The sequence below is a fragment of the Plectonema radiosum NIES-515 genome (assembly GCF_025753815.1).
GTDB classification, from domain to species: Bacteria; Cyanobacteriota; Cyanobacteriia; order Cyanobacteriales; family Nostocaceae; genus Hassallia; species Hassallia radiosum_A.
In genome coordinates, this window is sequence record NZ_JAOWRF010000369.1 from 1 (window position 1) to 44,184 (window position 44,184).

Consider the following 44,184-nt stretch of genomic DNA (forward strand, 5'->3'; position numbering starts at 1 on the left):
CCCTCCTCCCCTCCCCCCCTCTCCATCAGAGTTCATCCCACCTTAGTACCCAAAGAACATCCATTAGCCAGCATTAACGGCGTTTATAACGCCATTCTCGTCGAAGGCGAACCCTTAAAACAGGTAATGTTTTTTGGTCCCGGTGCTGGTGCTGGAGCAACAGCCAGTGCAGTATCCTCAGATATTTTAAATTTAGTTGCGGCTCTAAAAACTAGTACAACCACCCCAAATCCCTTATTAAGTTGCGCTCATCAGGATTACTGCCAAATTGTACCAATGGCAGAACTAATTACCCGATTTTACGTCCGTTTCCTCACAAAAGACCACCCCGGAGTAATCGGCAAATTGGGCACTTGCTTTGGCAAGTATGGCGTCAGCTTAGAATCTATCGTGCAAACAGGTTTTCAAGGAGAACTAGCAGAAATTGTTGTAGTCACCCACGATGTGCCCGAAGGCAATTTTCGGCAAGCGTTGGCAGAAATCCACGCACAAGATGCCATAGACAGCATTCCTAGTTTGCTGCGAGTGCTGTGAAGGCTATTTTTGGTTATCAAAAGACACTTAGCTCAACTTTATCCAAAATTAAGAACTCGGTTTTCTTTATCCGGCAAAAAAGATCGGCAGTGAAGTGCAAATAGTTTTTCCACGTCATAAATTATCGATAATCACCTAAATTGGCGAAGGTATTGCTAAAAGTTTACATATCTATGTATTTTGAATACATCGTAACTTTGACACTTTAGGAAATTGATATGAAAGTTTGCGTTTTGCAACCTGACTATTCTCAATCGACATTAGACTATAAAAACTATGACCCACCTCGCAACCTGTCTTATCTATTACCCGAAGATCAAGTAGACCATGTATTTCTCAATAAAACCATAGCCTATCGTCAGTTAAAAGAACTAAAAAAGCAAGGGTACGATATTTTTGTCAACCTGATTGAGGGCTATCGAGATTGGGATATTCCCTTTTCTTACGATGTTGCTACTGCCTTAGAAGACCTCAACTTACCGTACACGGGTCCTAAACCAAGTCCGTATGATCCTCCCAAGGATGTAATAAAATATGTTGCTGAATCGATGGGAGTTAAGACACCAGCGTTTGTAGTAGCTGAAACTTTAGCTGATGTGGAAAACACCTTTCAGAATTTAAAATTTCCCCTATTTGTGAAGCCTGTAGAAACAGGGGACAGTCTGGGAGTTGACAATAAATCTTATGTAACAACAAAAGAAGAACTTCTGAGCAAAGCTGCGGATATTCTGGCTAACTTTGAGCGAGTTTTGATTGAAGAGTATATTGATGGACGCGAACTGACCGTGCTGATAGCAGCTAACCCAGACGATGCAGGCTCACCTGTGGTATATAAACCTGTTGAGTTTTTATTTCCCAAAGGAGAGCATTTTAAAACCTATGATCTAAAGCATAAACAACATCATCCACAGTGCTACGTTCCTTGTGATGACGAGCAACTTGATGTACGTTTAAGAGAAGCGACAAAGCTGATTTTTTTGGCGATCAATCCGACTGGATATGCTCGAGTTGACTTTAGAATCAATGGGAAAGGAGAAGTATTTTTTTTGGAAATTAATTTACCATGCACTGTTCTTTGTGGTGAAGTATCCGAAAATTCTGCTGACTATATCCTGAAATTTGACGGGACTGGTTTAGATGGATTTCTCAAACATATTATTGCTGAAGGAATTGCCAGACACCAACGGCGCCAAAAGAAGTATAAAGTGCGGAATAATCAGATTTCCGGCTATGGCATCTATGCGGTGAAGGATTTGAAATCTGGTGAAGTTATATTTACAGGAGAAGCTAGATCGCAAAAAATTGTCACTCGTTCTTATGTCGAATCTCATTGGAATGCGATCCAAAAAGAAGATTTTCGACGTTACGCCTATCCCATTAGTGAAGAAGTTTTCATTTTGTGGGATGATAATCCAACAGAATGGAGTCCGCAAAACCACTCTTGCGACCCTAACATTGCTATTCAGGGACTTGATTATGTGGCAATACGAGATATTACTGCGGGTGAGGAACTGACCTTAGACTATGCCACATTGTACGATGAAAATTTCTTGGAATTTGACTGTCAGTGTGGCTCACTCAATTGTCGAGGTATCATTCGCGGAATATCAGGAAATTCCGTAACTCAGCGGGAAAAGAAGTTAAAGAATTCACAATTAAAAATTGAGATTGAAAATAGCCCCAAAATGTAGGAAGATATATTGTCTTGATTATTCCATACAAAATTCATTTGTGACTATTCGATGAAAAATCAGATATTCTCTACCAACGAAGAGCTAACTACTACCCAACATCAAGTCACTAAAGTGTCATCTTTTGCTGAAGTTTGGGAATGTCTTTTAACTGGTGACAAATCGCTTCATGCAACTGTGAACTTTATACCAGGTGACATTATTTCCAATCTTAGAACTAAAGAAATATTGACAGATCCAAACTATTTGACAGTGCAATTGAATGAGGAAGAACATATTATGTTCACTCCAGAGTTTTTACACTATATAAATCACAGTTGCGACCCCAATGTTTTTTTTGACACTACAAAGAAGGTTGCCACCTGTCTGAGAAAGATTGAGGTGGGTGAAGAAATGACCTTCTTCTACCCATCTACGGAATGGTCTATGGCTCAAGAGTTTGATTGTGACTGCAAAACTGAAAGATGCGTGGGACGCATTCAGGGTGCAGCACATTTACCCCCAGCTATTTTGCAGACCTATCAGATCAGTGATTATATCAAACAATTAGTTTTTGAAGAGGTTGATGACACTAACTTGATGGTAGATAAATAATAATTAGACATCTCCAAAATTTAATTATACGTTGCCCGAAACCCTTGATGAGACCTAGCATTGCTACGTCTCTACGTTTTTTCTGGAGATGTCTATTAGACAAACGTCGTGAAAATGAACTATGCGTTGTTCACAACTCTTGTAGAGACGCGAAATTTCGCGTCTCTACATTGTTTTCTGGAGATGAAAGATTGAGTAGCTAAATTCAGTAGACCGAAAAGATTTCTAGAAGGCTTACCATCCGTTCATTTAAGCGAGTGTATACAATCCCGCAGAATGCCGGTATTATCTGCTTATTGAGCAATAGGGTTGTAAATCAGTTCTCTTGGTGAGGCAAGCGATCGCTCTCGTCAACTTCAATAGATATAGACGTGAAAATGAATGTAGAGACGTAGCACAGAATCGTCTCTACAAAGGTTTCGGGCAACCCATATTTAAATTCGGTCGATGTCTAATCATCATCGCCTGAAACCCTTATTATTTAGTCAAATTTCTTCTATACTTAGAGGAAAGTCGCGATTTGCTTCTATAGCGGGAAGGGAGACACTACCATCCTCAACATCACGAGCAAATGTCCTGGGTAACTGTACCCCAAGCATTACCATTCTGATTGCGTCGAACAAAAGAAAAGCCAGCCACAAAATATGGTTACTCTCAAACTTAATCGCGGCTACATCCGCAGGTAAAAATCCCACGGCAAGAGCAACTAAACTAACATTGCGGAGAGTATCCCCTTCTGCTAAACCCAAGAAGTACCCATCTAGCATGTAACCTATTGAACTGCATATCAGGGCAAGTAGCAACCAGGGAACAAAAATATGAATGTTTTCGGTGACTTCAGTGTGGTTGGTTAACAACCCAAAAACCGTATCAGGAAATAGCCAACACACTCCGCTGAAAGATAGTCCCACCAGCAGAGCAGTTAAGATAGAAACTCCAACCAGGGGTACTAACTGTTGTGAAGCTCCTTTTCCTTTAAAGTTTCCGACCAGAGTTTCTGTGCCATATCCCAATCCTTCTACAAAATAGAAGTTCAAATTCCATATCTGTAAGAGCAAGGCATTTTGAGCATAGATAATCGTCCCCATCTGTGCCCCCTGATAGTTAAACATTAAGGAGGTAAACATCAGAATTAAATTGCTAATAAAGATGTTTCCATTGAAAGTCAAGGTGGAGCGTATAGCTGAGGTGTCCCAAATTTTTCCAGCTACCTCTCGTAACTCTTGCCACTGGATTTCTTTGCACAAAAAAATCAATCCCACCAATAGAGACAGATATTGGCTTGTAGCATAAGACACTCCTGCCCCCATGCTTTCCCAGCCCAAGTGGATAATAAACAGGTAGTCGAGTGCGATGTTGGCAGCATTACCCACGACCGACAACAGCACAACTAAGCCATTTTTTTCCTGCCCCAGAAACCAGCCAAGCAGGACGAAGTTGAGCAAAATCGCAGGCGCTCCCCAAATCTGGGTGTTAAAATAGGAAAGACCTGAAGCCTTAACCTCTGGAGCGACATCTAGCAAAGCAAACCCCAAATATCCCAAAGGGTACTGCAACAGTACGATCGCTCCACCCAGCACAACAGCAATTAAACCATTACGCAGTCCCACCAACAACACACCCTCTCGGTCATTTCGTCCTACAGCTTGTGCTGTTACCCCGGTGGTGCCCATCCGTAAAAAGGCTAAAACGAAGTAGAGAAAGTTAAGCAGGTTTCCAGCTAGGGCAACTCCAGCTAGGTGGTGGATTTCCTCTAGATGACCCAAGAAGATGACACTGACTAAATTTGCTAGTGGTATCATGATATTGGAGAGGACGTTGGCGATCGCCAGTCGGAAGTAGCGAGTTACGAAGCCATATGTGTATTCTCCTGTGAGCTTTGACGCAATAATGGTGATGCGCTTACCGCCAAAGTTCTCGCTGATGAGTTTGCTTAATATCGTAAGTATTTGTTTCAATTTTTAGATTTTCTCACAAAATCTTGCATGACCAAGGCATCAATCGCCGTGTGTTTGATCGCTGCTTAAGGGACTTTCAAGGAATAAATTATATCATCTTCGGCAAATTACTTACCTAAGGATTTTATCGGCTTTTCGAGGCAACATCACAGAATGCGATCGCTTTGCAAGAAATCATTGATTTATCGCATTCAGCCAGGTAAAATCCCGAATCCTAATAAAACAGTGGTGTAAAGGTGCCATCTATGGCTTAATTTGTTTAGATACAGATTTTACCTTTACCAAGGTAATTACGATGACAAACACACCAAACGATCCAGAGTCATCTCAAAGAAATGCCCTCGGCTTTGATGAATTCATTGCCATTTTGGTTGCCTTTGCGACTATTGGGGCAGTATTATTTTGGGCATTTTCGCGCAAAGATTCTGGCTGGAACTTCAGCGTTTTGCCGTCACCCTCTCCTAGTGCGTCTGTTGCGGTTCCCCCTACGACTCAGATACAACCAAATGCAAACTCGAATTTAAATACTGTGCCGCCGTTGGCTCCACCTGTTACTGTAAATGAACCTACTTTAGTAAATCCATCTCCAGGAGCGATTCCGACGCTAATTTTGCCATTTCCGGTTGCTCCTGCCGCACCACCACAGGTGCAATTGTCACCTTCTCCTAACATTACTGAACCATTTCGCGTGGTGACTCCCTCTGAGCAAAAGTCCACAATTCCACCACCAATTGCATTTAGCGATGTGCCACAGGACTTTTGGGCAAGACGATTTATTAATGTTCTTTCTTCTCGTGGGATTATTAAGGGTTTTCCGGATTATTCTTTTAGACCAAATCAGCCTGTAACTCGTGCGGAATTTGCGGCGATACTAGAAGAAGCGTTCAATAATAAGCTTGCCACAAATGCGATCGCTTTTAACGATATCCCATCAAATTACTGGGCAAATCCAGCAATTAAGCAAGCTATCAACACCGGATTTCTCAAAGGTTATCCTGACAAGACTTTCAAACCAGACCAAAAAATTCCGCGAGTGCAAGTAATAGTAGCCCTTGTCAGTGGATTGAATTTGAAAGAACCTACTTCTGGTGATAAGACCTTAAGCGTCTTCAAAGATGCTAAAGATATTCCTAACTATGCCATTGGCAAGACAGCGGCTGCTACGGCAAATAATCTTGTGGTAAACTATCCAGACCCAAACACCTTTGCTCCCAACAGAGAAGCTACCCGTGGTGAGGTAGCAGCGATGGTTCATCAAGCTTTAGTGCGAATGGGAAGGCTACAACCAATTCAATCTGAAAATATCGTGCGATCGCAGCAACCACTCCCTACAAGAGTATCGCCACAATAAGTTAAGCATGTGCGAACCATAAAATATGTTCTCTTTGGTCTGGGATAAGAGAAGGATAAAGTATATAAAAATTTAATTTATACATTATCCTTCATCCTTTATTCGATAAAACACCAAGCTCCAACACCCGATGAGGAACATGACCCCTCTGGCAACCTAGCATCGGGTTAAGAGCGTTGAAGCACAGCCTTTGTTCAGGCTAAGGCAATGAAGGCTTTTGGGGTTTGAAAACACGCTCTACCTAGCGTTACCCTTACAGGGTAGGTGCTCAATCTTTAAGCGTCTTTGCCGACAACTTGTGATTTGAGCGTGGTGATTTCACTATTTAACTCTTGACGAGTTGAGGCTTTGAGTAAATAGCGATAAACAAACCAGGCAGAGTATCCAATACCAATCAACTCAAAGCTAGGTGCTACTAAAGGAATATCATTCAAAGCATCCAATACTGCCAAGAGTACCTTGACGCTTACGATTGCTCCCAAAATTAAACCAATGCTAACTAGCGGCTGTTTATAGTCATTGAAGAAGTTTCCCAGGTATTCGGGCAGTGTTGCCAAAAATTGCGAAACTTGTTCTCCGTATTGTCGCAATTGATCCTGAGTTTCCACCGTGGGCTGGATTTTGGTTATGGTTCCTGTTTGATTGTTGATATCTGTCATAGTTGCTTCTGGGGACTTAGTTTCCTTGTATTCCGGTTCTTGCATTTGGGCTTCCATAATTTTTACAACAGTTGAGTGAGTCTCATCCGGACAGTTACAACCAATCACCACGACTGATTATAGAGTACAAAAAAGTTTCCGTTTGCTATTACCATAGTTGCCTGTTTCCACTAGTTCATCAACTACAAGGTAGAAACCCAGTAGTAAGATATAAGTTAGAAGGCAGCTTTGCCCTCGTTCAAAGTGAGGATTCGTTCGTTGATTTCCATAAATCCAACTCGAATCCTTGTCAGGTAGTTATCCAGCATTGTGTAAGTTAAGAGCGATCGCCCCTAGAAGGCTCTATAAGGGAGCATCGCGCTCAAATCACTACAAATCATGCGAAAACCAGTCCTCCTCTTACTTATACAAGTCTAAACGCCGATTTTACATGATATTAAAGCTATCTTAAGCTGCGATCGCGACTTAACTGATTGGTATTAATATTTATAGTTCAGAAAAATTTTTATTTATTCACAATGTCTTGATTTTTAGACTATTATGTAGTAGTGGCTGAAGCGCTTTGAAAACTTGAGTGTATTCGACTTAATCAACAATAAATATATCGCTGATATATTTTTCGCACCAATCACAGCAAAAAACAGACGGCTTTAAGCAAACAAGTAGAGACGTTCCGGTGGAACGTCTTACCCCCAAAAACCGCCAGCCAGTATTTTACAGCAGATTTCAGGTAAATGATGTACTATAAAGCCCCTCTCCTTGTAGAGACGTAGCACAGAATAGTCTCTAAGTGTATTCGACTAGAACGATAGGCTGCTGTATTTTAAAATGCCAGCCAAATTCAACTTAGCGCCAATCAGGAACCTGTGCATCTTCACCCCCGATACCGATGCCTGTGTAAAATATGTCAGCATCAGCAATGTTTAAATTGTTCATTGATGCCTGATACACATTAGAATCATGGATTGTCGCCTTAGTCAAATTTGCCGCATTCAGATTAGCTTGCTTAAAATCGACATTGGTAAGATAAGCCGAACTTAGGTTAGCACCACCCAAATTCGCACTAGTTAAATCAGCACCTTCAAGATTTGCACCTTTGAGGTTAGCACCTTCAAGATTTGCTCCTCTCAAGTCAGCACCAATTAAATGAGCACCACTGAGGTTGGCTCCTGATAGATTGCACTTAACACATTCCCCAGTTGTAAGCAGTTTTTGTAAATCCTGCGGATTTTTAGCGTTAACTACATTCGCAAAAAATAGGGGAGTTGCCAAGATTAAAGCTGCTAATAACTTAAGTTTCATAATTTTTCCTCTTTGCAACGCTTGTTGCATCCGTTCTGTTCCTCACGATTTCTATTATCTCACTAAATTCTTTGAGGATACAGATTGACTACACAATTAATTTGTGATATGTATCGAGTTTTACAATCATAGAAAAATGCTATAGATTTAATAGATAAAATTTTGATAAATACTTTTGCTTTTTCAGTTCTGGCTGATTAGCTAACTTCAGTAAGTTTCTTTTGTTAAATATTTTTAAGATTATAAATTATTCGACATAATTTATATTTCAATATTCATGCAGTATTTATTCCTAAATAAATCAACAGGGAATTGACTGAGTTGATAGTATCAAAAAGTTTCAGTAGAGATAAGAGAATTCTCTCTACTGAAATAAATTATTTAATTACTTATGATTTAATATACAAAAATTCTTGCATATACTGATTAACTAACTCAGGCTGCTCTTGCTGCACCCAATGACTACAATTGGGAATATATTTGATTTGAAAGTCTCTCACATAAGCTTCTGTTCCATAAGTTAGTTCCTTACCCAGCGCGGTATCTTTTTCTCCCCAAATCATTAAAGTTGGCACTTCTAAAATACCCCAATTTTGATTTAGCAATATGAGTTGAAAAACGTTGCGGTAATAGTTTAACATTGCAGTTAAAGCACCGCGTTTAGCTGCGGCATCTTTGTAAGCGTCAATATCTGCTTTGGTGAAAGCACTTTTATTAATTGCCATACCTTTAAAAGCCATTTCAATTGGTTGATAATCTCCCATTTGAATTAATAATTCTGGGATGAAAGGCAATTGGAACAAGAAGATATAAGAACTGCGTAGCAACTGTTGAAGAGTGCGGAAACCTTGGGCAAATTTGGCGGGGTGAGGCAGATTGAGTATTATTAATTGCTCTACCATTGCGGGATATTCGTAAGCGAAATTCCAGGCGATCGCTCCTCCCCAATCATGTGCGACTAAAACACACTTTTCATATCCCAATCCTTGAATTACTCCTTTGACATCTTTGACAAATTCATCCATCACATAAGCTGATTGCTGATTTGGTTTGTCGCTATCATTGTAGCCGCGCAAATCAACAGCAACTACTTTATAAGATGCCGCAAATTCGGGTATTTGATGCCGCCAAGAGTACCAAAATTCTGGAAATCCATGCAACATTAACATCAAAGGACCTTCCCCTTGAGTAACGTAGTGCAGTCTAATTCCGTTAGTCGTGATATATTCGTGCTGCCAAGAGTCTTTGATTACAGACATAATTAATTGAGGTTAAAGAAAATATTGACTGGGAAAGTACAGATGTTGGAATTATAGTTTTGTATCATATTTTATGAACTCTATTAAAAGATAGTTTGCTCGAAGGAATATTTGAGGATTATCATGAGAAAATTAGCCCAAAGATAGATGTAAATCATACGTATAACTTGGTATAAACATAAATAAATTAAAGAAATTAAATTATGTTAGCCTGAAGTTAAATGGTATAAAGAGTGCGGCGCTGAGAGTTTTGGTGTTTGAGAAATGACAATAATTGAAACGCGGGGCGTTTGGCTTCCGACTACTGGTAGTGAGGTTTTCAAGTCAAGGGAACGCATTGCTGAAGCGATGGATTTCCTCGCAGAGACAGGATTTAATGTAGTATTTCCCGTGGTTTGGACTAAGGCGCTAACGCTGTATCCTAGTCAAGTGATGCAGCAGACTTTTGGTGTGGAAATTGACCCGCTTTTTGTCGGTCGTGACCCTTTAGCAGAAGTGATTGCAGAAGCACGTCGGGTGGGGCTAAAAGTCATTGCTTGGTTTGAATACGGCTTTGCCAGTTCTTACAATTTGAATGGTGGGATGTTGCTGGAGAAAAAACCTGAATGGGGTGCACGCGATCGCGATGGCAATTTAGTCAATAAAAACGGCTTTGAGTGGCTCAATTCCCTTGACCCCCAAGTGCAAAATTTTATGTTGAACTTGGTTTTAGAAGTTGTCAAGAATTATGATGTTGATGGGATTCAAGGAGACGATCGCCTGCCAGCTTTGCCTAGTGAGGGAGGTTACGACCACCTAACTGTCCAACTTTACCAGCAGCAATTTCGGAAAAATCCGCCACGAAACCCTCAAGATAAGCAATGGTTGCAATGGCGAGCAAATATTCTCACCGACTTTTTAGCGCATCTTTATCAAAAAGTCAAAGCGGTAAATCCCAACCTTTTAGTATCAATGGCTCCAAATATTCATGATTGGGCATTGAAAGAATATCTCCAAGACTCTCCCAAATGGTTGGAGCAGAAAATAGTAGATACCATCCATCCGCAGATTTATCGTCGTGATTTCCTAAGTTACAAATCTATTATCGATCAGTTGGTAAAAAAGCAGTTTGCAGTGATGTCGTCGAGGTTAGCACCGGGAATTTTGATGAAGTTGGGAAACTACTCGATAAGTGCAGAATATCTGATGCAGGCAATTGAGTACAACCGCGATCGCGGTATTTCTGGAGAGGTATTCTTTTTTTACGAAGGTTTGCGAGACAATAATAACGCTTTAGCTAAGGTATTGCAAAATAATGCTTATGCTCAAAGTGCCTCATTTCCCTCTTTGTCTGACTTGAGTGCAGATAATGTTAGCAACAGTAAGCTATCTTCAAATTGGCATAATTTGCTGAAGTTTTGGAGAAATATTTCCTAGTGAGGGCTTCAGCCCCCGTAACAAGAATAATCTATAGGGCTGAAGCCGCGAACTACCAAATATCTGCCGATTACTTGAAATTTGATGCTATCACTTTATCGCCAGTCAAGTTAAATTTGTCTTGCTCTTTAAACAAATACGTTACTGTATCAGCTTCCTGAATTTTTCCGTTTTTAAGGATTTTTACATTCCCAGTCAAAACAACTTTACGTTCTTTAGGAAATACTTCAGCTTTATCTGCTGTGGCATTAATCTTTGCTGCTTTGAAATCGAACTTAACATTACCTTGCCAAATATAGACATCCGCAACTGCCTGAGTTATTTGTTTGATGGGTGTCGTCGCTGATGGCTGTGTGTCTAGCTGTTGAGCGCCAAGACTGTTTATGATTAGAGAAAGTGAAGTTAGAGTGGTTAAAGTTGCCGGGAGTAAAAAAGACAAAACAATACGCCGAATAGATAGGGAAGTCATAATTAAATCTCGAAAACACTGTTTTTTTCGTTTGTCTGCTGTGAATTTATCACAAATCGGTATTTATATAAATGCAACTAAAATTATATGTATAAAATTTTTCGATGATAACTATCTTATGATTAGATTTAGAGGGTTAATTTTCACCGTTTTTTAGGTGATGTGAGCAAATTTAGAGAGCGATCGCATGAAATATCAATATCATATGCAAGAGGTAATTAAAACTCTCAAACACGATTTACCAACACTTTTTCAGCAGGATATTTCCTACGACATCTATACCCAGGATGTCTATTTTCGCGACCCAGTAAATAAATTTAAAGGCAAATTAAACTATCGCATTATCTTTTGGACTTTGCGATTTCACGCTCAATTATTTTTTACGCAGATTTATTTCGACCTGCATGAGGTGCATCAAGAAGCTGAAGATACTATTTTGGCAAAGTGGACAGTTCGGGGAATTTTGCGTGTTCCTTGGAAAGCGCATATATTTTTTAATGGCTACTCTACTTACAAACTGAACTCAGATAATCTCATATATGAGCATATCGATACCTGGGATCGCAAGCCTAGTGAGATTTTGAGTCAGTTTATCCGCAAAGGAGAAAGCGGTAAACCGAATTATTTTCATCTAATTAGTTAACTTTTGCGTACTTTCAGGTTTGATCGCAAATATATATCTTAAGATTTTCTTTAGATTCTGGTAAGCAATGTTATGCTTATACCAGAGAACAAGCTGTAGCAGTAGGGATATATCCGATGAACTCTTCGATATTACGTCAGATTTGGCTTGTGATTGAGGAAACCCAGACCAATATTCTTTTGGGATTCAATGATGCGGAACTAACTCAGCAGCTACTAAGGCAGTTGGAAAACAAGAAATTCCTTACCAATGAAGAAACCAGCGCCATAAGTGCTTACATTAGTTCCAGAGTCCCGTTAATTCGTGATTTAGCTTTAGCACGCATAGCATAGGATGATTAGCGAAGTTGAGTGAGCTAATGTCCGTTTAATCAAGAGTAACAAAAATCTCATACCTGAAAATCTGCGAAACTTTCAGATTATAACTTAATGCACATCATTAGTCGTAAAAAGCTACGAAAAGTGTGCAAAGAACATGCTGATTGCTGTGAAGCACGTATGGGACTGGTACGGAATTGCCAGTAAAGCAAAAAAAGAGAAATTTGGTAGAAGTTGAAACAGTTTATCCTCAAGCGGAAGCAGTTAGCAACTTGAGAATAATATTAAAGGCAAGAAATATCGTTTAATTGTTAGTATTAATGTAGCGTTTTTTAACGCAGAGGAGCGCAAAGATAAGCGATTCGATAAGTGTGGTCATGTTCGTTACCCCCATGAACAACTTTTCAAGACAGAGTGACGCAGAGTTTTTGTGATAAATTTTCGCCATGAATTAATGCAAAATCAGGTCTCTTACTCCCTCTTTGCGTCTTTGCGACTTTGCGTGAGACAAATTCATATCTTGATTCAGCAACGCCCAAAAATTAAATATTCCCAAGCCTACCATGAAATTAGATGTAAATCTCAGGTGCGTTACGTTTCACTAACCTACCTTACTTGCCGGATACTGCTGCAAAACCTGCTGCAAATATTGCCCAGTATAAGACTTCGGATTCTTCGCTACTTCCTCCGGTGTCCCCACTGCAATAATTTCTCCTCCTTTATCACCACCTTCGGGACCCAAATCTATCAACCAATCAGAGCAACGAATCACATCTAAATTGTGTTCAATTACTAAAATTGAATTTCCTTTATCTACTAAACGTTGCAACACATCTAACAACTTATGAACGTCATAAAAAGATAAACCTGTAGTCGGTTCATCGATTAAATAAAGCGTCTTTCCTGTAGCACGACGTGATAATTCAGTTGCTAATTTCACCCGCTGCGCTTCCCCCCCAGATAAAGTTGTTGCGGGTTGTCCTAATTGAATGTAACCCAGTCCGACATCAACCAAAGTTTGCAACCGGGTAAAAGCTTTGGGAATATTTTGGAAAAAGTCTAAACTTTCCTCAACAGTCATCTTGAGAACATCAGAAATAGACTTATCTTTGTACTTTACTTGCAAAGTTTCTCGATTATATCTTGCACCTTTACAAACTTCGCATTGCACGTAAACATCTGGCAAAAAGTTCATTTCAATGACATTTACACCCTGTCCGCTGCAAGCTTCACAACGTCCACCTTTAACATTAAAAGAAAATTGTCCAGGTTTGTAACCCCTAGCTTTTGCTTCTACTGTTTGCGAAAATACATCGCGAATAACATCAAAAACCCCTGTATAAGTTGCGGGGTTAGAACGCGGTGTGCGTCCAATGGGCGATTGATCAATTACAATTGCTTTATCAACAGCATTTAATCCCTTGATTCCTTCTAAATGTTTGGGTAAAGGAACTTTCTTTGTCAGTTGATGCTGTAATGCTGGATAAAGTAATTCATTAATTAAAGTAGATTTTCCCGAACCAGAAACACCAGTAACAGCGACAAGTTTACCTAGGGGAATTTCTACATCGATATTTTTTAAGTTGTTGCGATGGGCATTTTGAATTGTCAAACTTCGTCCATTTCCTTCGCGTCGTTCTGCTGGAGTTTCAATTACTCGTCGTCCCGATAAATACGCACCCGTTAATGATTTTTCGGCTGTTAATAATGCTTGTAAATCACCTTGAGCAATTATATATCCGCCGTGAATTCCTGCACCGGGACCAATATCAACAATGTGGTTAGCTGCACGAATTGTTTCTTCATCATGCTCAACTACAATTAACGTATTACCCAAATCACGTAATTTAGTTAAAGTTTGCAGCAAGCGTCCATTATCTCTTTGATGCAAACCGATACTTGGTTCATCTAAAACGTAGAGAACTCCTGTTAAACCAGAACCAATTTGAGTTGCTAAACGAATTCGTTGCGCTTCTCCACCGGAAAGTGTCATTGCTGGACGGTCAAGGGTGAGATAATCTAATCCGACATCGAGCAAAAATTGCAATCTTGATTTAATTTCTCGCAGGACTAAATCAGCGATTTGCACTTGCCGATCGCTCAACTTTAATTCATCAACTTTCTGACGACAATCGCGTATCGATACACCGCTTAAATCTGTCATCCGATACTGTCCCAACCGCACTGCTAAAGCTTCTGGTTTTAACCTTTTCCCACGGCAAACTTCACAGGGTTGATCTACTAAATACTGCTCTAATTTCTGCTTAATTAATTCTGAACCACCTTCATACTGTCGCTGTAAAATCGGAATTGCCCCTTTATAACTGTGCTTATTTTGTGCTTCTGTGGTTCCATCTTCTCCATACAAAATAATTTGACGCTGTTCATCTGTGAGCTGATACCAGTTATTTTGAAGTTCAAAATCATAAGCTTGCCCAACTTTATATAATAACTCCAAATAATAGGAATTATCCTTCTCTGACCAAGGTGCGATCGCTGCATAGACAGGTGCTTCTGGATCGGGTACTACTAAATCAGGCGAAAATCTTCTTAAACTTCCTAATCCATGACAGTCAGGACAAGCACCATAAGGTGAGTTAAACGAGAACAATCGTGGTGATAATTCCTCCATTACTGCCCCATGTTCGGGACATGCAAAATTTTCCGAAAAGACTAATTCTTGTTCGCTTGTCTGTTGTTCGTTGTCAGAAGATGAACTAATAACTATGGTAGCAATGCCACTTGATTGTTTTAAGCACGTAGAAAGAGAATCTACCAAACGCTCTTGTATACCGTCTTTTTTCACAAGACGGTCAATCACCACTTCAATGGTGTGAGTAAAATTCTTATCTAAGTCAATCGAGTCAGATAGTTCTCGCACTTCCCCATTAACGCGGATGCGGACAAAACCTTGGGAAGCGAGACTTGATAAAAGCTTTTTATGCGTGCCTTTTTTGCCTCGGACAACAGGTGCCAGGATTTGAAAGCGTGTACGATCGCTTAGATCCATAATCCGATCAACCATCTCGTCGATAGTTTGCGGTGCAATACAGCGATCGCATATCGGACAATGGGGTTCACCAGCACGTCCAAACAACAAACGCAAGTAATCGTAAATTTCTGTTACAGTCCCAACTGTGGAGCGCGGGTTATGAGAAGTTGATTTTTGGTCGATAGAAATCGCCGGACTCAAACCTTCAATCGCTTCGACATCCGGTTTATCTAATTGTCCCAAAAATTGCCGTGCATAAGCGCTGAGAGATTCGACGTAACGGCGCTGTCCTTCGGCGAAAATGGTATCAAATGCCAAGGAGGACTTCCCAGAACCAGAAACCCCAGTAAAAACAATCAAGCGATCGCGTGGCAATTCTAAATCAATATTTTTCAGATTATGCTGCCTCGCACCCCGAATGCGAATGGTATTCTGGTTGTTGGGATTGGGGTAAGGAAGATGACCATTTAGTGATGATGCAGCAAGCTTTTGATCTGACATATCGGCAGGCTGAATAAATAGAGGCAGCGCGTTAAGTCCTTAATAATACTACCTTTACTTCTGTCTTAGTAGAACAGTCGTACTGCTGTCTTAATTGGTTATGAGCCTATTCCTTTGGATAGAGCGATCGCTTTTGTTAGAAGACAGATAATTTTAGGCGATCGCCTCAAATTACCACCCCCCGACACCAAAACAATCGCAAAAGTAGTTTTATCATCTTAGCGAAAGATTAGCTGTAGAACCCCTACAAGATTACCTACTCTATGAATCTTTCTTGGGGTTCTTGGCATCTTGGCGGTTCGTTAAAAAAGTTTAGGTATTCTTCCATCTGTCCGGGAGTAGGTATATAACCGCAAATTTCAGATAGGAAAAACAGTAGAGACTAGCAAGTGCAACGTCTCTAGTCAAAACAGACGTTCCGCCGGAACGTCTCTACTGAATTATCATATTTTGGAAATGACTCAGGTGTGATTTGAACACACGACCTCGGGCTTATGAGTCCCACGCTCTAACCAACTGAGCTACTGAGCCAAACTTTTTCAATGCCTTCCTAAATATAGCAGAAAAATTTTGTCATGGCTAGTTTTTAACTCAATTATTTTTCGTGTTCATTAAGGCAAAAAAGAATTTTAGGTAATAGAGATGAGGGAGTAGGAAATAAAATCTTCACCACTCCCGGCTCATTGCTCCCTAGTAACGGTGATAAAAAGCATTTATAGGGAGTTTACCGTATCTTTTCCAAAAAGACAGCCAGGAACTACACGCGAGGAGGTAAGAAGGCTATTGGATTAACAGCACCCCTGCCTGATGGGTGAATTTCAAAGTGGCTGTGTGGACCAGTACTAAAGCCTGTGCTGCCCATTAAAGCAATTGTGTCGCCTTGGTGGACTGGTTGACCTGCCTGCACCAGGATTTTGCTGTTATGACCGTAGCGAGTCATGCTGCCATCGTTATGGCGGATATCGACAACATTGCCGTAGCCACCGTTATTCCAGCCAGCTTTTTCGATTACACCGTCAGCCGATGCGTATATTGGTGTGCCTGTACCATTAGCAACGTCAATACCTCTGTGCGGACGTCCCCAACGCTGCCCAAAGCCAGAGGTGAGGACACCCTTGGCAGGCCAAATATAAGCAGTGGTCATTGTAGACGGAGCGGGTGTATTCTCGTCAATCGTTCTGGGTAAGTATCTATCCACTGCGGCCGTTAAAGGCGGGAAATCTGGAGAAACTGTTCTTCCCCGCATTGCGCCAAGGGATGTAGAAGCATCAACATTAGCAGGAGGTGTGGCAATTCTCACACTTGGTCTGTTGCCGCTAGGATTCGACTGACGTGATGTCTGATTAATAAAAAAGAAGTCTGGATTAACTGCGTCGTTGGTGGGTTGAGTCGCACGGAATTGAGGCTGAACAGGTTGAGCGCTATAGTTAGGTATCGGTCTCGGAACGGGGATCGGCACCGCAACATTATTCACTCTATTAACGGGATTTGACACCGCGAAATTATCTGGTCGAGAAACAGGAATCTGCACCGCAGCTTCGTTGCTTGGGGATTCTGTAGGTACGACTACGTTACCAGATTGTTGAGCGCGGTATTTCGTCCGTAATCTCTCAATTTCGTCTTGTAAGCTACGCAGGCGGGGATTATTATTTTTGGCTCGTGCTACCTCTGGCGGCTTTTTCGCCAGTTGCATTTGATTCAAGCCTTGTGGGATTGGGCTGTCACCACCGATGCCATAAGCGGGGGCTGTGGTGAGGTCTGTTGTCGGCTGAATCGCAGTTGCTTGAATCTGGTTGTCAGAAATTACTGCGGTCGGGATGGTAACACTGCTGTTGTTAGCCGTGAATGATGGCTGTGAAGGCGAGGAAGGGGTTAAACCAGTACTAAGGGGGAATGATGATGGGGTAACAATCTCAGGGGCACTGCCAGACTGCACAGGAGTAACTGCTGCGACTGTTGGCTTGATGGCAGTACTGCGGTTTTCGGCAAAAGGAACTGTGAGTTTTTGATTGATTCGCAGTTCGTTGGGATTGTTGAGATTATTTGCCTTGATTATTTCTGAGACTGAAGTACCGCGATCGCTAGCGATCGCTCCTAATGTGTCTCCAGGCTTAACTTCGTAAGCTGTAAGTCCAGATGGGGTGAGGCGTGGGTTTGTCGCGACCGTCGGCGCTGGTACTGGTACGATCGGCGCATTTCTGACGTTTGCCTGCTTTAACCTGGATACGAGGCTTGCTTGGCTAGCATCAGTAGCATTTTCCGATGGCTGTAGTCCAATTTTATTTGCATTCAGCTGTGGTGTTTTTTCTGCCGCGATCGTTGGCTGTGCAACCGAGTTTGTTGTTTGTGATAATTTGGTCTCCTCAGACCGCCACTCCGCCAGACTTCTTCTTAAACGGTTCGATTTTTCTTGTAAACTATTGATTGCAAAGTCTTGCTGTGCCCTCAGTTGAGAATTTACTTCACCACTGTTAGCAATGGATGCCGAAACTACTGTTTGTGGTTGGGCATTCAACGATATGCTTTGAGCGCCAGCAATTGCAGTGCGATCGCTTTGGTTGGAAGCATAACTCTTGGGAATGCTTACTTTTTCTGCGACTTGTGGCTGGAAATTCACCGGCTGTTGGATTGTGGTAGTTGTTCTGGCTACCACAGGTGCAGCAAGTTCCAACTTAGCTTGAAGCCCAGGCACTTGTGAAATTGCTGTTGGTTCCACTATCCGAGGACTTCCCAGCACGCTTACTGATGAGGCAGCTTGATATTCCAGTTTTTGCCTGGGTGCAAATTTAACCTCGGTGTTAGGAGCCGCAGGAATTGTTGAGGCTGTGTTTTGATTGCCTACAGGATCTGCTGCTTGGGCTTGGTCGCCTTGCCGAGTCACCAGGAGGCTGGTAGCTCCCATTGAAATTGCCAAACCAATCATGGCGGCTTTTGTCCGTACCTGGCGGTTAAAGTATGGATTAACCACGTTTAGCTGTTCCGCTGGGGCATCATCACTGGGGGGATTTTCAAGCACAGCCTTCACTTTCTCCTTTAATGCTCGTTTCAAAGACGACCTCCTATGATCTACTAGCGCTTAACTGACCTCGATCTTTAATTCGGATATTAGTCAATGATCTAGATCACATTGAACCATAGATCGAGATCACACTCACCAGAGATCCTTACGCAAGATTATCTTGCTTCTCTGATTTAGACAAGTTCATTTCACGATTGCAAAATTTAAATTTTTCATTTTCAAGTTGCTGTGCTTACTTGTCCGTTCGACTGCTCTAAACCTGGGAATATATGCTTTTATCTCGTTCTCTAATGTCTATCTTGCTTTCATTCGCGCTTTCTCGACAAATAAAAATTTGCGCTCGATCGCCAGATACTTAGCTAAGACTTCAAACAAAAGCGATGCCCCCTACTGTAGATATCTTCTAGACTTATGCACCCAATCCGCCTTCCCAAGACGAGACTTTACGTTGATTCTTCCCTAAAATACAACCGTATAAACTCGCACACCGTTTTTTGCTGTTCAAATATCAACTTTTTGGCAAAAATGGCTCAAATGCTTTAAGAGACAAGCTCCCATTGATTTTGTTCCCCAAAAAACATCACTTCAAATTCATGAAAAACTATCATTCAGCTCGGACACCCGCTCCAACTTTATATACAAATTTCTTATATAAGCCAACCCAAAGTTGTAAGTGTTTCTCACTATAAGTTGTGAACAAATATTTTAAAAGTATACTATTTAACATTGTTGTTTAAGAAAAACAAGAATTTTTCTTTGAAATGGGGACCGGGGATGGGAAATGGGGAAGAAGTTTTTCCAGTCCCTTGCCCCTTGTATGAATACCAATACATATCTTCTCTGTTTTCCCAGTTCATAGTCCCCAGTCCCCAATGCCTAGTCCCGACTTTAATGTATTTCAAATAATACTTGTCATCCCACTTCAAGTATGTTCGCAAAGACTAACAAGGCGAACATACTTCATCCTTTTTTTGGTCGGACTTACTGTAAATAGCCCAACTGACGACGGGCTTCAAATAGGCTCACGGCAACACTTACTGAAAGATTCAAACTGCGAACATTCTTCTGGGACATAGGAATATGCAAAGTGGCATCGCAAGTAGACAAAACTGTTGGTGGTAAGCCAGTAGTTTCACTACCAAATAGCAGCCAGTCGGAAGCTTGAAACTGAAAGTTTGCATAATTAAAACTACCTAACACGCTAAAGCCCAACAAGGAGCCACCACGCTGCTGATGTACAACTTGAAACGCTTCTAGGGATTCGTGACAGTGCAGTTTCACATAGGGCCAGTAATCTAAACCTGCCCTTTTTAAATAGCGATCGCTAATTTCAAAGCCCAAAGGGCCAACCAAATGTAATTCTGTACCCGTAGCTGCACAAGTACGAGCAATATTACCTGTGTTGGGAGGAATTTGCGGATTAACTAAAACTACCTGAGGCATTTGCTAGTGGATAAATGTATACAAACAATGTATCAAAACAGTCATTTTTACGTATAGAACCTATCTATATATAATTTTTATTAATCTTTTTCAATAAATATCAATGATTAGATATTTAAAACAAAGCAATAATACTCCCAGAGCAATATCTGGGAGTATTTTTGGCTTTTATGAAGAAAGATTAAATTTTCTGTAAAGAAACTGACTTTTTATTTTCAGACCAGCAATTGATCATTTACGTCCACACAGAGGGTGCAATCTTAACCCACTAAGGAGGAACACAATTTGTTTTCTAGTTCAATTTCTCGTTCTTGCGTGGCACGAATAGCCTGGGTAATGACGCAAGTCGGATCAAAACCTACAGAATGGAGTTGCAGCCACTGTTGAGCCTCATTGCCTTCGCGGAGTATTTTGTGTAAAGGTGAAAGGAAACAGCCAAAGCCATGACGTTTGGCGATCGCCGAAACTTCATTACTTAATTCGGCAATCCAATCTCTGGCAAGAATGCTTCTGCCATCAAGCCAGTGTATTAGTTGAGCATCGAGGCTACCAGACGCTGCTGCTGCTTCGTTGCTTGCTGTGAGGGTTATCAGTTCTACGTCGGAGAAGTTGCTTTGGGTAAGCGGATCGAGATGCGGATTCTCTATTATCTGTAATATCCGCGCTTCGAGCAAGGCGGTAATTGCCAGTAAAGCGATGGGATCTGTTACTAAGTCGCAAATTCGCAGTTCTAAGCGATTTAAATCGTAAGGACGGCGATCGCCATTCGGTCGTACCGATACCCACAAATGACGAACATTTTGCATTTTACCTGCTGCCAGTTGATTTTCCACCCATTCAATATGATGAGCGTGGCTGGCAAATAACGGCACATTAGCAGGTGTTTGGGGAAATAAGCCCCAACGGGTGGAGTGATACCCGGTTGCCTTGCCATCGATAAACGGAGACGAAGCACTTAAAGCTAAATATAAAGGCGCTTCTAAACGTATAATTCGACATGCCCGCATTAATAATTCCGGGTCGCTAATGCCGACATTGATGTGAACGCTAGCGGTGACGACTTTGGTTCCGTAGGTTTGCTCAATGTAATCGTGATATGGATTACTGGGGTCAGAACGATAAAAGCGATCGCTGCCACTCAAAGATAAAGTGCTTCCGGGAATCAGTGTGTAATTGCCCAATTGTTTCAGGTAATTACGCAGTTGCAGTCTGGGACGCAACAAAGCGCATAATAACTGCTCATATTTGTGTAATGGTGCGGTTATGTATTCCACGTTCCGACTATCTGGCTCCCGCACAAATCCATCTAAAGATGCCACAATTTTATCGGAGAGTCCGACAATTTCTCCTTGAGGCGTGCCTGTGTACATCTCAATCTCAAAGCCTTTTGATAGCACCACTTTACTTCTCCTCGCCTCTTGTCGCTTATAAATTGTATCGAATTAGACGATTTTTTGCTGGGACGTGATATTTGGGGACTGGGGAAGAAATAGCATTCATGTCTGTTGCTAATCCCTAAACTTCAGTCCCTAATTAAGAATCATGTAAAAATAAATCAAAAACATCTAGGCTTCGGTAGACATGTAAATATTTATATCTCCTCCTCTTGTTAGAGGCGATACTGCTGATAAATCTGACTAGCAGCGCGATGCACTAAAGAGTGACGCCAGACAAGGGACTTCATATCATCCGCATAACCACCACCGATAACGCAGGCTACGGGATAACCAGCAGCTACACAAGTACTCAAAACCTGCATTTCCCGGCGGAAAATGCCAGTGTCGGTTAAAGCTAATTTTCCCAAGCGATCGCCTACATGGGGATCGACACCAGCATCGTATAAAATCAAATCTGGCTTGACTTCTGACAATAAATCTGGTAGGTAATTTGCTAAGGTTTGTAAATAAGCATCATCTTCCATTCCAGTTGGTAAGGCAACATCAAGATCGCTTTTTTGCTTAGTACCGGGAAAGTTGACTTCGCAGTGCATCGAGAAAGTAAAAACACTGTCGTCGTCTTGAAAAATAAAAGCGGTGCCGTCACCTTGATGGACATCTAAATCGACAATCAGGATTTTTTTCGCAAGTTTGAGTTTCTGAAGGACACGACAGGCGATCGCTAAATCATTGAAAATACAAAAACCAGAACCATAACTAGGAAAAGCATGATGAGTACCACCAGCAGTATTACACGCCAAACCTTGAGTTAGTGCGAGTTTAGCCGTAAGTATCGTACCACCTACCGCCACACAAGTCCGATTTACCAGCGCCGGACTCCAAGGTAAACCAATACGCCGTTGCGCTTTTGGGTCTAGCGTTCCGTTACAGTAAGCTTGAACGTATTCACGGGTGTGAACTAACTCGATCAACTCAGAGTGCGGATATTCAGGGATGTAAAATTGTTGTAATTCTGCCACACCGTCAGCTAACAGCAGTTCGTATAATTGCCGGAACTTTAACATCGGAAAGCGATGTCCTTCAGGCAGTGGTGCAACATAATCTGGGTGATAAATAATTGGCAAGTCCATATAATTAATTTTGAATTTGAACTGCCAATACGCATTCGTACACGAATAAATTTTACCGTAAAATCTTGTTTAACAGCCATGTTTTTGCTTAGTAACGGTAATTTCGGATATAAGATTGCCCAATTGTTGTTTAAATTCAAACTAAATAAAGGAAAATAGCGCAATACACAATTATTAAATCGTCAATGAAAACGTTCAATCAACAAAAATTTGGCTTTTAAATTTTTAATTTGGAGTTGCTTATGATAGTGCAATGGCTTATACCGCTTGCATTTATTCTAGCTGGCTTAATAGCTGGAGTAATTGGCGAACAAGTTGTGTTTATAAAATTAAAAAATTTTTTTGCCATCAAAAAAATTCCCGGAAATACCATCATATTTAATTCTCTGCACCGCATGACCTTTATTTGGTTTATGCTTGCGGGCTTTTTCGGTGCAGTTATTAGTTTTCCTTTCAAATCAAATGACGTTAATGACTTATTAAAAAGAGTTATTATTATTCTTTTTATATATTCAGTCACTTTAGTCTTTGCTAGATTAACTGGAGGTTTCGTTAAGTTATATACTCGTAAAACCGAAGGAGTTTCCGCGTCATTAATTTCTAATGTTGCTAAAATAGCCGTTTTAATTTTGGGAACATTAATTTTGCTGCAAACTGTGGGTGTAGAAGTTACACCGATAGTCACAACTTTAGGAATTAGTGGTTTAGCAGTTGGTTTAGCACTTAAAGATACACTTGAAAATATATTTTCGGGATTTTATCTAATTTTTTCTAAGCAAGTTAGAACGGGAGATTATGTAAAATTAGAAGATAAACATGAAGGATATGTAACAGATATAACCTGGCGAAATACAACGATCAAAGAGCTTTCTAATAATGTCATAGTTGTGCCTAATTCTAAACTGGCTTCCACAATTTTTACCAATTATCATTTACCAGTTAAAGAAATCTCATTAACAATTAATGTGGGTGTAGATTACCAAAGCGATTTAGAACAAGTTGAAAAAGTGACCATTGAGATAGCTAAAGAGGTAATGAGAGAGGTTTCACCTGAATTAATGGTGAATGAACCGTTTATGAGATTTCATACTTTTGGAGATTTTAGTATTGATTTTACCGTATATATACGGGTGAACGAATTTTTTGACCTCCGTATTGCTAAACACAAATTTATTAAAAAACTACATAAAAGGTATCAACAAGAAGGTATTAAAATTCCTTTTCCAGTCAGAGAAGTTTATAGACAACGTAATCAATCAAAAAATGGCAATAAAGTGTTAATAGCGGATTGACACTCCCCTGTCGTCATGCTGGGGATTCTTGGTTCAATATTATAAGCCAATACCGTTGGTGTTAAGCCGAAAATACGAGGGTAGAGACTTCGGACGATCGCGTCTCTACAGGTCTAAAATCAGTACCGAAAATCCTTAACACGCCTACGTATTGGATTATAAGCAATTCAATACTTTTAGGTAGAGATAAAGAGCAAAAATTCAATTAAACTAAAAAAAAGGTAAAAGGTAATAAATTTTACCGTTTACCTTTTGTCTTTGTCTTGTCAACCTCTACGACAAACGAGATGTCGTATTACTTTTTACCGCTTGGAGTTCGTCCACCTTCATCGTTTCTACCACCATGCGGATGAGAATTACCTGGGTTGCAGCCCTCAGCACCATTACCTATTCCTTGGTTACAATGTTGACGAGGTTTTTTACCTTGTGCCTCAACTGCGAAGCGCTGCTGAACTTGCGCTTGTTCTTTTTGTCCCACAGCATACTGCGAGGATATATCTGCAACATCACCTTGATTATTCACTTGGGTGAAATAATCGTAAGTAGTAGTACCCGCGTCAATCGTGTTTTCCATGTCTGCGTCAACACTATAGACAGTGCGAACGACTTTGTATTCTGTTGGGTTTGACGACAAAATCAGGTTAAGCGTTGTGTTTGCCGATAAAGCTTCAAATTCGCTCTAGTGAAGAAAGCGGTTTTGAATATCATACAAGCGTATAACAATGCGATCGCCTGCTTTGAATCCTTTCACAAATTTTGCCTTTTGTTTAATCTTGCAGCTACATAAGCCATTGGTTAAGTCATTGCCACGTAAGCAGCAGCAAAAAAAACTTTGGCAAAATCAGTTAAGTAACTATGATTTTTGTTTATCATCTCACAACCTCACCAACCGGGTAGAAAGTTTAATGGGAAGAAATCTTCCCTCAGCTATTAATCCCGTAGCAGGTGAGAAACTAACATTAAAAAAAATACTTTAGGAAACTTAACATTTGTAGTGAGCGGTTTACCGCTCATATCTTCAGTTTTAATGTCTAACTTCTTCCACAGTTAAACTAAAAGCAGCTGCAATCTGTTCCACACTCAACCCCAATTCCAACAACCATCGTTTGGCTAAATTACTTGATATTTGCCCTCAACCAAACGCTAACCCTTGAGTCGTGGTGTCAGGTAATCCCCAGTCGGGTCGTACTGAAAGTATTCTTGCACGCCCAGAGCCGTATACTTCAGAGGTTTTTCGGTTGGGACTGAATGAACTACCTCTAGCTGGCTTCGCCTGAGCTAGAGGTTTCTACATCCTCTAACTTCTTTTTAGCAAAGTTGCTTTGAGATTTCTGACGCTTCTTTTCCCCCAGTTGCCTCATACTTCCTGCTTGGAGCGCGGGTGCGTGAGGTAGAGCTAGCAAGATCAGCGTCTGCGAGGCTCGTTCCAAACCCCGGTAGACTCCCTTTTGCCCAATAAAGCATAACTTCGGCAGCAGCAACATCCCTATCTTGCAAATATCCACAAGCACCACACTGATGTACTCTAATGTCGAGCGTTTTCTTGTGTTGGTTTCCACATTTGGGGCAGGTTTGAGACGGTTTTACCTGACGGGTTGGAACCTCGATAAATACACCACCAATCTGTTCTACTTTGTATTTGATGGTGCTACGCAACATATTAAAACCAACATCAAGAATAGACTTATTTAGTCCAGCTTTCTGGGGAGCGCGTTTACCTTTTTTAGCTTTAGCGGTCATGTTTTTTACTTCTAGCTTTTCAGTTGCGATGAAGCTATTACAGCCAACTATTTCTATCGCAACTTGGTGTACCCAATTCTGGCGTTGATTAGCGACTTTTCGAGTCAACTTACTAACCGATGCTTGGGCTTTCTTAAACCGTCTAGAAGCTTTAATCTCCTTTTTTCTATTTGGTGCACGTTTGCGTCGTTTATATGAAGACGCTTTTTTGATTAAATGTTCTGCATTCCTCAAAAACTTAGGAGCATCGACTTGTTGATGATTCTCTCCGTCAGTGATTGATAGCGCAGCTTTACATCCTAAGTCAATGCCGATAGCACCAACAGGTAAAATCTCTGATTTGAGAACTTGGTCTAATACGTTGACAGTAATAGAGGCATACCATTTACCGTTGCGGTAAAGAATAGTGCAAGTAGTTGGTTTGCCCCAATACTTAGCCTGTCCACGCATCTGGATACGCCCAATTTTAGACAAATTGAGATACCCGTTTTTGCCATTTGACTCTACCTTAAAACCTGCGGAGTCTGGATAAGTCCATCCAGAATAATGCCTGATTGATTTGAATTTTGGACGTTTACCTAGCTTTTTAAACCAACGCTCAAAAGAAAAGTCAACACGTTTTAAAGTTGCTTGTAAAGCGTGACTAGGAAGTTGTTTGTACTCTGTCCAAACCTCTTTAAATGCAGGTAAACAATTCTGTTGTTCAAAATAATCAACCTTGTGGTTGAATTTTTGATATTGCGTGAATCTGTTATTGACTGCGGCATTATACAAGTCCTTGTGGAGCTTTCGGTGATACCGCAAAATTGATTCAGTTTTATCGTTTGGGTATAGCCGGAAAGTCATTCGTCTTGTTGCCACAGTGTGTTTTTGCGAACCTCCAAAAATCTGGTATATTAGCACAATACCTCAGACACGGTTGCTTGTCAAATGCTTCCTCGCAAAGGGTCACATGCTATTTTTTCTGTTCACTTACATTTTGTTTTTATTACCAAATATCGTAAAAAAGTAATTACCGCACCAATCCTTGAGAGGATGCGCGAGATTTTTGCAAATATTTGCATTAAAACTAATTGCATAATGGTTGAATTTTCGGGTGAACAAGACCATGTTCATTTGTTGGTAGACTATCACCCAGATAACAATATTTCTGACTTTACCTCTAGCTTAAAATCAGCGAGTAGTAGGGTTATTCGCAAAGAATTTAAGGAGCATATTGACAAGTTTTATTGGAAACCTTTATTTTGGTCTAGCTCATATTATGTTGCATCAAGTGGTGGCGCACCAATTGATAAACTTAAGAAATATATCAAAGAACAAGATGCGCCATCTGAATAAATATGGATTGGTTATTTCCACTTCGTTCCAAAACAAGCGCTCCGATCCCTACCCTACTAAAAGTTGAGGGTAGGGACTGCCGCGATACGTTCAAAAATAGCATTTTGTTGTTAACCCATACGTCAGATAATATTACTATTAATTTAAGAAACACTTTATAAATCTTAATAGTGACTCTAACTAACCAGCCAACAACAGCCACTTTTGAAAAACTCTTCTGGACTTGGAAGGACTATAAAATTCAGTATACCGTCATGGGTACTGGGCATCCTTTAGTACTGATTCATGGCTTTGGTGCTTCGATTGGACATTGGCGGAAAAATATCCCGGTTTTAGCAGCAGCAGGGTACAAAGTATTTGCTATTGACCTTTTGGGTTTTGGTGGTTCTGATAAGCCCCCCTTGAATTACACTTTAGAAGTATGGGTGGAATTGCTGAAAGATTTTTGCACAGCCCATATTAGCGAACCTGCGGTATTTATTGGTAACTCTATCGGTGCACTTTTAAGCTTGATGGTGGTGGCTGAACATCCAGAAATTGCTGCTGGTGGTGTTTTGATTAATTCTGCGGGTGGCTTGAGTCATCGTTCTCATGAATTGAACCCACCGTTACGCATTGTTATGTCAACGTTTAATAAATTAGTGGGTCATCCAATTACAGGCAAATTTGTTTTTAATCGCATCCGTCAAAAAAAGCAAATTCGCCGGACTTTATATCAAGTTTATCGCGATCGCCAAGCCGTGACTGATGAATTAGTCGATTTACTTTACGCTCCCTCTTGCGAACCGGGAGCGCAGCAAGTTTTCGCTTCTATCCTGACTGCACCTCCTGGTCCTGAACCTGGGGAACTCTTGCCCAAAGTCAAGCATCCCTTGTTGGTAATTTGGGGTGCAGATGATCCTTGGACACCAATCACTGGGGCAAAGATTTACGAGGAGGCATGTCAGAATGGCAAAGAAATCAAAATCGTTCCCATTGCGAATGCGGGTCATTGTCCCCACGATGAAGTGCCAGATTTGGTAAATCCGCAAATTATCGAGTGGCTTCTTCAGCTTCACTCAAATTCTCCCCTTTTGTAGTTAGCGATCGCGGTTGGAAAATTTTCCCCCTGCAATGCCCGGATTTGTTAGCGCGATCGCGCGATCGCATAATCCAACAATACCAACGATGGTCGCAACTGTTGCGACTACTCCCTCTGTTTCGGGTGTTTCTGCACTAAGTAGACGCGTTCGCACAGGGTCTCATTATTAGTCGCTTAGAGGTATTTTGCATAAGTCCTATAGCTGTAAAATCCCTTTATTTCCCCGACTCCCCCACTCATAATCTCCCCAAATTCCCCTTGCGTTCGCACTTCCAACCTCGTTGCTGCCAATCTTGCATATTCACTTGAGTTAGTCTAGTCACATTTGAACATTTTGGTTGAATAAATTGACTTAAACCTGCCCAAAACAAACTGCGGGTTACATCCGCTCCCGTTTTCAACCAAGACTCACGATTACCAGGAATGCCTTTTTCCTCAACAATCCCAGGTTCTACCCAAATACCATGAGCACCTAAAAGAATTTGTCCTAACCATTTGGCTCTTGGTAAGTGAGTTGGAGAAGTAATAAGCATGACTTTATGCACTCCCAAACGGCGCAAAATTGGAATACCATAATAAAAATTTTCAAAGGTGGAATCGGCACAATGTTCTAACCAAACATTTTGAAATGGTGCTACTTCTCGTTGAAAAATCTGCCAAATACAAGGGTCTTGAGAACCGCGAGAAATTAAAATCGGCGTTTCTGGAGATTTTTTTGCTTCTTGGGCAACATAAATTTCTCTAGTAATGCTGCCACCAAGTACAAAAAAGCCATCTACAGGCTTGGATAATGCATTAAGTAAGGTTATGGTGTTAAAAATCAGCCAAAAGCCAAGAATAAGGCACAGACCCAAAGCTAATTTTTGTAACAATTGCCACCTTTTAAGTGATTTTATTTTATTATAAATTGATATTTTTTTTGTAAAAATACGTCTCATGGCACACGCACTTCAAAGCTAATTTGGATTTTGTCCTACAGACATACACTTAACCAGAAGCAAGTGCTATCTTATTAAAAGTAATTGAGGTGAGAGGACGACACACAGTCTTTGTGTCAACAATTTAAGATTAACCTTCCGGAAAGAGATGACAAACGGAAGGATAATTGTTAAAAAGTAACGCAGTGCAACCGGCGAATTTCAAGGGCAAAAACATGAAGAAATTGTAGCTTTAAATAAAGCAGAAATACCGATAAATTTCTGGTAAATCTCCGAGAAAGCTAGATTGCTAAACTGTCAATAACACAATTATTCATTTATTATATACATGAACCAATCTGCGAAACGTTCCTCGCCGCTCCAAGTAGCCTTGATTGGTGGAGCGATCGCCACAACAGCAACTTTGTCTGTGTTCGGTCAAGCGTGGTGTCGCTCCGTCCGCGCCGCCTTACAGGATAGCCCAAAAGCGATCGTTGACCAAGTGTGGCAACTAGTAAATCGTGAATATGTTGATGGTAAATTTAATCAACAAGATTGGCAAGCAACCAGACAAAGCCTTTTAAGTAAAAATTATTCTTCTCGTGATGAAGCTTACACAGCCATCCGGGAAGCTTTAAAAAAATTGGGCGATCCTTACACTCGGTTCATGGACCCGAAACAGTATGATGCCCTAACCAGCCAAACATCTGGCGAAGTCTCTGGAATAGGCATTCGGATGGAACTGAATGAAAAAACCAAGCGACTCACCGTTGTGGAAGCTATAGAAAATTCGCCAGCACTCAAAGCAGGTGTCAAAGCCGGCGATGAGATTGTCGCAATTGACGGCAAACCGATACATGACGTGAAAGTAGAAGATGCCTCTAAGCTGATTCGCGGCAAAGCTGGTACTCCAATAGTATTGCGGCTTGCACGTCAAGGACGACCAGAAATGGATGTCAAGCTGACACGAGCCACCATTGAAGTGCCAACGGTGAAATACACCCTGAAGCAAGAAGGCTCGCGACGTGTTGGTTATATCAGATTGCGGGAGTTCAGCGCTCACGCAGCCGACCAAATGCGACGAGCAATTCGCGATTTAAACGGTCAGCAAGTTGATAGTTACGTCTTAGATTTGCGCGGAAATCCCGGTGGTTTGTTGACTGCAAGCATTGAAATTGCTCGGATGTGGATAGATAATGGCGGGATTGTTAAGACAGTAGACCGCGTGGGAGGAACTGAACTGAGCAAGGCAAATAACACTGCCATTACAAAACGTCCCTTGGCGGTACTGATAGATAATAATTCAGCCAGTGCTAGTGAAATCCTCACAGGCGCACTCAAGGATAATAAGCGAGCGGTAGTTGTTGGTAGTCAAAGCTTTGGTAAAGCCTTAGTACAGTCGGTGCATGAATTGCCAGACGGTTCCGGCGTAGCCATCACCATTGCCCATTATTTCACCCCTGCTGGAACAGACATTAACCATAAAGGTATTAGCCCTGATATCAAGATAGATTTGTCAGAGGCGCAAGAGCGTCAGTTGGCGATTAATCCAAATTTGGTGGCAACTCAAAACGATCCGCAATATGCGCGGGCGATCGCTGCTTTATCCAGCAGAAACTTCGCCCAACCCAACTTAAATCAACGGTCAAAACCCTTGAGCGTTCGCGCCTCAGATTTGAAATTGTAAAATTAGACAAGCAGATGATACTACGGATTTACGATTTTGGACTGGGAATAATAATAATTAACCCCACCCCCAAAATCATAAATCCATGAATCATCAGCCACTTGACTTCACCACCACCAACACTTTTTTCCCTCATGTGTCGGTAGTAGTGCCTATATATAATGGGGAAAAAGACTTACCAGATTTAATTTCTTGTCTGTTAGCGCAAACTTACCCAAAACATCAGGTTGAGTATTTGCTGGTAGACAATAACAGTAGCGATCGCACGCTAACTTTTATCGAAACTGCTGCCGAACATTGCCCAATTACAATTCGTCCTTTAAGGGAAAAGCAAATACAAAGCTCTTACGCTGCCCGCAATACAGGCATTCGCGCTGCGATGAGTGAAATAATTGCCTTTACTGATGCTGATTGCCGTCCGCAACATCAATGGTTAGAAGCATTAGTAGAGCCTTTTGTCAACCAAGATGTGACAATTGTCGCCGGAGAAATTGCGGCGTTACCAGGCAAAACGCTTCTAGAACAATACGCCGATCGCCAAGATACCTTATCACAAAAGCACACCCTCGCCCATAAATTTTGTCCATACGGTCAAACCGCTAATTTAGCAATTCGACGCATCGCATTTGAAAAAGCAGGTTTGTTCCGTCCTTATCTAACTACTGGTGGTGATGCTGACATGTGTTGGCGAATTCTCAAAGAAAACATCGGGCGTTTAGAATTTTCACCAAGAGCGATCGTCCAGCATCGCCACCGCGCTACACTCAAAGAACTAGAAAGTCAATGGCGGCGCTATGGACGCTCAAATCGCTATTTACACGAATTGCACGGTATTGAGTTGATGAAACCAACCACAGCCAAGGAATACGGCTATCTGTTGCTGCGTTGGTTGTTGAAAGAAGTACCAAAAAATAGCTGCAAAGCGATCGCCCGTAAAGCCAGCCTTGTAGACTTGTTAAGTACACCCATTGGTCTATTCACCGGCATAGCGCGTTACTCTGGGCAAAAAGATGCCCAATTGCCAGAAAAAGCCAAAATCATTGATTGGTTCTAGGAATTTGGGATTTTGGATTCTGGATTGGCAATAATTTTCCTAGCAATGCCCAATGACGGCAGGTGCTACAACGCGAGGAACCTCCTTCACTCATTAGGGATTCATGGTTCATGGGTTCATGGGTTCATGGGAAAGAATTTGGATTCGGGAATTGTGACCTCCCCCCAAATAAAACCACTTACGCATAGGGGGCTTTAAACCCTTATTGGGGAAAAGAATCATATAAAAATTTCTGCGTATCTAATTCAACATTTCCCCATTCCCCATTCCCCATTCCCCATTCCCCATTCCCCATTCCCCATTCCCCATTCCCTAGTCCCCAATTTCCGCTAAATTTAATAAAAGTAGTGTCAAGGAAACTTTAGATGTCAGCACAACTGTTACTGGTGGATGATGAACCGGGATTGCGTGAAGCCGTCAAGGATTATTTGCAAGAAAGCGGTTTCAGTGTTCAAGTTGCCAGTAACGCCCGCGAGGGGTGGGACTTGATGCAGCAAAGCATACCTGATTTAGTGATTTCCGACATCATGATGCCTCAGGTAGATGGCTATCAGTTCCTAAAGCAACTGCGAGAAGACCCCCGCTTTAAAACCCTGCCGGTGGTCTTTTTAACGGCAAAAGGAATGACAACCGATCGCATTCAAGGTTATCAAGCTGGTGTTGATGCTTATCTACCCAAGCCTTTCGATCCGGATGAATTAGTCGCAATTATCGAAAACTTACTTATCCGTCGCACTGCCAAGCCTCATGCTACAGGTGAAGAGGGAGAAACCTTTGATATTGCTGAACTTGCGAATCAGATTGCCCAAATTAAGGCGCTGTTAACACAAAAAAGTGCGATCGCTCAATCTCCAGCCCCTTTTGCTATCGATTTGACCCCCAGAGAACAAAGTGTTTTAAATTTGGTCGCTGAAGGGCTAATGAATAAAGAAATTGCCCGTCGTTTGGAAACCAGCGTCCGCAACGTGGAAAAGTACGTCAGCCGTTTGTTTAGTAAAACTGGTACTAACAGCCGTACTGAATTAGTTCGTTTTGCTTTAGAACACGGTCTTGCTAAGTAGTCATTAGTCATTAGTTTTGGACAAAAGACAAATGACAACTGACTCTTGACTCTTGTCTGGAGGGGTATCTTTGTTTGGTTGAGAATAATAAATCGGTTGAATGCACCCGGTTGAATTTGCAATGCTTGCTATGTCAGTAAACAGCTACGTAATACTTAGGCAAAACATACACTCAAGGTAATGTCCTAAACTCTAGATAACCGATATCTAATGGCAACGTTACTAGTACCGCTTCTTTTTCCCTTCTTCTGTCAAAGACGCACTCCCGTTCGTGGAATTTGCTCATTCAAAATTTCAAAACCTTGTATTTCAAGCTTTTTGGCTTTTTTGAATGGTAGCTTTATTTCCCCCGCCCTGTACTAGGTTAGACTTCGTTTATTTAGTAGGAGTAATCTGGTTTGAAAAATTAAGAGCGAAAAATACATCTTCAAAAACCCTAAATAACTTCACCTCTTGTGGGTATAAAGGCATAGTAAGCACCCAATTTTAACCGTAGTGTAGTCCTGTAAGGGCTACTATAAATGCGATGGTGACTTCACCTTAAAAGCCTGATGAAATCCGCTTCCAAATAGAGTGTACTAAGTTTTTGTTCCCCTGATGGTCAGTTTAAAGAAGTCAACTCCGAAGTGAGTGAAAATAGGCAAATGGTTAAACTTCAAAAAATTCACCATTTTCTGCCCGATATAGGATTTGCTACTACTTAAATAAAATAAACACTCTGAGTACTGAGACTATGCAATAGTCTCAGTAGAGTTTCGCAATCGCATCAGCTGACGACGCATTTGTGGTGAGGCTTTAAGCTCAGAAACCTCCTGTGCCTTGACAGACGCGTGCAGGGTTTCAAGAAACTCGTCAGACCCTTCTGTTAAAGCTTCTAGCAGCACTTGCAACAGTTCATCGCGATCGCTTAATATACTCTTCTCTTCAATCATTCGGAATTTGAGATGAATTTCGCACTCATAAACACTTACATCGATGTTATTTACTTGACATGGCAATGCTTTGGAGTTCATAGTGTTTAGGATTCCTTTACTTGGTGGTCGTCATGGTTGGCAGCTAAATTTCCGGCAAAAATTCTTTTTAGATATTTTTTTGAATCCAAAGTGCTTGAATTAAGAATTTGTCTTCATTCATAACATTTGTATTCCATTCCACTCTCCTTTGGTTTGTTTCTAGCTAGACTTTCGGTGTCTAGATTTTCGCCACTACTGCCCCATCTGCGCTTTATAGTAAGCCATAACTATTATTCAGTTTTTAAGATCCTATACAATAAAGTTTCTGTAAGAAGTTGCCTGACCTTTTTAAAGGTTTTTACATCAACTTTATCTTACCGTCAAGAATAGTTCGACTTGTTACTAGAAAACTAGTGGTTACACTTACGGAAAAAGCTGGTGTTTTTTCGATTTGATTAGAGCCTGAGGCGGTTATAGCATAATTCAGTAAAATTACTTGATGTGCGCTTTTTTCATGAGAAATTAAATGAGGCATTTATGAGAAAAATTATTAGAGATAAAATTTTTTTCGGGATGACATAGACACCAATCAAATTATTCTGTCTTAAGTACCTCACTGTGGCATCAGAAAGCGGCTGACGAGCATCAAAAGCGGCATAAATCCTTTTAACTTTGATTAGCAGACCGCTACGGCAAATTTGGGGTTCCCCAGACATGAATGAGGAATAAAATTTATTTTCCTCTTTACTCACGTACATCTGTTCTTGATTTTATGAGTCTGTTTTTTATTCAGCTTTCAGCCTTGACTTTTGTTTGCTATTATGCATAACGTGGCATCAAAAAATGCTAGAACAAGAATGATTTTTGCGCTTTGCGACGTTTATAGGCATGATTACCACCCCTAAGAAAATAAGGGTCCTAATCAGATGATAATCTGAGAAGCATTCAACAGAAGGAAGAGCGTCTACAATAATTTCAGTGTAATCAACCAAAATCTTACACCGTTTTATGGATAACCCGATGCTGCTCAAGTCAACAACCCGGCATATACGCATTTTTGCCGGAGAAATTGACTCTCATGGCGAACTGGTTCCTAGTAATCAGGTCTTAACGTTAGATGTAGACCCAGACAACGAATTTAACTGGAACGAAGATGCGCTGCAAAAAATTTATCACAAGTTTGATGAACTGGTCGAAGGATCTAGTACAGCAGACCTGACAGACTACAACTTGCGACGCATAGGGTCAGATTTGGAGCATTATATGCGATCGCTTCTACAAAAAGGCGAAATCAGCTACAATCTCACTGCCCGCGTCACTAACTACAGCATGGGTCTTCCCCAAGTCGCAACACCACAATAAGGAGGGGACGCTTGGACTAAGGAGCAGGGACTAAGGAGTAGGGAGCTTTCTGAAAATGAAGAATTAATTGTTTTCCCTTTTGCCTTTCCCCTCTTCTAGTTCCAACTGAAGCGTGCCCAATGCCCATTGCCCGGTTTTATGTAATGACTAAATTTTTGACAAGCAGGCTCATCTTTATGCCTGCTCTTATTTTGTCACTGTTACTCAACTTTCCCGCACTAGCTGCCGAACTTGTAGGACGTGCAGTTTTACCAGCCGATACTTTTGCTCCTGGTTCAACCACAGGTCAATTCAAAAAGACGAATCGCACCACTCCTTTTATCAATGCACAACCCGTGCAGGGATTTTCCGCTGTCATCCCAGGATCATTTGCCGGCACTTATTTAGTAATTTCCGATAACGGTTTCGGTTCAAAAGCGAATTCACCTGACAACGTACTGCGTATTTACGCATTAGAACCGGACTTTACCACGGGTCAAGTTTTCCCAGTTAATTTCCAAACTGGTGAAAGACTTAAAAGCTTTAACCGCGAAAGTTTTCTACAATTAAATGACAAAAGGCAGAAAGCTAACTTCCCCATAATCGCTTCACAGAAAGTTTATCCAGGTAGTAACATTCCCGTCAGTCGCGAAATAGCCAAAAATCGTTTGCTGACAGGAGCCGATTTTGATACAGAATCCTTCCGTCAAGTCAGTGATGGCACTTTCTGGGTGGGAGATGAGTTTGGTCCGTTTTTACTACACCTAGGACAAAATGGTGAATTGCTGGATTCTCCGATTCCCTTGCCGAACTTAAGAGCGATCGGTAAGTTAAATTTTGTCAAATCTCCAGATAATCCAGAATTCGCCAATTTGCCTGATGATACTGCCCGAATTGCTGCTGCCAATATTGGCGGTTCTAAGGGGTTTGAAGGCTTGGCACTTAACAGCAGCGGCACAAAGCTTTACGCGATGCTAGAAGGGGCATTAAAGGATGATATTGTGCGACCCAGCACTTCCCCAGAGCGATCGCGCTTGTTAATTAATGAATTTGATTTGGCAACTAAACAATACACAGGTAAAGTTTTTTCCTATAAGTTAGAAAACCCTAGTTACGCAATTGGTGATTTAACTGCGATTAACGACAACGAATTTATTGTCATCGAGCGCGACAATAACCAAGGCGACCCTAATAATCCAGCTTTTAAAACACCTGCTCAATTCAAACGCCTTTATAAAATTAATATCACAAATCTAGATAAACAGGGTTTTCTTAAAAAAGAAGTATTAGTAGATTTGCTGAAAATATCCGATCCAAAAGGTATTGCTATAAACCTTAGCAAAAACAGTATATTTACATTTCCTTTTGTAACAATCGAAAACGTTTTGCCTATAGATGCGAGAACATTGCTGGTGATCAACGATAACAATTATGCTGATACCATTGGTCGTTATCCAGGGCAAGCCGATAATACTGAATTTATCAAAATTAGGCTAGATAAACCCTTAAATTTAGTTAAAAGCTAATTAAAGACGCTTGGACAGGTCTTTTCAAGCGTCCAAGCGTCCCCAATCCCCAGTTCCCAGTTTAATCAACAAATTTGTGGAAAGAATACAACTATTTCTTTCAAATAAATTATCTCTAGTTTTATTGTGATAAAAGTTACTTAACAATACTGATAAACTATCTTGACAAGATTTACACATAATTTTCACAGATAATATTCATGTTGGACAATCTATTTTCTTATTTTCTAGCCTTGAGCACAATATTTTTATCTTCAACAGAATGTTATTAATTTTGATTACAGTTTGATGGAATTCAATGTGCCAATCTGCTAGGCGCAAGTAGTGTAAATGGTAATAAACCCAATTTTTGAGCGTCGCATCCGGACTTATTGCCATGAACATGAAGCCAGTAGCAATTAGTGCCTAACAACTCGTTATCTTTAGGCTTAATTAAGGTTAATTTATGTCAACCTACTTATAAACTATAAAAATACCAGCATTATCAAGGAGGGGTAAAGGGGAAAGGAAAAAAGGGAAAATAAAAGAGAGATTAGGGTTTAAGACCCCCGCTTTTTGCCCTTTTAACCATCGCTCTTGTCGCAATCCCCATGAACAAGAGGGGGAAGGGTAAAGGAAAAAAGGGAAAATGTTGAAATATTTTCACTTTTCATTCGACTGATTTTAAATGACTCCACCCCATGAACCCATGAACCCATGAACCCCTTTAACATGAGTCCCCTCTTGTTGATGTGCATCTTGCTGATGAGATAATTCATTAAAAGCAAACTGCATGTTCTGGTGGGGTTATGATTTGGTAACAGGTCTGGAGTAATCGATGCTTTAGTGACAAAGAGTAACAGAGCAGAGAAGCTATGATCGGGCTGTAGGGTTTACTTAGGAGTATGTTAGTTGGGAAAATTGATAAAGTTGATAAATAAGTATTAGCACCTGCTGACTGCCGCGTGGGCATTCCGATGATTCATTCATTGGATAAATCAAGTTAAAACATGAGCGGACTGCCGCTGTCACTGCTGTTGTGTGGAAATTGCTAATCGCTGATCGGTGCGAAAATTATGGAAAATGACGCGGCAAGGCTGTATTGCCCAAATGAACTTTGTCAGACGCCCAACCCCTTAACTCACAAGTTTTGTCAGCAATGCCGCACACCCTTACCGAAGCGTTACCTGTGGGTGGTGAGAGATGGGGAAAGTGTGGGTAATGCCGGAGAAATATTAGCCGATCGCTATTTACTCATCAGTCAATCAGTTCTTTTAGATACTAAACCCGGTTTAGCACATGAAGCTCCAGGGTCAGAAAATTTACAGTTAATCAGACCTTATCTGCGGCTAATTCCCTACCGCTTACACGTTCCGCAGGTATATAAAGTGCTACAGCTACCTGACATGTCGGAAGCGCGAGAAATATTACTTTTAGAAAAACCGCCACTCTTCACCAATAGCAGCACCAACCAAGTACAACTATACAACGATTTAATTACTGCTTGGAGTCATGCCACATCAATGCGGCAACTCAATTGGCTGTGGCAAATCGCTCAACTTTGGCAACCTCTAGCGAGTGAGGGTGTCGTCTCTAGCTTACTCGATCCTAATTTATTACGGGTAGAAGGATCGTTAGTGCGTTTGTTGGAATTGCGTGTAGATTTAACAACACCAGAGCTACCTGAATTGGGTGAATTTTGGCAGCAATTATGCCTTGAGGCAAAAAGTGCGATCGCTCCTTTGGTAAATGAAATTTGTCGTTCTTTGATTCAAGGAAAAATAAACTCCTCTGAATATTTAATAGAAGTTTTAGATCAAGGACTGGCAGACGTAGGCAAAACACAAACACCTACGATTAAGATTATCACCAAAACCGAAACAGGTCCCAGCCGCCAACGCAACGAAGATGCATGTTATCCTCCGGCAGGAACTCTTTTAAGCAAACCCCCTAACTCCACAGCTTTAGCTATTGTTTGTGATGGTATTGGCGGACACGAAGGTGGTAATGTCGCATCACATTTAGCAATTGAAACGATTCAGCAGCAAGTACAGCACCTCACCAAACTTCCGAACGACCACATGGTAGCGGCAAATCTGCTGACAGACTTAGAAAACGCAGCAGCCCTTGCCAACGATCAAATTAGTCAGCGCAATGACAGCGAAAATCGCCAAGGGCGTCAGCGCATGGGTACAACTCTGGTGATGGGGTTGCCTATTGCCCATGAAATGTATATTACCCACGTTGGTGACAGCCGCGCCTACTGGATTACACGCCACGGCTGTTATCAAGTTACCGTTGATGATGATGTCGCCTCCCGTGAAGTGCGGCTAGGCTATGCTATTTACCGTGAGGCTGTGCAACAAAGTTCCTCTGGTTCTTTGGTGCAAGCTTTAGGAATGAGTCCCAGTGTTTCATTGCATCCCACAGCACAGCGGTTTATCCTGGACGAAGATTCGATTTTCCTGCTGTGTTCTGATGGTTTAAGCGACTTTGACCGAGTTGATGAATACTGGGAAACAGAAATCTTGCCGATTCTCGCTGGTGAAACAGATGTTGTCAATGTCGCTAATCGATTGATAGAAATTGCTAACACGAAAAATGGACACGATAACGTAACCATAGCTTTAGTACATTGTCAAGTCAAATACTCGGAACCAAAGTCAAACTTGACAGTAGTCATTCCTGAACCTTCCCCAATTAAAGCTTCTGATTACGCAGCCACAATACTTCAAAACACTCCCTTAAACAGTCCCAATCAAAAAACGCAAATTCCCGATCATAAGCCAGTGACACCCTTAAAAGTGCCGTTACAGTTGGGAATTCTCTTATTATTGGCTACGGGAGCCGGCTTTTTGGGCTACTTGGCGAAGCAATGGGCAGGGGGTACAAATATTGGCATTCCTCCAACTCAGGTGGAAGGCACAAATCCGAGTGTTGTCACTGTACCTGAGAAACAACTATCGCTTTTTAATTTAGATATTGGTTCTGAGATTACCAGCGATAGAGAAATAACTCTAAGTAAAAATAAATCTGCCCCAAATTTAGGAATCACAGCACCAGCAGGTAGTGTTTTGCAAGTTAGGGAGAAACCAATTCCTGAACAGCAAGACCCGATAGTGCATCTGCGAGTCTGTTCAGTAGGTAACACGACTCAACTGAATAATAACACTGCACAAACAGTAAAAAAATTCTCTAACACCAAATCCTCCACCACCGCTTCTAAACCTTTGGTAAAAAGGGGGGAAGACGGATGGATTCAATTATCGCAACTTGAGCGCTCAAATCCCTTGATTTCCCCACCGGGACAATCCGGTAAATGTCAAGCTGATAATGAAACTGTTAAGCAACCTGTGGTTCCGTCGAAACCTGCACCCTCACCTGACGATGATGTTCTACCTCAAAGGTGACATCAACTAACTAAAAGAATCGATAAGCTAAAAAAAACCTAAAATAATAAAGGTAAGAATCAGCAAGGCAGAAATTTTTGCCTTGTAATATGATTGTTGGAAATTATTTGATTAAACCTTTTAGTTTAATGAATTCATGCCATCCCTGAACCTGGCGATCGCGCGTCTCAATATCGGCATCGACAACTTCGCCATTTGGGTGGTTAACGCGCCCTATCCTAGTGGTTATGCTCACCATGACTGTGTATGGTCTCCACACCTAACTCAAGCATGGATTGACTGGCAGGAAATGTTTGCTGGTCACGATCGCTTGGATCTTCCTCCCGGTTCAACCCCAAAACCTACCAATCCACTGACTATGGACTTGGTTTCACCCCCGAATGGTCAGACCCCTGGTCCTTACACTAGTCGTCTGATGCAATACTTGGGAATAAGCTTGTGGCGTTGGGTATTTGACAAAGATATTCTCGGTAGTCTAGAACGCAGTCAAGGCATGGCTATGGGTGAGCAGATACCTTTGCGCTTGCGATTAGAAATTCGCGACCCAGACCTCATTGCCCTACCTTGGGAAATTATGCAGCGGGAAGCTGGTCAACCAGCAATTTCACTTAGCAAACAAGTATTATTTAGTCGAACCACCACAGAAGTAGATCCTCTGCCGTATTTGCAAACAAATCCAGCTTTAAATATTCTGCTGGTTTTAGGATATGACGATAAACTCCAGCTGGAAAAAGAAGCGGCTATTCTCAAAAAAACTCTGTGCGATAGTCCTGTAGTCGGTAATCATTCTCAAGGATATGCGCCATGTACGGTGACAACACTTTTGCAACCAACTCGACAAGAGTTGATTCAAGAGTTAGAAAGCAGAGAATATAATGTTTTATTTTATGCTGGTCATGGTCGTCCAGCACCAGATGGCGGATTACTGTTTTTGCAACCGGGTATGACGCTCAATGGTATAGAATTAGCGCAAGTATTGACTCGGAATAACGTCAATTTGGCGGTTTTTAATGCCTGTTGGGGAGCACAACCATCTGCTATGAATCGTCAAGCTATACCCTCTAGTAGTTTGGCAGAAGTACTGATTCGTCATGGTGTGCCGGCAGTTTTGGCAATGCGGGATCAAATTCGCGATGATGAAAGTCTAAGTTTTATTCAAGCTTTTGCCCAAGCTTTGCGAAAGCGTTTACCAATTGATGAAGCTGTAGCAGAAGCAAGGCAACATTTATTAACAATTTATAAGTTCAATCAACCCGCTTGGACTTTACCAGTTCTCTATTTACATCCCGATTTTAATGGCAAACTGATTAAGAGCTTTGGTGAAGAAATTACCGAGTTGCCGGAAACTGCTATCCCCAGTATAACTTCGTCAGTTCCCACTGCTTGTTTGCGATCGCAAACAGGAGGTGTAACCTGGTTTTTACGAAGTGGTGTTACCCGTATTGGTCGCACAAAAGACAATCATATTGTAATTCCAGGAGAATCTGTTACTAGAGAAGGTCACGCCGAAATCTTATGCCGGAATAATCTCAGCGGCACCACTCCCATCCGAACTTATTCCCTCCGAGATTTGTCCACTTACGGAACTTGGTTTTTGGCTTTCAACGGTTGGCAACAAATCCTCCGCGAGGAAGTACCCTTAAAATCGGGAATGCAGTTAAGGTTTGGTAGTCCGAAAGCTGAAATATGGCAGTTTCTTATTGAAGATTCTTAAAACTGGGGACTCTTGACTCTTTACTGGAACAAGAATTATTACCTTTTTCCCAATTCCCAATAACAAAAAAATAGAATTTTTGCAACTATAACCTATCTGAAAAAAACCAGATATCACTCTCAAATAAATCAAATTTATTTTACGGAAATCAGATTCTTCCAGCTGTAGCTGTCAATATTGCTAAATAATCAATCGGGAGACGACAAATGGCTAAAAATATAAACCATAAAGAAACTTTCCATCCCTTACCCTGTCAATTCGATTTAGAATTGTTGTCAGCTCTGTTGGAACCTGAAGATGCTACTTATCCCTGGAATCCCGCTGACGAAGAGTCGGAAATCTATTTTCGAGAACTAGAAGAGCAGTTCGCTCAAGATTTAACAGATGAAGAACTAACAACTCATTCGCAAGCTTTTTATGGAAAACTTGACGCACTTTGGTTAGAAATTTCTGAATGCCCGCACGACAAGTGTAATACAAATAATGTTACTTTAGCTAATCTTCAAAAAACTTTACATTCGGCTTTTGCTGCCAGTGTACCCCAAAGTTGGCTAAATGCGATCGCCCAAAAAGCTTCAGAAATTTTAAACACCAGCCGAGCAATAGGCGATCAATTATTAGTTGAGTGTGTTCAGACTGTACTACCAAGCTGGGAAACAGAAGACCTTTTAGTTCTAGCACGTCCTTACGGTTATGCCATGCGAGGCTTGGAACCGCAAAACGCAGAATCTACAATGACTGACATCAACAATCGAGACTGGACAGCTTTATCTCAAATTGAACAAGCAAAAGTTAGTTTAGCGATCGCTCACTATGCCTTCACCCAATTAGATAATTTTCAATCAGAAACCTAAATTGAGAATTCTATACATCTGGGTTGATTTCTTTGATGTGGCAAAGCAGCAGAGCAAGTGCAAATAGCATTTGGTTAGTCTTGGCACTTTATGGAAAAGAGACTTGCCACAAAAAACCTTTTAACTGGTTAATAAACAGATGCTGGTTTTATTTCACAAATGCACTTATTTAACTTTTCCTTCTTACCTATAGCGATAACGTTGTCTGGGACGTTGCTTGTGTCTTGCAATTGCCTGACGCTTTTCTTTGTCTAATGGTGTCTCAAAGTGACACTTATTTCGCATATCTGGAAAAATTCCGGCTTGAGAAACTTCCCACTTAAATCGGGAGCAAAGCTGATTCAATTCCTTCGTTTTCTCCTAAGACTACTTGGGTCATCTTATATGTAAATCAATCGTTACAAGTTATAGAACAAATAAAATATTCAAATTGAGTTTTGAGAGCTGGATAAATCAATTTGTCAAGTTATCAAATTCTCCTAAAATTACTTCACCTTGTTGGCAAAGTTCCTCATGAAATTGACCGTTACTTGCTAGTACAGCACCCCACTGATTAATATCACCTGTGTTATATTGTAATGGCGTACCGTCGAAGTGAGTGTACTTTCCACCAGCTTCTGTGAGAATCAATTCTGGGGCTGCTATGTCCCAATCTTTTGGCGCAGATTTTCCCGAAAGGGAGATATAAACATCTGCCTTTTGTTCAACAATCGTAGCAATTTTGCAACCGACACTCCCGATAGCTTTTTGATTAGCAAAGGGCAGTTTTTCTAGCAGATAATCTAATCTTTCGTTGCGGTGACTCCGACTGACAACTACAGTTAAATCTTGGATGTTTTCCCGTGATGAAACCTGTATTTTTTGACTTTGGCGTTGGCGTAGCCTCTCAGAATGAGAATCGCGTGTTTCTACAAATGCACCACCACCTTTTATTGCATAATACAATTTTTCGGCTTCCGGCACAGCTACCACCGCTAAAATTGGGCGTTTTTCTTTCACCAAAGCGATGTGAACCGCATATTCACCAGTTTTTTGGATAAAATCTCGCGTACCATCTAAAGGATCAATTATCCATACTAATTCTTGACTCAGCGCTCCTTGAACTTTATAAGTTTCTTCGCTAATATAACCAAAATCTTCATTACCCAAACTCCCTTGTAGCTTCTCTAAAATGTATTGACTCACAGCTACATCTGCAACAGTTACAGGCTCATTTTGCTTATATTGCACTTCTAAATCGAAATCTTTGACAGTTCCGTGGTAATAAGATTGTAGTATATCTGCTGCCCCCCAACCAACAGAACAAGCGATCGCTAATATTTCTTGTATGTCTTTCATTTATTTCTCTTTTCCGATCACGTAAAATACACGATTCTTAACTTCATCGCACTCAACACTGTGAATTCATCCAGCGACGTGTTCCAAAAAATTGACACGAATAAGCAGCGATATTAGCCGCCTGTGCAAGTGCATCGGGAAAACTTTCTCGTAAAATATAATTACAGAAAGCACCGTGAAAAATATCTCCGGCTCCTAGTGTATCTTTTGGTTCAATCTTTGGT

Annotated in this window: 37 protein-coding genes and 1 tRNA gene; 19 read left to right on the forward strand and 19 right to left on the reverse strand. The window is 41.1% G+C overall.

The features are described 5' to 3' along the window. The 3 genes from OGM63_RS25930 to OGM63_RS25940 all read left to right on the forward strand — a co-directional run. Positions 1-534: ACT domain-containing protein (locus OGM63_RS25930; RefSeq protein WP_263748588.1), on the forward strand; the 534-nt coding region annotated here is incomplete at its 5' end. 218 nt (positions 535-752) lie between these two features. Continuing rightward, entirely contained in the window at positions 753-2,225 is a 1,473-nt protein-coding gene (locus tag OGM63_RS25935) for an SET domain-containing protein-lysine N-methyltransferase (protein WP_263748589.1), read from the forward strand. Positions 2,226-2,261: 36 nt separating this feature from the next. Beyond that, the gene (locus OGM63_RS25940) at positions 2,262-2,819 is read left to right on the forward strand and encodes an SET domain-containing protein-lysine N-methyltransferase (protein ID WP_375340526.1); all 558 of its coding nucleotides are present in this window, start codon (positions 2,262-2,264) and stop codon (positions 2,817-2,819) included. A 485-nt stretch (positions 2,820-3,304) separates the two neighbouring features. On the opposite strand, the gene gntT is transcribed toward OGM63_RS25940, so the two are convergent. After that, complete coding sequence (gene gntT / locus OGM63_RS25945; RefSeq protein WP_375340527.1) at positions 3,305-4,708, reverse strand: guanitoxin biosynthesis MATE family efflux transporter GntT; 1,404 nt, start codon at positions 4,706-4,708, stop codon at positions 3,305-3,307. A gap of 364 nt (positions 4,709-5,072) precedes the next feature. Between gntT and OGM63_RS25950 the strand changes: the two genes are divergently transcribed. Continuing rightward, positions 5,073-6,128: an S-layer homology domain-containing protein gene (locus tag OGM63_RS25950; RefSeq protein WP_263748591.1), complete on the forward strand. Its 1,056-nt coding sequence runs from the start codon at positions 5,073-5,075 to the stop codon at positions 6,126-6,128. A 275-nt stretch (positions 6,129-6,403) separates the two neighbouring features. Here OGM63_RS25950 and OGM63_RS25955 read toward each other — a convergent pair whose 3' ends face one another. From OGM63_RS25955 to OGM63_RS25965, 3 genes are all read right to left on the reverse strand, one after another. Beyond that, positions 6,404-6,844: a CAAD domain-containing protein gene (locus OGM63_RS25955; RefSeq protein ID WP_263748592.1), complete on the reverse strand. Its 441-nt coding sequence runs from the start codon at positions 6,842-6,844 to the stop codon at positions 6,404-6,406. A gap of 789 nt (positions 6,845-7,633) precedes the next feature. Continuing rightward, positions 7,634-8,089, reverse strand: a complete 456-nt coding sequence (locus OGM63_RS25960) for a pentapeptide repeat-containing protein (RefSeq protein WP_263748593.1) — start codon at positions 8,087-8,089, stop codon at positions 7,634-7,636. A gap of 389 nt (positions 8,090-8,478) precedes the next feature. Continuing rightward, positions 8,479-9,348, reverse strand: a complete 870-nt coding sequence (locus OGM63_RS25965) for an alpha/beta fold hydrolase (protein ID WP_263748594.1) — start codon at positions 9,346-9,348, stop codon at positions 8,479-8,481. A 273-nt stretch (positions 9,349-9,621) separates the two neighbouring features. Here OGM63_RS25965 and OGM63_RS25970 point away from each other — a divergent pair, with 273 nt between their 5' ends. Continuing rightward, positions 9,622-10,764, forward strand: a complete 1,143-nt coding sequence (locus OGM63_RS25970) for a glycoside hydrolase family 10-like protein (protein ID WP_263748623.1) — start codon at positions 9,622-9,624, stop codon at positions 10,762-10,764. Positions 10,765-10,834: 70 nt separating this feature from the next. Here OGM63_RS25970 and OGM63_RS25975 read toward each other — a convergent pair whose 3' ends face one another. Continuing rightward, entirely contained in the window at positions 10,835-11,233 is a 399-nt protein-coding gene (locus OGM63_RS25975) for an LptA/OstA family protein (protein ID WP_263748595.1), read from the reverse strand. Between the two features lie 187 nt (positions 11,234-11,420). Here OGM63_RS25975 and OGM63_RS25980 point away from each other — a divergent pair, with 187 nt between their 5' ends. After that, positions 11,421-11,876, forward strand: a complete 456-nt coding sequence (locus tag OGM63_RS25980; RefSeq protein WP_263748596.1) for a C6orf136 family protein — start codon at positions 11,421-11,423, stop codon at positions 11,874-11,876. A gap of 116 nt (positions 11,877-11,992) precedes the next feature. Continuing rightward, the gene (locus OGM63_RS25985) at positions 11,993-12,208 is read left to right on the forward strand and encodes a hypothetical protein (protein WP_263748597.1); all 216 of its coding nucleotides are present in this window, start codon (positions 11,993-11,995) and stop codon (positions 12,206-12,208) included. A 586-nt stretch (positions 12,209-12,794) separates the two neighbouring features. On the opposite strand, the gene uvrA is transcribed toward OGM63_RS25985, so the two are convergent. The 6 genes from uvrA to OGM63_RS26015 form a co-directional block, all read right to left on the reverse strand. Continuing rightward, the gene (uvrA, locus tag OGM63_RS25990; protein ID WP_263748598.1) at positions 12,795-15,686 is read right to left on the reverse strand and encodes an excinuclease ABC subunit UvrA; all 2,892 of its coding nucleotides are present in this window, start codon (positions 15,684-15,686) and stop codon (positions 12,795-12,797) included. Between the two features lie 457 nt (positions 15,687-16,143). Further along, a tRNA-Met gene (locus OGM63_RS25995) sits at positions 16,144-16,217 on the reverse strand. Between the two features lie 226 nt (positions 16,218-16,443). Beyond that, positions 16,444-18,735: a peptidoglycan DD-metalloendopeptidase family protein gene (locus tag OGM63_RS26000; protein ID WP_263748599.1), complete on the reverse strand. Its 2,292-nt coding sequence runs from the start codon at positions 18,733-18,735 to the stop codon at positions 16,444-16,446. Positions 18,736-19,686: 951 nt separating this feature from the next. After that, entirely contained in the window at positions 19,687-20,148 is a 462-nt protein-coding gene (locus OGM63_RS26005; RefSeq protein WP_263748600.1) for a tRNA (cytidine(34)-2'-O)-methyltransferase, read from the reverse strand. A gap of 260 nt (positions 20,149-20,408) precedes the next feature. Then, entirely contained in the window at positions 20,409-21,548 is a 1,140-nt protein-coding gene (gshA, locus tag OGM63_RS26010; RefSeq protein WP_263748601.1) for a glutamate--cysteine ligase, read from the reverse strand. A 209-nt stretch (positions 21,549-21,757) separates the two neighbouring features. Next, on the reverse strand, positions 21,758-22,675 hold the full coding sequence (locus OGM63_RS26015) for a histone deacetylase family protein (protein WP_263748602.1): 918 nt from the start codon (positions 22,673-22,675) through the stop codon (positions 21,758-21,760). 242 nt (positions 22,676-22,917) lie between these two features. On the opposite strand from OGM63_RS26015, the gene OGM63_RS26020 reads away from it, so the two are divergent. Further along, positions 22,918-23,967 carry a mechanosensitive ion channel family protein gene (locus OGM63_RS26020; RefSeq protein ID WP_263748603.1) on the forward strand — a complete coding sequence of 350 codons (1,050 nt, stop codon included), beginning with the start codon at positions 22,918-22,920 and terminating at the stop codon, positions 23,965-23,967. 295 nt (positions 23,968-24,262) lie between these two features. Here the strand turns inward: OGM63_RS26020 and OGM63_RS26025 are convergent, their stop codons facing one another. Further along, the gene (locus OGM63_RS26025; protein WP_263748605.1) at positions 24,263-24,541 is read right to left on the reverse strand and encodes a hypothetical protein; all 279 of its coding nucleotides are present in this window, start codon (positions 24,539-24,541) and stop codon (positions 24,263-24,265) included. Between the two features lie 148 nt (positions 24,542-24,689). Between OGM63_RS26025 and OGM63_RS26030 the strand changes: the two genes are divergently transcribed. Continuing rightward, complete coding sequence (locus OGM63_RS26030; RefSeq protein ID WP_263748606.1) at positions 24,690-24,944, forward strand: hypothetical protein; 255 nt, start codon at positions 24,690-24,692, stop codon at positions 24,942-24,944. Positions 24,945-25,275: 331 nt separating this feature from the next. Here OGM63_RS26030 and OGM63_RS26035 read toward each other — a convergent pair whose 3' ends face one another. Then, positions 25,276-26,553 (reverse strand): RNA-guided endonuclease InsQ/TnpB family protein, encoded by a 1,278-nt coding sequence (locus OGM63_RS26035; protein WP_263748607.1) that lies wholly within the window; start codon positions 26,551-26,553, stop codon positions 25,276-25,278. A gap of 84 nt (positions 26,554-26,637) precedes the next feature. Between OGM63_RS26035 and tnpA the strand changes: the two genes are divergently transcribed. Together tnpA and OGM63_RS26045 are read left to right on the forward strand one after the other, a co-directional pair. Further along, positions 26,638-27,045 carry an IS200/IS605 family transposase gene (gene tnpA / locus OGM63_RS26040; RefSeq protein ID WP_263748608.1) on the forward strand — a complete coding sequence of 136 codons (408 nt, stop codon included), beginning with the start codon at positions 26,638-26,640 and terminating at the stop codon, positions 27,043-27,045. Between the two features lie 170 nt (positions 27,046-27,215). Then, positions 27,216-28,124 carry an alpha/beta fold hydrolase gene (locus OGM63_RS26045; protein ID WP_263748609.1) on the forward strand — a complete coding sequence of 303 codons (909 nt, stop codon included), beginning with the start codon at positions 27,216-27,218 and terminating at the stop codon, positions 28,122-28,124. On the opposite strand, the gene OGM63_RS26050 is transcribed toward OGM63_RS26045, so the two are convergent. Together OGM63_RS26050 and OGM63_RS26055 are read right to left on the reverse strand one after the other, a co-directional pair. Then, positions 28,125-28,280 carry a hypothetical protein gene (locus OGM63_RS26050; protein WP_263748610.1) on the reverse strand — a complete coding sequence of 52 codons (156 nt, stop codon included), beginning with the start codon at positions 28,278-28,280 and terminating at the stop codon, positions 28,125-28,127. A gap of 82 nt (positions 28,281-28,362) precedes the next feature. Next, a complete protein-coding gene (locus tag OGM63_RS26055) occupies positions 28,363-28,998 on the reverse strand; it encodes a YdcF family protein (RefSeq protein WP_263748611.1) in 636 nt (211 codons plus the stop codon). A 394-nt stretch (positions 28,999-29,392) separates the two neighbouring features. Between OGM63_RS26055 and ctpB the strand changes: the two genes are divergently transcribed. The 3 genes from ctpB to OGM63_RS26070 all read left to right on the forward strand — a co-directional run bounded on the left by ctpB (position 29,393) and on the right by OGM63_RS26070 (position 32,845). Further along, positions 29,393-30,730, forward strand: a complete 1,338-nt coding sequence (gene ctpB, locus OGM63_RS26060) for a carboxyl-terminal processing protease CtpB (protein WP_263748612.1) — start codon at positions 29,393-29,395, stop codon at positions 30,728-30,730. Positions 30,731-30,815: 85 nt separating this feature from the next. Next, positions 30,816-31,784 (forward strand): glycosyltransferase family 2 protein, encoded by a 969-nt coding sequence (locus OGM63_RS26065; protein ID WP_263748613.1) that lies wholly within the window; start codon positions 30,816-30,818, stop codon positions 31,782-31,784. 365 nt (positions 31,785-32,149) lie between these two features. Further along, positions 32,150-32,845 (forward strand): response regulator transcription factor, encoded by a 696-nt coding sequence (locus OGM63_RS26070; RefSeq protein WP_263748614.1) that lies wholly within the window; start codon positions 32,150-32,152, stop codon positions 32,843-32,845. A 731-nt stretch (positions 32,846-33,576) separates the two neighbouring features. Here the strand turns inward: OGM63_RS26070 and OGM63_RS26075 are convergent. Further along, the gene (locus tag OGM63_RS26075) at positions 33,577-33,858 is read right to left on the reverse strand and encodes an Npun_R1517 family heterocyst differentiation transcriptional regulator (RefSeq protein ID WP_263748615.1); all 282 of its coding nucleotides are present in this window, start codon (positions 33,856-33,858) and stop codon (positions 33,577-33,579) included. A gap of 960 nt (positions 33,859-34,818) precedes the next feature. On the opposite strand from OGM63_RS26075, the gene OGM63_RS26080 reads away from it, so the two are divergent. The 5 genes from OGM63_RS26080 to OGM63_RS26100 all read left to right on the forward strand — a co-directional run bounded on the left by OGM63_RS26080 (position 34,819) and on the right by OGM63_RS26100 (position 42,622). Then, positions 34,819-35,160: an NAD(P)H-quinone oxidoreductase subunit M gene (locus OGM63_RS26080; protein WP_263748616.1), complete on the forward strand. Its 342-nt coding sequence runs from the start codon at positions 34,819-34,821 to the stop codon at positions 35,158-35,160. A 176-nt stretch (positions 35,161-35,336) separates the two neighbouring features. After that, on the forward strand, positions 35,337-36,665 hold the full coding sequence (locus OGM63_RS26085) for an esterase-like activity of phytase family protein (protein ID WP_263748617.1): 1,329 nt from the start codon (positions 35,337-35,339) through the stop codon (positions 36,663-36,665). 1,055 nt (positions 36,666-37,720) lie between these two features. After that, on the forward strand, positions 37,721-40,054 hold the full coding sequence (locus OGM63_RS26090) for a protein phosphatase 2C domain-containing protein (RefSeq protein ID WP_263748618.1): 2,334 nt from the start codon (positions 37,721-37,723) through the stop codon (positions 40,052-40,054). A 136-nt stretch (positions 40,055-40,190) separates the two neighbouring features. Further along, a complete protein-coding gene (locus tag OGM63_RS26095; RefSeq protein ID WP_263748619.1) occupies positions 40,191-41,768 on the forward strand; it encodes a CHAT domain-containing protein in 1,578 nt (525 codons plus the stop codon). 206 nt (positions 41,769-41,974) lie between these two features. Further along, entirely contained in the window at positions 41,975-42,622 is a 648-nt protein-coding gene (locus tag OGM63_RS26100) for a hypothetical protein (protein ID WP_263748620.1), read from the forward strand. 183 nt (positions 42,623-42,805) lie between these two features. Here the strand turns inward: OGM63_RS26100 and rpsU are convergent, their stop codons facing one another. The 3 genes from rpsU to OGM63_RS26115 all read right to left on the reverse strand — a co-directional run. Continuing rightward, complete coding sequence (gene rpsU / locus OGM63_RS26105; RefSeq protein WP_511041093.1) at positions 42,806-42,967, reverse strand: 30S ribosomal protein S21; 162 nt, start codon at positions 42,965-42,967, stop codon at positions 42,806-42,808. A 108-nt stretch (positions 42,968-43,075) separates the two neighbouring features. After that, the gene (locus OGM63_RS26110; RefSeq protein WP_263748621.1) at positions 43,076-43,960 is read right to left on the reverse strand and encodes a 3'(2'),5'-bisphosphate nucleotidase CysQ family protein; all 885 of its coding nucleotides are present in this window, start codon (positions 43,958-43,960) and stop codon (positions 43,076-43,078) included. 52 nt (positions 43,961-44,012) lie between these two features. Then, positions 44,013-44,184, reverse strand: a 172-nt coding sequence (locus OGM63_RS26115; protein ID WP_263748624.1) for a PfkB family carbohydrate kinase, incomplete at its 5' end; no start/stop codon positions are given.

Excerpts from the sequence above, each read along its gene's own strand:
- OGM63_RS25935 (WP_263748589.1), top strand. The coding sequence starts at position 753 with ATGAAAGTTTGCGTTTTGCAACCTGACTATTCTCAATCGACATTAGAC.
- OGM63_RS25950 (WP_263748591.1), top strand. The coding sequence starts at position 5,073 with ATGACAAACACACCAAACGATCCAGAGTCATCTCAAAGAAATGCCCTC.
- OGM63_RS25955 (WP_263748592.1), bottom strand. The coding sequence starts at position 6,844 with ATGGAAGCCCAAATGCAAGAACCGGAATACAAGGAAACTAAGTCCCCA.
- OGM63_RS25960 (WP_263748593.1), bottom strand. The coding sequence starts at position 8,089 with ATGAAACTTAAGTTATTAGCAGCTTTAATCTTGGCAACTCCCCTATTT.
- OGM63_RS25965 (WP_263748594.1), bottom strand. The coding sequence starts at position 9,348 with ATGTCTGTAATCAAAGACTCTTGGCAGCACGAATATATCACGACTAAC.
- OGM63_RS25975 (WP_263748595.1), bottom strand. The coding sequence starts at position 11,233 with ATGACTTCCCTATCTATTCGGCGTATTGTTTTGTCTTTTTTACTCCCG.
- OGM63_RS25980 (WP_263748596.1), top strand. The coding sequence starts at position 11,421 with ATGAAATATCAATATCATATGCAAGAGGTAATTAAAACTCTCAAACAC.
- OGM63_RS25985 (WP_263748597.1), top strand. The coding sequence starts at position 11,993 with ATGAACTCTTCGATATTACGTCAGATTTGGCTTGTGATTGAGGAAACC.
- uvrA (WP_263748598.1), bottom strand. The coding sequence starts at position 15,686 with ATGTCAGATCAAAAGCTTGCTGCATCATCACTAAATGGTCATCTTCCT.
- OGM63_RS26005 (WP_263748600.1), bottom strand. The coding sequence starts at position 20,148 with ATGCCTCAGGTAGTTTTAGTTAATCCGCAAATTCCTCCCAACACAGGT.
- OGM63_RS26015 (WP_263748602.1), bottom strand. The coding sequence starts at position 22,675 with ATGGACTTGCCAATTATTTATCACCCAGATTATGTTGCACCACTGCCT.
- OGM63_RS26020 (WP_263748603.1), top strand. The coding sequence starts at position 22,918 with ATGATAGTGCAATGGCTTATACCGCTTGCATTTATTCTAGCTGGCTTA.
- OGM63_RS26025 (WP_263748605.1), bottom strand. The coding sequence starts at position 24,541 with ATGGAAAACACGATTGACGCGGGTACTACTACTTACGATTATTTCACC.
- OGM63_RS26030 (WP_263748606.1), top strand. The coding sequence starts at position 24,690 with ATGCGATCGCCTGCTTTGAATCCTTTCACAAATTTTGCCTTTTGTTTA.
- OGM63_RS26035 (WP_263748607.1), bottom strand. The coding sequence starts at position 26,553 with ATGACTTTCCGGCTATACCCAAACGATAAAACTGAATCAATTTTGCGG.
- tnpA (WP_263748608.1), top strand. The coding sequence starts at position 26,638 with ATGCTTCCTCGCAAAGGGTCACATGCTATTTTTTCTGTTCACTTACAT.
- ctpB (WP_263748612.1), top strand. The coding sequence starts at position 29,393 with ATGAACCAATCTGCGAAACGTTCCTCGCCGCTCCAAGTAGCCTTGATT.
- OGM63_RS26065 (WP_263748613.1), top strand. The coding sequence starts at position 30,816 with ATGAATCATCAGCCACTTGACTTCACCACCACCAACACTTTTTTCCCT.
- OGM63_RS26070 (WP_263748614.1), top strand. The coding sequence starts at position 32,150 with ATGTCAGCACAACTGTTACTGGTGGATGATGAACCGGGATTGCGTGAA.
- OGM63_RS26075 (WP_263748615.1), bottom strand. The coding sequence starts at position 33,858 with ATGAACTCCAAAGCATTGCCATGTCAAGTAAATAACATCGATGTAAGT.
- OGM63_RS26080 (WP_263748616.1), top strand. The coding sequence starts at position 34,819 with ATGCTGCTCAAGTCAACAACCCGGCATATACGCATTTTTGCCGGAGAA.
- OGM63_RS26085 (WP_263748617.1), top strand. The coding sequence starts at position 35,337 with ATGCCTGCTCTTATTTTGTCACTGTTACTCAACTTTCCCGCACTAGCT.
- OGM63_RS26090 (WP_263748618.1), top strand. The coding sequence starts at position 37,721 with ATGGAAAATGACGCGGCAAGGCTGTATTGCCCAAATGAACTTTGTCAG.
- OGM63_RS26095 (WP_263748619.1), top strand. The coding sequence starts at position 40,191 with ATGCCATCCCTGAACCTGGCGATCGCGCGTCTCAATATCGGCATCGAC.
- OGM63_RS26100 (WP_263748620.1), top strand. The coding sequence starts at position 41,975 with ATGGCTAAAAATATAAACCATAAAGAAACTTTCCATCCCTTACCCTGT.
- OGM63_RS26110 (WP_263748621.1), bottom strand. The coding sequence starts at position 43,960 with ATGAAAGACATACAAGAAATATTAGCGATCGCTTGTTCTGTTGGTTGG.